Here is a 55,754-nt window from a genome sequence, read left to right on the forward strand (position 1 = left end):
ATGGAGCAAAAAGCGGCATAAACACCGTAACCGGTGTCCGGGATTACTTGACCAGTTCAAGCTCGCTCCCACAGGGTTACATCGGAGGACGCAGCAATTTTGCCCGGCACAAATCCTCTGTGGGAGCGAGCTTGCTTGCGATAGCGGAGGCTCAGTCGCCATCAACGTCGAATGGCACTCCGCATCGCGAGCAAGCTCGCTCCCACAGGGTTACATCGGAGGACGCAGCAATTTTGCCCGGCACAATTCCTCTGTGGGAGCGAGCTTGCTTGCGATAGCGGAGGCTCAGTCGCCATCAACGTCGAATGACACTCCGCTATCGCAAGCAAGCTCGCTCCCACAGGGGCTCTTCGGCGCACACAACGCTGCACAAGGCACAAAAACCATGCATCCGCCCCGATATGAGTTTTGCTTGAAAACACCATCAGGGCGTAACGAATAATTGTTCATGCTGCGGTGTTCTCGTCACATCAACCTTGCACTGCATCTGGCGGGACGCGACCTGATCTGAACCCATGAAGCTCTGGAGCAAAGCCCATGAATATTCGTTTTGCTGTTCTGACGCCCCCTCTGTTGCTGGCCGTTGCGTTGTCCGGTTCCCTCGCCCTGGCCAACGGCGGTGGCGGGGACGACGACGCGCCCATCAGACCCAACTGCCCGAAAGGTCAGGTGTTCGATAGCAAATCGAAACGTTGCGTCCGACAGACCAGTAGCATGGTGCCGGACGAAGACCGTACCAACTATGCCTATCGACTGGCCAAGTACGGGCGTTATGAAGAAGCCCTGGCCCTGCTCGACACGCTGAAACAGCCAAATACCGCAAAAGCGTTGAACTATCGCGGCTACGCCACGCGTAAACTGGGACGTACCGACGAAGGCATCGGCTATTACCTGCAATCGGTGAAACTAGACCCGCAATATGCGCAGGTCCGCGAATACCTCGGCGAAGCCTATGTGGTCAAAGGCCGGCTGGATCTTGCACAGGAGCAACTGCGGCAGATCGAATCCATCTGTGGCAGTACCCAGTGCGAGGAGTACCAGGACCTGGCCGAAGCCATCAACGGCTCATCGAAAACCTGACAACCCGAGCGGACGGAGGTCGCCATCGCCAGCGATCAGGCAATACGAACGGAACTGAACCAGCATCTGGCGCGTTTATGGCGCTACGGCCTGCTGCTGTCCCGGCAACGGCATGTCGCCGATGACCTGGTGCAAGCCACTTGCCTGCGGGCGCTGGAACGGGCCGGGCAATACGTGCAGGGGACGCGCATGGACCACTGGCTGCTGAGCATTCTGCATTCGATCTGGCTCAACGAAGTCCGCGCCCGGCGGGTGCGCCAGGGGCAGGGCCAGGTAGACGCCGATCAGGCCTTGTCGTTCGATGGAGAATCCGTGGCGCAAACCCACGTGTTGGCAGCACAGGTCATCCGCCGCGTCGATGCCTTGCCCGAGGCCCAGCGCGAAACGGTGTTTCTCGCCTATGTCGAAGGCTTGTCCTACCGCGAAGTCGCCGAGGTGCTGCAAGTGCCCATCGGCACCGTCATGAGTCGCCTGGCCGCCGCTCGGGCGAAACTGGCCGAATATCCACCGTTGCACACGGTGCCCACCCCTAACCGAGGAGAACATTGATGAACGCGATACCCTCGGACGAACAACTGGTGGCTTACCTCGACAACCAACTCGATGCCGAGCAGCGCTCGCACATCGACGCGGCCATCAGCGCCGACCCGATGCTCGGCCTGCGTCTGCAATGGCTGGATCGCAGCAGCCTGCCGTTCAAGGACGCCTACGATGAACTGGCCCGACAGGCGCCGGTCGATCGCCTGCAAACCATGCTCGCCACAATGCCCTCACCCGCCCGCCCCGGGCTCAATCGACGCTGGTTCCTGGCCGCCGCAGCCGGGCTGTTGGCCGGCGGCGTGCTGGCGGACCGTTTGTTCCTCGGCTGGCAAGCGAGCCAACAGTCACATAGCTGGCGCGGCCTGGTGGCCGATTACATGGCGCTCTATGTGCCGGAAACCCTGGATCACCTGCCCGGCGATGAAGCTGCCCAACGGGCACAACTACGCACGATCGATGCGCGTCTGGGCCTCAACCTCGCGCCGGCAAAACTGAGCCTGCCCCGTGCCGAGTTCAGGCGCGCGCAAATCCTCGAATACGACGGTGCACCCATCGCCCAGATCACCTACCTCGATCCGGCCCACGGCCCCATGGCGCTGTGTGTTACCCGCTCCAACAGCGGCAGCCGCCATTTCGCCCGGGAACAGCGGCGCGAGCTGAACATCGTGTATTGGGCCGACATGGAACACGCCTGGATGCTGATCGGGCATCAGCCGATGGCGGACCTGGAGGAGATGGCGAAACTGCTGCGTAGTCGCCTGAGCACCTGAGAATCCCAGGCACAACGCAGGCGCTGCGGCAGCGCCTGCGAAGCGCGTCAGGCCGAAGCCGGCAACCACAAACGAAACCGAGCCCCCCCCAGCGGCGAGGCTTCCACCGTCAACGTGCCGCCCTGGGCTTCCAGTGCTCGGCGGCTGATCGCCAGTCCCAGTCCGAAACCACCCGTGGCGCGGTCGCGGCTGCGGTCGAGGCGGTAGAAAGGTTCGAAGATCCGCTCGCGTTCGTCATCCGGAATGCCGATGCCATCATCGTCGACCCAGATTTCACAGCCGCTGGCATAGACCTGCACACCGATCTGAATACGCTTCTCGCAATAGCGCATGGCGTTGCGCAGCAGGTTTTGCAGGGCTCGCGCGGTCAGGCGCGGGTCCAGGCTGAAGCGTTCGAGCTGGCCGTGGAGCAACACGTCGATGACGATTTGCGGAGACTCCATTTCTTCGTCGACGCTGCCGAGAATGCTGTCGATGAATTCATCCATCGACACTTCGACCTGCTCCGGCAGCCGCGCCGGGTTTTGCAGGCGGCTGTAGGACAGCAGCTCCAGCACCAATTCATCGAGTTCCCGAATGTGCGCCACCAGGCTTTGCAGGCGCTCGCGGCTGGCCGCCGGCAAGTCATCGGACAGGGCCAGCGCCAGGCCGAAATCCAGGCGCGTCAGCGGCGTGCGCAACTCGTGGGACACCGCATTGAGCAGGTCTCGCTGCTGGTTGAGCAGGTTCTCGATGTCGCCGGCCATGGTGTCGAACACACTGGCCAGGCTGCCGATGTTGGAACTCGGGGAAATTTGCGTGCGCTCGCCCAAGTGGCCCTTGCCAAAGCGTTCGGCGGCGCCCTTGAGGCGCTCCAGGTCACGCCAATGCGGGCGCAGCCACAACAACAGGCACGCGAGCATGGTCGCGCCGATCAGGACGTTGATGCTCCAGTACAACAGATTGACGTCCAGCGGATCCGGTGGCACGACCATTTGCACCACGGTGCGCTCATTCAGCGGCGCGACCGCCAGCGTGCGCCAGCCCCAGTCGCCCACGCGCACGACGTTCTCGCCGTGGCGCAAGCGCAGTTGTTCATCGGGCGTCAGGCTGCTGTCGTCATTGCTGCTGAGCACGATGTGCAGAGGCGAGAAGTCCTTGTCCATTTCAGCGGCCAGGGTCGGCCACTGTTCGGCCGGGACCCCCTGGAACTGTTTGACGATCAGCGTTTGCAGCCCTCGCGAGTAATCGAGGTTGTAGGTGACAAAGCGTTCCTGGAACACCTTGACCACCAGATCCGGCACCAGATAGATCGCCGCGCTGAACGAGACGATGGTCACCAGGTACAAACGAAAGAGGATTCTGAACATCGGCTCAGCATTCCCACTCGGAACGGCTGAACAGGTAACCCTTGCCCCACACGGTCTTGATCTTGCGCGCCTCGCCGGCGTGGTCGTCGAACTTGCGTCGCAGCTTGGAAATCGCCACGTCCACCGAACGGTCGGTGCCATTGAATTCGATGCCGCGCAAGCGTTGCAGGATCTGGTCGCGGCTCAACACCTCTCCGGCATGCCGGGCCAGCACCACCAGCAGGTTGTACTCGCCGCTGGACAGCTCCACCAATTGCCCGCGCCAGGTCACGGTGCGTTCGGACAAGTCGATGCACAGGTTGCCCATCAGAATGCGGTCGTTGGCAGTCTGCGGCTCGCTGAGGCTACTGCGGCGCAACAAGGTCCGCACCCGGGCCAGCAGCACCCGCGGCTCGCAGGGTTTGGTGACATAGTCGTCGGCCCCCATTTCCAGGCCCAGGACCTGGTCGTGACTGTCGTCGCGGGCGGTGAGCATCAGGATCGGCAGGGTCGCCGAATCGGCGCGCAGCAGGCGACAGACTTGCAAGCCGTCGAGGCCAGGCAGCATCAGGTCGAGGATCACCAGGTCCGGCGGATTGAGCCGCGCACGTTCGCGCACGTGGTCACCGCGACCGATCACGCTGACGGAATAACCGTTGCGTTCCAGGTAACTGGCAATCAGTTCGGCGAGGGCGGTGTCGTCTTCGACCAGGAGGATGTTGGGCATGGGGTGTTTCCAGAAAGTGCTTTGGCGCCAGATACGCCGCCATCGCGAGCAAGCTCGCTCCCACAATGGTCGGTGGTGTTCACAACATTCGTGTTCACATCAAATCCCGGTGGGAGCGAGCTTGCTCGCGATGGCAATCTATATCTGGCGCAATAGAAATCAAGGACTGCAGGATATACGCCCTCACGCACACCTGAGTAAAACCCTTACACAATTTCACACAGCACCAACAAAGCTTCACCGCTACCCTCGCCTTCGCCCAGTAGGATGCTGGGGGTCTTTATTGGGGTATTACATGTCGAAGAATCTGCTTGCCAGGCTCAGCCTGATTGCACTGGCGTTGACACTGGGCGCGTGTGACAAGTCCTCGAATGCCGAGGAACAGGCGCCGCTGGCCACAGTTCGCATCGAGACCATCGAAGCGCGGCCACTGACCATCAGCAGTGAACTGAGCGGGCGGATTGCCGCACCGCGCATGGCCGAAGTGCGTGCCCGGGTGGCTGGCGTTGTCTTGCAGCGCACCTTCCGTGAAGGCAGTGACGTGAAACAGGGCGAAGTGTTGTTCCGCATCGACCCGGCGCCGTTCAAGGCTGACCTGGACAGCGCCGAAGCCGCGTTGCGCAAGGCTGAAGCCAACGCGTTCCAGGCCAGATTGCAGGAACAGCGCTACGCCCGGTTGATCGACGACAAGGCCATCAGCGGCCAGGACTACGACAACGCCCGGGCCAACGCCCGGCAGACCGCTGCCGACGTCGCCGGCAACAAGGCGGCGGTGGAACGCGCCCGGTTGAACCTCGGTTACGCCACGGTCACCGCGCCGATTTCCGGGCGTATCGGTCGCGCACTGGTCACCGAAGGCGCACTGGTCGGACAAAACGAAACCACGCCCCTGGCGCTGATTCAGCAACTGAACCCGATTCATGCCGACCTGACCCAGTCCACCCGCGAACTCAACGAACTGCGCCGCGCCTTCCGCTCAGGTCAGTTGCAGCAGGTCGGCCAGGACCAGGCCAAGGCCACGTTGATTCAGGATGACGGCAGCCTCTACCCGCTGCCGGGCAAAATGCTGTTCAGCGATATCACGGTCGACCCGGGCACCGGCCAGATCATCCTGCGCAGCGAGTTCCCCAACCCCGACCTCGACTTGCTGCCCGGCAGTTTCGTGCGCGTACGCCTGGAACAAGCGATCAACCAGCAGGGCATCAGCGTGCCGCAACGGGCCATCCAGCGCGACAGCGCCGGCATCGCCCAGGTGCTGCTGCTCGACGCCGAACAGCGGGTCGGGCAGCGACCGGTCGAACTGGGTGCCGTGCAGAACGATCGCTGGATCGTCACCGGAGGCCTGAAGGCAGGTGACCGCATCGTCATCGAAGGGCTGCAGCACGCCCGCCCCGGCGAGAAAGTGCAGATCGACGACACCCCTCTTCCACTTGCCCAGGCGACTGGTCAGTAAGCAGGACGCTTTTTATGCCGCAGTTCTTTATCGACCGCCCGGTGTTCGCCTGGGTGGTTGCCCTGTTCATCCTGCTGGCCGGTGCGCTGGCCATTCCGCAATTGCCGGTGGCGCAATACCCCGATGTTGCACCGCCACAAATCGAAATCTACGCCGTGTACCCCGGCGCTTCGGCGCAAACCGTGGACGAGAGCGTGGTCAGCCTGATCGAGGAAGAGCTCAACGGCACCGATCACCTGTTGTATTTCGAATCCCAGAGCAGCCTGGGCAGCGCCACCATCAAGGCCACCTTCCAGCCGGGCACTAACCCGGAACTGGCTCAGGTGGATGTGCAGAACCGCCTGAAAGCCGTGGAGTCTCGCCTGCCACAAGCGGTCATCCAGCAAGGTTTGCAGGTGGAGAAAGTCTCCTCCGGCTTCCTGCTGCTGATCACCCTGACCTCCAGCGACGGCAAGCTCGACGACGTGGCGCTCAGCGATTACCTGGCGCGCAACGTGATGAACGAGGTCAAGCGTCTGGACGGCGTCGGCAAGGCGCAACTGTACGGTGCCGAACGGGCGATGCGGATCTGGATCGACCCGCAGAAACTGCTCGCCTTCAACCTGACACCGGCGGACGTCAACACCGCCATCGTCGCGCAAAACGCCCAGGTGTCGGCCGGCAGCATCGGTGACCTGCCAACCCGCACCACCCAGGAAATCACCGCGACCATTCTGGTAAAGGGCCAGTTGTCGACCCCCGAAGAGTTTGCCGACATCGTCCTCAAGGCCAACCCGGACGGCTCGACCGTGCGCATCAGCGATGTGGCGCGGGTCGAGATCGGTAGCCAGGAATACCAGTTTTCCACGCGCCTGAACGGCAAACCGTCCACCGCCGTCGCCGTGCAACTGTCGCCCGGCGCCAACGCCCTGAACACCGCAACCCTGGTGCGGGCGAAGATGGACGAACTCAAGCGCTATTTCCCGGCGAACGTCGAGTACTCGATACCGTACGACACCTCACCCTTCGTCAAGGTCTCGATCACCAAAGTGGTCTACACCCTCTTCGAGGCGATGCTGCTGGTGTTCGCGGTAATGTTCCTGTTCCTGCAGAACATCCGCTACACGCTGATTCCGACGCTGGTGGTGCCGGTGGCGCTGATGGGCACCTTTGCGACAATGCTGGCGCTGGGGTTTTCGATCAACGTGCTGACCATGTTCGGCATGGTGCTGGCCATCGGCATTCTGGTGGACGACGCCATCGTGGTGGTGGAAAACGTCGAGCGCATCATGGCCACCGAGGGCTTGTCGCCCAAGGAAGCCACGCGCAAGGCCATGCAGCAGATCACCGGGGCCATCATCGGCATCACTCTGGTGCTGGTCGCTGTGTTCATTCCGATGGCGTTCATGCAGGGTTCGGTCGGGGTGATTTACCAGCAGTTCTCGCTGTCGATGGCCACCTCGATCCTGTTCTCGGCCTTCCTCGCCCTGACCTTGACCCCGGCCCTGTGCGCGACACTGCTCAAGCCGATTGCCAAAGGCGAGCACCACGAAAAGACCGGGTTCTTCGGCTGGTTCAACCGTCGCTTCGAACAACTGACGGAGCGCTATCAGGGCTGGGTCGCCTATGCGTTGAAACGTACCGGGCGCTACCTGCTGATCTACGGCGTGCTGCTGATCGGCCTGGGCTTGGCCTTCAGTCGCTTGCCCTCCTCGTTCCTGCCGGTGGAAGACCAGGGTTACACCATCACCGACATCCAGTTGCCACCGGGTGCGAGCAAGAACCGCACGGTGCAGGTGGCCGAGCAAGTTGAAGCGCACAACGCCGGGGAACCGGGCATTCGGGACAGCGTGGTGATTCTCGGATTCAGCTTCTCTGGCAGCGGGCAGAATGCGGCGCTGGCGTTCAGCACGCTCAAAGACTGGTCCGAGCGAGGCAGCGACGACTCGGCGGCTTCGATTGCCGACCGGGCCAACGTCGCCCTCAGCCAGATCAAGGACGCGGTGACGTTTGCCGTACTGCCGCCGCCGGTGGATGGCCTGGGTACGTCCAGCGGATTCGAGTTCCGCCTGCAGGATCGCGGGGGTCTCGGCCATGAGAAGTTGATGCAAGCGCGCACCGAGTTACTCGCGGCAGCCGAAAAAAGCCCGATCCTGATGAACGTGCGCGAAAGTGCCCTGGCCGAGGCACCGCAGGTGCAACTGGTCGTCGACCGCAAGCAGGCCAACGCACTGGGGGTGTCATTTGCCGACGTCGGCAATGTGCTGTCCACGGCCGTGGGCTCAGCCTACATCAACGACTTCCCCAATCAGGGGCGGATGCAGCGCGTCGTGGTGCAGGCCGAGGGCGACCAGCGCAGTCAGGTGGAAGACCTGCTGAAGATTCACGTGCGCAACACCCACGAAAAAATGGTGCCTTTGTCAGCCTTCGTACAGGCCAGGTGGACTCAGGGCCCGGCGCAGTTGACCCGCTACAACGGCTACCCGGCGATCAGTATTTCCGGTGAACCGACCCCGGGGCACAGCACCGGCGAGGCCATGGCCGAGATCGAGCGGCTGGTGGCGCAAGGCCCGGCGGGCCTGGGCCAGGAATGGACCGGGTTGTCGTTGCAGGAACGGTTGTCCGGCAGCCAGGCGCCGATCCTGCTGGGGCTGTCGCTGTTGATCGTGTTCCTGTGCCTGGCGGCGTTGTACGAGAGCTGGTCGATCCCCACCTCGGTGCTGCTGGTGGTGCCGCTGGGCGTACTCGGCGCGGTGCTGGCCGTGACCTTGCGCGGGATGCCCAACGACGTGTTCTTCAAGGTCGGGCTGATCACCATCATCGGCCTGTCGGCGAAGAACGCGATCCTGATCATCGAGTTCGCCAAGAGCCTGTACGACGACGGCCACGACCTGATCGACGCGACCCTGCAAGCAGCACGCCTGCGGTTGCGGCCGATTGTCATGACCTCCCTGGCGTTCATCCTCGGCGTGGTGCCGCTGGCCATCGCCACCGGCGCCAGTTCGGCGAGCCAGCAGGCCATCGGCACCGGGGTGATCGGCGGGATGATCACCGCGACGCTGGCCGTGGTGTTCGTGCCGGTGTTTTTTGTGGTGGTGATGAAGCTGGTGCGCAAGCGCCATAAAAACATCTAACCAACACCACCGATTACCTGTGGGAGCGAGCTTGCTCGCGATAGCGGTGTAACAGTCAACATGGATGTTGAATGTGACAGCCTCATCGCGAGCAAGCTCGCTCCCACAGGGGATCCCGGTGATTTCAAGATTGTGCTTACCTGGGCTAAGGTGTTTGCAATACTCCGACCCATCGAGCGCTCATGCCCTACCTCAGCCACACCCACCCTCGCCTGTCCGCCGCCACGACGCTCGGTATCGCGGCGGGTATCTTGGTTCCGGCCGATTCGGTCATCGGCAAAATCCTCATCGGCTGGAATGCCGGGGTCTGGACTTACCTGATCCTGATGTCCTGGCTCGTCGTGCGTTCGAAAGCGACTGATGTGAAACGCATTGCCGAAATCGAGGACGAGAACGCCGGGCTGGTGCTGTTCGTGGTGTGCGTTGCGGCAATTGCCAGCCTGGCAGCCATCACCCTCGAACTGGCCGGCGGCAAAGACCTGGAAACCACCCGAAAACTGCTGCACTACGGCTTCACCGCTTTGACGGTGATCGGTTCGTGGCTGCTGATCGGGGTGATTTTCAGCGTGCACTACGCGCGCCTGTTTTACACCTGGGAAGGCAAGGAGCCGGCGTTGCGTTTTGCTGAAGGCCTGACAACGCCCAACTATTGGGACTTTTTGTACTTCTCGTTCACCGTCGGCGTGGCGGTGCAGACCTCGGATGTCGGCGTGGCGACACGGGAATTGCGCAAGATCGTGCTGGCGCAGTCGTTGATCGGTTTTCTGTTCAACACGGCCATTCTCGGGTTTTCGATTAATATTGCCGCCGGGCTGTTCAACTGAACGCTGCACAAACGTTCTAGTCATCGCCCTCGGAGCGGACGTTAAATGGGGCGGTGTGGCGCTGTTGCTGCTGGGTTCGGCATGGTTGAGCGTGTTGGCCTGACGGCCACTTCTCGGTCGTTGTTCGACAATCCATCATTCGGGGCTTGACGGCGAATTGGCTTTTGGTGTCTTCTGAAACCGGTTTCAGGTGGATCTCACGAACCACTCGACCCTATAAATCCAATAAGAAGGTTTCAGACCGTGAACGATTTCTCCGCCGCCCAGCGCAGCCGCGTGACCATGCTCGACGTGGCCGAACACGCCAAGGTCTCCAAGGCCAGCGTTTCGCGGTTCATCGGCGAAGACCGCGCCCTGCTCTCCGATGCCATTGCCCAGCGCATCGAACAGTCCATTGCCGAGCTGGGTTATCGCCCGAACCAGATGGCCCGAGGCCTGAAACGGGGGCGCACCCGCCTGATCGGCATGCTGGTGGCCGATATCCGCAACCCATATTCGATTGCCGTGATGCACGGGGTGGAAACCGCCTGCCGTCAACACGGCTATAGCCTGGTGGTGTGCAACACCGATCGCGACGACGAGCAGGAACGCCAGCACCTGGCCCTGCTGCGCTCGTACAACATCGAAGGCCTGATCGTGAACACCCTCGGCCATCACCGTGACGAGTTGCATGAACTGCATCGGGAAATGCCTCTGGTGCTGGTGGACCGCAAGGTCGAACACCTTGAGAGCGACATGGTCGGCCTGGATAACCCGGCGGCTGTCGAGATGGCCCTTGCCCACCTTGAAGAACGCGGCTATCGCGACGTGCTGTTGGTGACAGAGCCGTTTGACGGCACCAGTTCGCGGATCGAGCGGGTCAGCAGTTTCAAGACGCAGATCGCACAGCGCCCGGTCCTGCGCGGCACGATGATTGAGACCGGCAGCGAACTGACTGCGCACCTGAAAAATTTCCTCGCCACGCCAGGCCCAGGTCCGAAAGCGCTGTTTTGCGCGAACGGGATCGCGGCGCTGGCCAGCACCCATGCCTTGCGTGAGCTCAAGTGCAATCTGTTTGAAGACGTGGGGCTGATAGCCCTCGACGATCTGGATTGGTACCCGTTGGTGGGCAGTGGCATCACCGCTTTGGCCCAGCCGACCACCGAGATTGGCGCGAGTGCGTTCGAGTGTTTGCTCAAGCGGTTGCGGGGGGATGACGGGGCGTTGCGGACGCTGGATTTTTCGCCGCAGCTGGTTGTGCGGGGGTCGACCCTTGGCGCTTTCAGATGACTGGACTGGCCCCATCGCGAGCAAGCTCGCTCCCACAGGAATCACAACATTGATGTACGACACAAAACACTGTGGGAGCGGGCTTGCCCGCGATGAGGCCCGAAAAAACAACACATCACTCACTGATATTTTTTTGAACAAAAATGAAACCGGTTTCAGAGGTAGAAAAACAATGAATAAACCAGCCGTTTCCATCAGCCTCTCCAGCTACGGCGCCGATCTGGTGCGCCAGCGCGGCCAAGGCAGTTTCATCGCAGTACTGGCCGCCGCCGGGGCCACGCGCATCGAATGGCGCGAAGAGCTGCTGACCTTTGAGAACCCCGAGCACCTGGCCGACGCGACTCAGGCCGAGGGTCTGGAAAGCGTGTACTCATCACCGATGGAGCTGTGGCTGGCCGGTCAATCCAGACCCAATCCCGAATTGCTGACAGCACTGCAACGCGCCCAAATGTTCGGCGCCAAATGGCTGAAAGTATCGCTGGGTTACTTCACCGACAACAGCGACCTGCAACGCCTCTCCCGCATGCTCGGCGAAAGTGCGGTGCAATTGCTGGTGGAGAACGACCAGACCCTGCACGGTGGCCGCATCGAACCGTTCCAGCGTTTCTTCAATGAAGTCGAGCAACACAACCTGCCGATCAAAATGACCTTCGATATCGGCAACTGGCAGTGGCAGGACCAGTCTGCTGCCAGCGCCGCGCGGTTGCTCGGTCGGCACGTCGGTTATGTGCACTGTAAAGCGGTGACGCGCCGTGCCGACGGCAAACTGGTTGCCATCCCACCCGCCGCCAGCGACTTGCAACAGTGGGAACACCTGCTGCGGCACATGGACCAAGGCGTTATGCGAGCCGCGGAATATCCGCTGCAAGGCGAAGACCTGGTGCAGCTGACAACCGAGCATGTCGCCGCCCTCGCCCACCTCGGCCAATCGTCGCTGGAGAACGCTCATGTCTGAGATCGATATCCTCTCGTTCGGCGAAACCATGGCGATGTTCGTTGCCGAGCAGACCGGCGACCTGGCCAGCGTCAACGCGTTCCACAAACGCATTGCCGGCGCCGACAGCAACGTCGCCATCGGCCTGTCGCGCCTGGGTTTCAACGTGGCATGGCTGAGCCGCGTCGGCGCCGATTCCCTGGGCCGATTCGTGATCGACAGCCTGAAAAAGGAAGGCCTGGATTGCCGCCACGTCGACATCGACCCCGCGCACCCCACCGGTTTCCAACTCAAGTCGCGCACCGACGATGGCAGCGATCCTGTCGTCGAGTACTTTCGCCGTGGCTCGGCGGCCAGTCACTTGTCGTCGCATTCGATCGTGCCCGACTTGCTCAAGGCCCGGCATCTGCACGCCACCGGCATTCCTGCGGCGTTGTCGGAAACGGCGCGGCAGATGTCCTTCGAATTGATGACCCGCCTGCGCGATGCCGGGCGCAGCGTGTCGTTCGACCCCAACTTGCGCCCGAGCCTGTGGGCCAACGAGCGACTGATGATCACCGAGATCAACCGCCTCGCCGCCCTCGCTCATTGGGTGTTGCCAGGGCTGAGCGAAGGTCGCCTGCTCACCGGCTTCGAAGACCCGGCCGACATCGCCGCGTTCTATCTCGACCAGGGCGCCGAAGCCGTGGCAATCAAGCTCGGCCCCCACGGTGCTTATTACCGCACGCATCTTGATCAAGGTTTCGTCGCTGGTGTGCCGGTGCAAACGGTGGTCGACACCGTGGGTGCCGGCGATGGATTTGCCGTCGGCATGATCAGCGCACTTCTGGAAAACCACAGCTTTGCCGACGCCGTGCGGCGGGCCAACTGGATTGGCAGCCGTGCGGTGCAGAGTCGGGGGGATATGGAGGGGTTGCCGACCCGATCCGAAATGGTCAGCGAATTTGAGGCCGCCATCGCGAGCAAGCTCGCTCCCACACTGGATCGTATTCCAATGTAATTCCCCTGTAGGAGCGAGCTTGCTCGCGATGAGGCCAGTACAGGCACTGAAGAACAAACCGTTACCTGCTGCGACAAAAACAACAAGCTCAGGAGCATCACCCATGAAAACCGCAACGCTCGCCACCCGCCGCTGGTGGTACATCATGCCCATCGTGTTCATCACCTATAGCCTGGCGTACCTCGATCGCGCCAACTACGGTTTTGCCGCCGCCTCCGGGATGGCCGCCGACCTGATGATCACACCAGGCCTGTCGTCGATGCTCGGCGCGCTGTTCTTCCTCGGTTACTTTTTCTTCCAGGTGCCGGGGGCGATCTACGCGCAGAAACACAGCGTGAAGAAACTGATTTTCGTCAGCCTGATCCTCTGGGGCAGCCTGGCGACGTTGACCGGGATCGTCTCCAACGCCTACTGGCTGATCGTCATCCGCTTCATGCTCGGCGTGGTCGAAGCCGCGGTGATGCCGGCGATGCTGATCTACCTGTGCCACTGGTTCACCCGTGCCGAACGCTCACGGGCCAACACCTTCCTGATCCTCGGCAACCCGGTGACCATGCTGTGGATGTCGGTGGTCTCGGGGTATCTGGTGCAGCATTACAGCTGGCGCTGGATGTTCATTGTCGAAGGTTTGCCGGCAGTGCTCTGGGCCTTCATCTGGTGGCGTCTGGCCGATGATCGTCCGTCCCAGGCCAAGTGGCTCAACGATCAGGAAAAACAGGATCTGGAAAGCGCACTGGCGGCCGAACAGGTCGGCATCAAAGCGGTGAAAAACTACGCCGAAGCGTTTCGCTCACCCAAAGTGATCATCCTCGCGCTGCAGTTTTTCTGCTGGAGCATCGGTGTCTACGGTTTCGTGTTGTGGCTGCCGTCGATCCTCAAGGCCGGCGCGCAGATGGACATGGTCGAGGCCGGCTGGCTATCGGCGCTGCCTTATCTGGCGGCGGTGATCGGCATGCTGCTGGTGTCCTGGGGTTCGGACAAACTGCAAAAGCGCAAACGCTTCGTCTGGCCGCCGCTGCTGATTGCCTCGATTGCTTTCTACGGTTCCTACGCGCTGGGCGCCGAACACTTCTGGTGGTCGTACACCCTGCTGGTGATTGCCGGTGCCTGCATGTATGCGCCGTACGGTCCGTTCTTCGCGATCATCCCGGAAATCCTACCGGCCAACGTCGCGGGCGGTGCCATGGCGCTGATCAACAGCATGGGCGCGCTCGGTTCGTTTGGCGGCTCTTATCTGGTCGGTTACCTGAACAGCTCCACCGGTTCGCCCGGCGCATCCTATCTGTTGATGAGCGGTGCGCTGATGCTTTCGGTGGTGCTCACGGTGTTCCTCAAACCCGGCGCCAGCGACCGGGAGCGGCCCACGGTAGCGCGCCCCCTCACAGCTCATTCCTGAATTGAAGTTGAGATCACGAAGATGAAAAAGCAGGTCGTCCTGTACAAGAAACTCTCGCCGCTGCTCATGGCTCGCCTGCATGAGCACACCGATGTGACGCTGATCGACAACCTCGATGCCGAAGGTCTCGGCAAACTGCGCGACGCCCTGCCCCATGCCCACGGTCTGCTCGGTGCCAGCCTGAAACTCGATGCCGAACTGCTGGATCTGGCGCCCAACCTTGAAGCCATCGCCAGCGTTTCGGTGGGCGTCGACAACTACGACATCGATTACCTTACCGAGCGGCGCATCCTGCTCAGCAACACGCCGGACGTGCTCACCGAAACCACCGCCGACACCGGTTTCGCACTGATCCTGGCCACTGCGCGGCGCGTGGTGGAATTGGCGAACATGGTTCGCGACGGCCAGTGGACCCGCAACATCGGCCCCGCACATTTCGGCAGTGACGTACACGGCAAGACCCTGGGCATCATTGGCATGGGCCGCATCGGCGAGGCCCTGGCCCAGCGCGCGCATTTCGGCTTCGGCATGCCGGTGATCTATCACAGTAACTCGCCGAAACCGGCGGTCGAAAAACGGTTCAACGCGCAATACCGCAGCCTGCCCGAACTGTTGCAGCAAGCGGATTTCATTTGCCTGACCTTGCCGCTGACGGCCGAAACCGAAGGGTTAATCGGTGCCGAGGAATTTGCACTGATGCGCCCGGAAAGCATCTTCATCAACATTTCTCGAGGAAAAGTCGTGCATGAAGCGGCGTTGGTCGAGGCGTTGCGCAGTGGGCAGATTCGCGCGGCGGGGCTGGATGTGTTTGAGCGCGAACCGTTGAACCTTGATTCGCCGTTATTGCAATTGAACAACGTGGTGGCGACGCCGCACATGGGCTCGGCGACTCATGAAACACGGGAAGCCATGGCCCGCTGTGCGGTGGACAACCTGCTGGCGGCGCTGGCGGGTGAGCGGCCGGAGAATCTGGTGAACATACAGGTGTGGAAAGCCTGAGAGATTTGTTGCCTGTAAGTAACCATCGCGAGCAAGTTCGATCCCACAGGATATCTGTGAGCGCCGCAGATCAAATGTGGGAACGAGACTGCTCGCGATGAGGCCAGAAAAGGCAATGCAAATCCGTCAGGCCCACCGCGCCATCAACTATTCCGAGAGTTCCCGCTAATCCACCACCAACCCGAACGAATATGCGCCATCGCGCTCGCCCCCGAACGCCTCACCGGCCAGTACCGACAAGCAATAACCTACCAGCAGCCGCTCCGCGAAGTGCTGGGCAGACGACTCGATCTGAAGCACATCGGCCATCACGAACATACCACCAACCGGCTGAATCGCCCGGATACCCGGATAATGGTTCAAGTTCGCACACACCAGATCACGGCGCTGGCGATACTCTTCGCGCATCAACGCCACTTCCGGCAGATTTTCATCCAGGCCCATGTACGCAGCGTTCTGAATGAAATCCGGAATGCCGAACAGAATGAAAACGACAAATTCACCAGATGCTCGGATATAAGTTTCGGTCCGATCACCCATCCCACTCGCCAACCGCTCATGGTGTGGGATTTCGAAAGGTTATTGATCGTCGCCATACGCTCGGCCATTCCCGGCAAACTCGCTGGGCTGCTGGACCTCATATAGCAATTCGCTGTAGACCTCGTCGCGGATTAGCCACAGGTCATGACGAATTCACAGCGACGCCAATCCCAGCCAGACCTTCAGCGGAAAATTGGCGCCGAAAGCATTGTTCGGACTTTTGAGCAAAATGGCACTGGCCTGGGGGGGAGTAATCAGTGCCACCACGTCCACCGAGGCGACCTGAAAGCTGTTCTCCAGACGTTCCGCCACCGGCACCACTTTCGCTCCGCAAGTGCCGATCACTTCATCACCCAGATCGAGCAGGGCTTGCACCAGCATTTACAGCGTGCAATGCACCCTCGGGAACGCAAGGCAACCCGACTGTCGTCCACGGAAAACACCAAACTACGAAACGCCCACTGAATGAGTTACCCACCTGTTGCATCGGCCAGGCAGACTCTCAAAGTGCAAATACACCCTGGCATCTACGCTGCGGCAATCAACCTGAGGCCATTTGCCTAAGGAAGGTAGGATCGTTCAATGGGCGTTTTTTTTCAGTCGATGTTGAGATTCTTCAGTCGAGCCAATCCCTGTTTTATATGACCCGCGTTATCACCAATTGCCTCCAATGCTCCTCGAACATTCCCTCCGATCTCAGCTGAGCCCCGCTGCTCCACCCAGACTGTCAGCTCCATCAAAGCCGCCTCTAAGGCCAACTGGTTGTGGTAAATCCTTTCAAGAACTTCCAATAATGAATAGTCTTTCGCCATAATTTCGACTCCTTCGAAAAATTCAAACATAGCAGCAGCGCTTGCTTGAGTAGCCAACAGAATGGGGACGCCCCAGCGGCCGTGTTTTACAAGAGCCGCTATTCAGTACCTTTTCTTTTCATTGCGCGTGGTTTGCTAGTAAACCGCACGGTCTGATCCTTTCGGGAGGTATAGGCCTTCATAGCTCGCTGGTGTTGTGCTTCGCCAAGTGCCAGACACAGGAAAAAAAACTAGCCGCCGAGGTTCGACCGTTCAATGAAAACTCAACCTCGCATCGCAGGCTGGTTACTGTCACTCAGACATTAGCCGGCCGGTGGATTAGTTCTTTGCACGCCACACTACCGGCGCATGATCACCATTTATAGCGCGCTCCCATATTGGCTCCCCACGATTGTTCGATCTTGTCGCCATTGCTGTAATCAAGGTCCAAATGCATGGAAACCTTGTCAGTCACCGCCATGGCCACGCCCGCGCCCAACTCGCCACGAGAGCCCGACAGGTCGGTACTGAAACGGTTGTCATTGACCTCGACATCGCTGTTCTTGGCAAACTCGTGTACGTACGCGGCACGCAGGTACGGCTGGACCGTTTTACCTTGCGCCCAGGTAAAGTTGCGACCCACCGTGGTACCGACTTTACCCAGCAAGGAATGCACACGATCACCTTTGGCGGCCAGGCCGTTGTCCAGCTCGTAATCGGCGCCATCGATCATCACACCGGACAGTTGAGCGTAGGGCTCGACAAAGTAGTCATCCGCCAGCTTGATGTTTCGCCCAAACTCCAGCGACGCACCGATGCCGTCAGTGTCGTAATTGCCCTTGGTTTTCTTGCCGTCGCTGAGTCGAACGTCGGATTCGTTCTGGAACCGGTTGTATTTGACGACACCGTCGAAGTAATAGCCGCTCTGCGCGTCCAGCCAGGTCGTATAGGCACCCAGGTAGTAGCTGTCGACTTCACCGCTCGTGCCACGGCTCATGTCCAGGTCGGACTGGCTGTAACCGCCCAGCACACCGACCAGCCATTGCCCGTCGCCCATGGGCAGCGGCCCATCGGCACCGAACGAAATGCCTTGCTGGGTTTGCTTGTAGGCCACGCCGGCGCTGTCACTCACGTTGTATTTATTGCCATAGGCACGGATCCAGCCACCGGCCTTGCCCTGATCCATGCGCACCTCGCCCATGCGGGTGCGCAACGTGCTGAGTTCACCGTACCAGACCGTCGGGGCCGCGTTGAACAACGCCATGACCGATTGTGTACCAGGGCTGATCGCCCGTGTGGCCGTGTCCAGGACCCACTCGTTGTCGCCTTGCTTGATCAGGTCGTAGGAAAACGCCCCGAGGTCCACGGCACCACCGGCCAAGGCAAAGGTGGCGTCACCCGAGCCGATACTCACCACGGCCTTGGAGCCTGCCCCTACCGGTTCAGTGCCCTGGCTGTCGAGGGCGACAAGATGGTTGCCACTGGCATTGCCAGACACGGTCAGGGTATCCACCTGCCCGGTGGTGAAGTCGTTGTGCATATAGAACGTTCCCCCCGTACCCGACAGGGTTTCCACGGAGAGATTGAAATACTGCCCCGGGTTGCCGAACTGGACGCCACCGCCGTTGAGCGAAAGGTTTTTGACACTGCCGTCACCGACCATCACCCAGCGTGCATCGTTGTTGACGGTCAGGTTCTCGACGTTTTCCAGGCGCCCGGTCAAGGTTGCGGCGCGGTCCAGCAGCACTTCGGCGCTGCTGCCGTCGGCCACGACGATATCGCCGACGAGGTGACTGTTGTTGACCGCGAAGTTGGCCGCCGCGCCATTGAGCACTTCCAGCAATATGCCGTTGCCACCTTTGAGCGTGGAACCATTATTGACCTCGATATTGACCTGCTCACTGTTGGTCTGGTTCACGCCTTGTATAACAATCGCCGAGCCATTGATTCCCTCGACATGGCTGTTGTTTAAAACCAGCGCATCGTCGGTAATCAAATCATTGCTGAACAGCCTGACCCCATTGAGCCCACCCATGACGGTGCTGTCAGTGGCGGATATTCTGCTGCCAAACGCTTCGATGCCGATGCTGGCGGCATTGGTACCGATGACGCGTGCACCGGATTGCAGCGTCAGTTGGCTCTCGGCGCTGACGGTGGCGCCACGGTTACCACCGACGATTTCACTGTCGCTGACCGTCGCACTCGAGGCTGACCTGCCAGCACGTATCAGACTCAACCCGGTGCTGGCGCTGACCACTCTGCTTTTATTGGCAATAGTCGCCTCGCTCCCGGACAGCCGAACGCCATTGGCGGCCCCCGTTGCATTGACCGCCGTGCCGTTGAGCGTCACCTTCGAACCGGTTTGCGCGCTAATTTCCCGGGTGGTGGCGCCATTCGCCGTCAGGCTGGCCGCGTTGATCAGTCGATACTCATCAGCCGCAACAGAGCCGTCGATGGTTTTGCTCCGGCCATCAATCAAGTCCGCCAGCGCGCTTGGGGCAATCAGGAATAATGGCGTCAACGTGGCCAGTTTGAACCAGTACGCAAGCGGTGTGACGGGAAATGAGTGAATGAATCGCATAGGGTCGCTCCTGAATACACCAACGGACTGTAAATTCGCGCCGACAGGATGCCGTTGAACCGGGTCGGGCGGTTTAGGGACGGCGATCCTAAGTAAAATGCGTACTTGCGGTATGTAGGATTTATCCTCAAAACGCTTGGCACCGCTCAACGGGCCGTTTGGTTTGAGTGCGAACAAACCTGCCGCCGGATCCGGGTCGATACGAACCGAAGCAGTCCGTGCCGACCCGGGCAGGATCCCGTCGGTGTGCCGAACGCTGTGCGCACGATCCACGGCTCCGATTCAATGTCTTCGGTGCCGTCATTGAAGAAATACTGAATCTTCAGGCGACCTACACGAGTTGGGTTTTCGTCGTAAAGCGGCAGGATATGTTTATCGTACGGCTGCACTAGAAACGTGAATCCCGTCACCGGGAACCCGGTGGTACCGAGCGTAAAGTCGGCCTCGAACTCCGCGCCGATAATCGGATCCTCGGCGGAGCGCAGGTTGCCTCTCATGGGTGTGACGATGACACTGATCTTGTCCCCCGACACAAGCAAACCGGTCAGGTCCGGTATATCGGCCTTGAGCGATCCATCGGGTTCCAGAGCGCTACAACGCGGGAGGCCATCGGCAACGGGAATGGTGGGAAAACTCGCACGGGGCAGTTCTACTGCAATCGCATTGACCACGACATTCGTTGTTGGCGAGTACAGATCGTTCACCAGGCCCGGCGCGCTCACCCGGTAGTGGACAGGCACCGGATTACCGTTGCCGCCTTTCTTGATGTACGACCAGGGAATGTCGACCTGGTAAGGACCGCCCGGCACATGCTCGGGATCGGCATCGTCAAATTTGACCTGCGCCTCGACCACACGCTCACCGTTCCAGTAAAAGTCGATGATGTGGCCATTCTTCGCGTCGCTGTACCAATCGAAGTGGTAGGTGGCGTCCTTGTCCTTATCGGCCCGGGTCAGTTCATTGGTCCGGCTCGCATCGAAGTTCTTGACTTCACCTTCGAGCAGGCCCGGGTGGATCGGGTTGGGCCAGTCTACTGGCGGCCATGGGTCGGGCCATGGCACAGCCACCTCAAAGTTGACGTCAAAGTCGTCACCCACTGGACCGAACAAGCGTCCCTGGCGAACAACGTGGTAGCTTACCCGCGTTGATTTCACCCCGGTCGTCGTCTGTCCATAGTCTTCAAGCATCAGGTTGTTGGGCAACACCTGTATTTCAATATCTGAGGGTGGAACGCTTCCCAGATCGTGGTCGCCCAAGACCTGAGCTCCCCCACTGCAAACGAATGCGATCCCCGCCTTTGGCGTTGTCAAACCTGAAGAGCCATGCACTCACACCGTGAGCAACATGCTGCATGTTCAAGGGGCCGGGGTTGGCTTGCGGCACACGCGGCGCGAACAAGTTGGTGGGCAACGGGCCGAACGTGAGGCTGAGTTTTTTGTAAAGCGCCGGCGGGCTATCGTTGAACGCTTTATCGCGCAAGGCATAGGTAACCAGCGCCTTGGCATCGCCAAACGCGCGGATCTTGTCTGCGTCAATGTCGACTTTGCTATCGGTGACGCCCGGCGCGGGCGCCGGCCCGACATAAATCGGGGGGGTAGTGGTGGGGTCTTCCGGGATGTTGTCTTCATCAACCAGGTACACGGCAATTACATCAGTGGCTTGCCAATCCCCGTAGCCAGGGATGGTCATGGACAATTTGCCACCGCCCGGCAGCAACACATCGTCGAGGTAGTCCCCTGCAAATACCGGCGCCTTTGGCGCATCGTGTTTATAAGGCGGCAGTCGATCGCAAATGACCGTGGTGATAAACGAGTCAAATTCGTCCCCCGCAAAATCAAACAGTTTGTAGCGCAGGTGGCACGTCGCGTAATCCGGCAGCGCATTGGTCGGGATTAACATGTCAAACGGGAAGGTTTCGGGATACGTGCCACCATCGGTTGGCATCGTGAACACATGAGAGGCTACTGTTGAAAAGGTGCCTGAACCAGGGTCAATCTGCAGTTCGACTGTTTCTTCCATACCAACGAATGGCGCCTTGTTTTCCCACTCCGGGACTTTGACCTTGAGCCCGCCATTGTCCTTCAGTCTTGGCCCATGGAGGAGCTTGGTTGCGGGGTCCGCAAAAGCGTCCGAAGCAATAATCAACTCCATGTCGGCAAGCTTTGCCCGATACTTGGAGCGCATTTTCAGATAGGCGCTGTTCGCTTCCTGTTGCGCCCGGATGTCCTGATCGATCGACATGCTCTTACCCTCCTGTCACGCCATTTGAGCCATAGGCAGCGCTACGGCTGATCCATAGGTCAACAGCGTGGGCGTTGCGGGCAAGCCAAAAAATGGTCCAGCGCAGCAAGCCAAACTGACCTTGGGCGGATTAAACGCTCATGAAAAGAAAAGCGATACTGTCAAAGTTGACAGGTGGGTACCGATTCCCTGCGCAGGAAGGATGGGGGGCGCAGGGTTTAAAACGGTGAAGAAGAGCTCAAGGCCGCGACGAAACAATCAGGCCCGCCGCCCTTCAAGCATGTTCGTCACACACATCACGATACGTCGGCAGGCGTCCGCCAGCTTCGGCCGATCCACCACCAGACCGATGCGAATATGCCCCGCCGCACTCGGCCCGAAGGCTTCGCCGGCCAGCACCGACACGCCATAACCGTCCAGCAGCCGTTCGGCAAAATGCTGGGCGGACAACCCGGTCTGGCGCACGTCGACCATCACGAACATGCCGCCATCGGGGCGAATCGCCTGGATGCCAGGGCACAGATTCAAACTGGCACACACCAGGTCGCGACGCTGGCGATATTCCTCACGCATCTGCGCCACGTGCGGCAGGTTTTCATCCAGCGCCAATTGCGCGGCGTTCTGGATGAAATCCGGAATGCCGAACAGCATGCACAACGACAGATTCACCAAATGTTCACACAGCGATTGCGGCCCGATCACCCAACCCACCCGCCAGCCACTCATGGCGTGGGATTTCGACAGGCTGTTGATAGTCGCCGTGCGTTCGGCCATGCCCGGCAAACTCGCGGGGCTGATATGTTCGCCCTCGAACAGCAGCTCGCTGTACACCTCGTCGCTGATCAACCACAGGTCATGGCGAATGCACAATGCGGCCAGCGCTTTCCAGGCCGTCAGCGGCAGGCTGGCGCCGGAGGGGTTGTTCGGGCTGTTGAGCAACATCGCGCGGGTGTTCGGCGTGATCAGTGCCGCGACATCGGCCGGATCGACCCGAAAGCCGTTCTGCGAGCGCACCGGCACCGGCACCACTTTCGCCCCGCAGGCACCGAACACGCCTTCGTAGGTCACGTACATCGGCTCGGCGACGAGCACTTCGTCCCCCGGGTCGAGCAGGCATTGAGCAACCGAATACACCGCGCACTGCGCCCCGGGGAATACGATCACGTGCTGCGCATCCACGGCCTGGCCGCTGCGCCGGCGATGATGGCGGGCGATGCTGTCGCGCAGGCCTTGGCTGCCGCGCACCGCCGGGTAGTGCGTGTCGCCGGCCAGCAAACTGCCAATCGCGGCCTGGACGATGGGTTGCGGGGTGTCGAAATCCGGGTCGCCGATCGATAGCAGCAAGACATCGACACCCTGCTCGCGCAGCGCCAGCGCTCGATCGTGAATCTGCCAGGCCGCCGCTCCGTCACCGGCGATTCGTTGGGTCAAGGCTGAGTAGCGCATGGCGTTCTCCTGTCGCGCGTATTCCTGGCCACAACCCTATCTCAAATCGCGCAACACGGCACCTCGCGAGCGCGTGTTTAATGGTGTTTAAGGTTACTTCATGAAAGCCACAGGACCTTGCGCCGTTGCCTACGCTTACGCCAGAATCCGCCGGCTTGTGCGCCTGGGGGGCCATCGGTAACTTGATTCGCGTCACTGCTCATCAGTGATCGGGTTTAGTCGCCCGGTGGTTTTCTAGTGAAGTGCATAGGCGCTATCAGTCAGGCATTCCCATGTCTGCACTCGATGGTAGCTGTGCGCAGGACGCCTTCGGGCGCGCCGGTTTACTAGATCCCCGGTCTGCTAACCCGCATACAGCTGCCTCCTCTTTCGTTTAGCAGCAAAAGGGATGGCACTCCATATAAGGATCTAGTTGATGTTCAAGGTCACACCAAACCCGCCGGGCACCGATCCGGTTTCCCCGTACGAGCCCGATTCAAAAAAACTCAACGAAGCCGCCGAACGCGCCCTCGCCTTTCACTTCCCCTCGATCGCCGATATCAAAGCCACGCCGCGTACTCCCGGCACACTGTTCACCGTGAACCCAGAAGCCACGACCGAAACCCTAATGGTTTACCTGGTGGAAACGCTGGCCTCAGTCGACGTGATGGTTCACCAGTTGGTGGATCATCTGGACGGCGGATCGCGCAATGCGCTGCTGGGGATTTCCAACAGCGTGATGCTGGCGGAGATCGCGGCGAACCGGGTGCTGGATCAGATTGATCCGCCTGAATAGTCCGCCAACACTCAAAAAACCTGTGGGAGCGAGCTTGCTCGCGATAGCGGTATGTCAGTCAGCATTGATGTCGCTGACACACCGTCATCGCGAGCAAGCTCGCTCCCACAGGGATTGGGGTGTTCGAAAGGTCAGCGACTGGCCAGCCGCCAAACCCGCGCCACATCGGTCGCCCGCTCACGCAACAAGCGCGGCGCTTCGGCACAAGCCTGCTCCAGGGTCATCGGCCCGCTCGCCAGGGCAAACGCAGCGTCGATACCATGCTCGTACAGTGCCTGATAGCCCTCGCCCAACGTGCCAGCGATGACAATGACCGGCACGCCGTGCTCCCGGGCGACCCGCGCCACGCCAAACGGCGTCTTGCCGCGCAGGGTTTGCGCATCGAAACGCCCTTCACCGGTGATCACCAGATCGGCGCCTGCAACGGCGTCGGCCAGCCCCACCAGTTCGGCAACCACCTCGACCCCGGCCGTAAATTGCGCACCGAGGAACGCCTTGGCGGCAAACCCCAGGCCGCCCGCCGCGCCACTGCCCGGCTCGTCGCGCACGTCGTTGTTCAAGGCTTGCGCGCAATGGTCGGCAAAGTGCCCCAGGGCGCGGTCCAGTTGCTCGACCTGCACGGGCGAAGCGCCTTTTTGCGGGCCGAAAATCGCCGAGGCACCGTGGGGGCCGCACAGCGGGTTGTTGACGTCGGCGGCGATGTCGAAACGCACCTGGGCCAGGCGCGGATCAATCTCGCTCAGGTCGACGCGGGCCAACTGCCCAAGGGCGAGGCCGCCCGGTGACAGCGTCTGCCCCTGGGCGTCGAGCAATTTCACGCCCAAGGCCTGCATGGCACCGGCGCCGCCGTCATTGGTCGCACTGCCGCCAATCGCCAGGATCACCCGTTGCGCACCGGCATCCAGCGCGGCGCGGATCAATTGCCCGGTGCCGAAGGTGCTGCTGATGCACGCATCCCGTTGCGCCACCGGGACCAACTGCAAACCGCTGGCTTCGGCCATTTCGATGATTGCGGTGTGGCTCTGGGGCAACCAGCCCCAGGCGGCTTCCACCGTGGCCCCCAGCGGCCCGCGAACCAAGGTGCGGCGCTGCTGGCCTTCGCACGCGGCCAGGATCGACTCGACAGTCCCTTCCCCGCCGTCGGCCATCGGGCATTTGATCAGTTGGGCATCAGGCCAGACCTGCGCCAATCCCAATGCAATGGCATCGGCCACGCCTTGGGCGCTGAGGCTGTCCTTGAACGAATCGGGGGCGATCACGATTTTCATGGGAATTCTCCAGTTCCAATGCCCACATGCTGCCAGCCGCCATGAACAATAACGCCGGGCCGCTGCACAAGCGGTGTTGAGGATTATTGTTCATTTCCACAAAACCCGACGGGAGCGGCATCGTCCACAAATCTGTGCACCACCACAAATAACTGTGGGAGCGAGCTTGCTCGCGATGGCGGCGCATCAGTCAGCATTAATGCCGCTGACGCACCGCTATCGCGAGCAAGCTCGCTCCCACAGGGCAATTGCGTGATTCATGGATGGGTGTCTGACTCGGGCAGCAGTTGCACGCCAAGGTAGAGTGCGAGCATGCCGTCCAGTCGCAATGGATCAACCCCACTCAGCTCGGCAATCCGCTCCATGCGATACCGCAGGCTGTTGCGATGGATGCCCAGTGCATCGGCGCAGGCCTGGCTCTGGCCGTCGTGTTCGCACCAGCTGCGCAGGGTGGCCAGCAACTGGCCGTTGCTGTCTTTGGCAATGACCTTGCGCAGCGGATTGAGCAATTCGTCGAGGGCGTCGTCGTTGCGGTGGCGCCAGAGCATCACCGGCAGCCGATAGCGGTTGAGCGTCAGCAATCGGGAGCGCGGCAGCACTTCGCGCCCGTAGGCCAGCAAGTCACCGACCCGGCGATAGCAGCGACGCAATCCGGAAAGTCCATCGGCCTGCCCACCCACGGCAATGCGCAGGATGTTCCAGCCCAGGCCGTCGAGTTTGTCCAGCAAGCGCTCGTTCTCGACCGTCTGGCTCGCCGGCCGGCACCAGAGCAACGAGGTTTTGGCCGAGCTCACGCACCAACTGTCCGGATGACGGCTCGTCAACCAGGCACTCAGTGCCTCGACGGTTTGTCCTGGTGCGTGTTCCAGCCCCAGTTCGAACAAGTACGGCACTCGAGTCATTTGTGGTTTGAGGCCCAATTGCTGCGCTTCATCGACCAGTCGTGGAGAATCCCCGGCTTCGCTCAGCAGCAGCGCCAGCAAGTCATCGCAGCGCTGGCGCCGCCATTGCTGTTCGGCCTGCTGGTTGCGCTGCCCCACCAGCATTTCGGCGGTCATGCGCACCAGCTCGGCGTAGGTGCGCAGTTGCTCGGGTTCGCCAGTGATGCCCAGCACCCCGATCAGGCGCTGGTCGAGCATCAATGGCAGGTTGATCCCCGGTTGTACGCCCTTGAGATGAATCGCCGTCTGCGCATCGATCTCCACCACCCGGCCATTGGCCAATACCAGTTGCGCGCCTTCATGCCGGGTGTTGACCCGCTCCGGTTCGCCGCTGCCCAGGATCAAGCCCTGGCTGTCCATGACGTTGACGTTGTACGGCAGGATAGCCATCGCCCGGTCGACGATGTCCTGGGCCAGGTCGTGATCGAGTTCGAACATGCAAGTGATCCTTGAAGACAGTGATGGAACGGGTTGTTCACCCGCACAGGCCTTGGTTGCAAACCCTGTGCTCAGGCACAAAGACAGCCACCCTGAGGGTGGTCGAGACTCTCTGGGCGATCAACGTTACCCTTTGCATCGCAAAAAATCATAATAAAGAGAGAGCCGCCATGACACAGAGCGCCGTAGCGTCCCAGGCCATCGCTGACGATAAAAACGCCGTCTACAAGCGCATCACCCTGCGTTTGATCCCCTTCATTTTCATCTGCTACCTGTTCAACTACCTCGACCGGGTAAACGTTGGATTTGCCAAACTGCAGATGCTCGACGCGCTGAAGTTCAGCGAAACCGTGTACGGCCTCGGCGCCGGCATCTTCTTTATCGGTTACGTGCTGTGCGGCGTACCAAGCAACCTGGCCCTGACCAAATTCGGCCCGCGGCGCTGGATTGCGCTGATGATGATTGCCTGGGGCACCCTGTCGACCTGCCTGCTGTTCGTCACCACGCCGACCGAGTTCTATACCCTGCGCCTGTTCACCGGCGCGGCCGAAGCCGGGTTCTTCCCGGGCGTGGTGCTGTACCTCTCGCAGTGGTTCCCGACCTTCCGCCGTGGCCGCATCATGGCCTTGTTCATGTCGGCGATCCCGGTGTCGGGCCTGCTCGGCAGCCCGTTCTCCGGGTGGATTCTCAACCACTTCGCCGCCGGCCAGGGCGGTCTCGCCGGCTGGCAGTGGATGTTCCTGCTGCAAGGCATTCCCACCGTCATCCTGGGTGCGCTGGCTTACTTCCTGCTCAGCGACAGCTACGCCAATGCCAAGTGGCTGACTCCGTTTGAGCGTTCGGTGCTGGAAGCCGACCACGCCGAAGATCTGGCGAACAAGCCGAAAACCACGACCGATTCGCTGCTGGCGGTGTTCAAGAACCCGGCGATCTGGGCTTTCGGCCTGATCTATTTCTGCATCCAGAGTGGCGTCTATGCGATCAACTTCTGGCTGCCGTCGATCATCAAGAACCTGGGCTTCAGCGATAACCTGGTGATCGGCTGGTTGAGCGCGATTCCGTATCTGCTCGCCGCCGTATTCATGCTAATGGTCGGCCGTTCAGCCGACCTGCGCAAAGAACGCCGCTGGCATTTGGTGGTGCCGATGCTGATGGGGGCGCTGGGGCTGCTGATCGCGGTGAACTTCGCCGCCAACCCGGCCATCGCGATTCTTGGTCTGACCATCGCCACCATGGGCGCCCTCACCGGCCTGCCAATGTTCTGGCCGGTGCCGACCGCCCTGCTGAGTGCCGGCGCTGCCGCCGGTGGCCTGGCGCTGATCAACTCGATGGGGCAGATGGCCGGTTTCCTCAGCCCGTACCTGGTGGGTTGGGTCAAGGACAGCACCGGCTCGACCGATGCGGCGCTGTACCTGCTGGCGGGTGTGATTGTCTGCGGCAGTTTGCTGGCGTTGCGCATGACCCGAACCTTGCGCACCTGATCAACACAAATCCCCTGTGAGAGCGAGCTTGCTCGCGAAGGAGTGTCAGACACGCCCATGTAGCTGACACTCCATCGCGAGCAAGCTCGCTCCTACAGTTGGTTTGTGTGTGTTTGAGATTTGCGTTTGCTCCCGGCAATGGTTCTGGTATCTGATTGAGCCTTTCCCACTGGTAAAAGGATTTGCTCATGAGCTACCGCACGCTGGGTCATTCGGGTCTGCAGGTGTCCACCCTGACCCTGGGCACCATGATGTTCGGCGAACAGACCAGCACCGAAGATTCCCTGCGGATCATCGACAAGGCCTGGGACCAGGGTATCAATTTCATCGACACCGCCGACGTCTACACCAACGGCCGTTCCGAGGAAATCGTCGGCGAGGCCATCGCCAGCCGCCGCCATGAATGGGTGCTGGCCACCAAGGTCGGCTTCGGTCCCGTGGACGGCGTTCCCAACCGCAGCGGCCTGAGCCGTAAGCACCTGTTCAACGGCATCGATGCCAGCCTGACACGCCTGGGCACCGACTATCTCGACATCTATTACCTGCACCGCGAAGACCACAATACGCCGCTGGAGGTCACGGTATCGGCCATCGGTGACTTGATCCGCCAAGGGAAAATCCGCTACTGGGGCCTGTCCAACTACCGTGGCTGGCGCATCGCCGAAGTCATTCGCGTCGCCGACAAACTGGGCGTTGACCGGCCGGTGATCAGCCAGCCGCTGTACAACATCGTCAACCGCCAGGCAGAAACCGAGCAGTTCACGGCGGCTCAAAGCTACGGCCTTGGCGTGGTGCCCTACAGCCCGCTGGCGCGCGGGGTGCTCAGCGGCAAATACGCACCGGATGTGAAACCTGATGCCAACAGTCGTGCCGGACGCCAGGACAAACGCATCCTGGAAACCGAATGGCGCGTCGAATCCCTGCGCATCGCCCAGCAAATCCAGCAATACACTCAGGAACGCGGCGTCGGCATCGTCGAGTTCGCGATTGCCTGGGTGCTGAACAACAGCGCCGTCACCTCAGCCATTGTCGGGCCGCGTACCGAAGCGCAGTGGGACGCCTACACTAAGGCGCAGGCGGTGACGATCACGGCCGAGGATGAGGCGTTCATCGATTCGCTGGTGACACCGGGGCATGCGTCGACACCGGGGTTCAATGATGTGAGCCACTTTGTGTCCGGCCGCAGACCGCTTTAAACCACTGTAGGAGCGAGCTTGCTCGCGATGGTGGTCAACGATAACGCGGGGAGCCTGCCTGCCCGCGGTGTCTGGTCGTTCATCGCGAGCAGGCTCGCTCCTACAGGGGATGTTGTAAATATTGATCATCCGGACAATATTCAGCACAAAAACCACGTATCCTCCGCCCCCGTTTCACCTTCAACCTCGCGAGGACAGCTTGTCTAAAGGTATCGCTCTATCGGTTTCAGCCTCGGTGCTGTTTGCCGTCATGTACTACTACACATCGCTGCTCAGCCCCTTGAGCGGCGTGGAAATCTTCGGTTGGCGCATGCTGCTGACCGTCCCGTGCATGACCGTGTTCATGGTGGTGTCCGGGGAGTGGAAGCGCGTGCTGGAGATCGTTCGGCGCGCCATGGCCAATCCGAAACTGATGGGCGCGCTGATCGCCTCCTCTGCCCTGCTCGGCGTGCAATTGTGGCTGTTCATGTGGGCACCGTTGAACGGCTACAGCCTCGACGTATCGCTCGGCTATTTCCTGCTGCCGCTGACCATGGTCTTGACCGGTCGCCTGGCCTACGGCGAGCGTCTGTCCTATCTGCAAAAAGTCGCGGTGGTGTTCGCCTGCCTGGGGGTGGTCAACGAGGTGTATCAGGTCGGTGGTTTTTCCTGGGCGACCTTGCTGGTCTGCGTGGGTTATCCGGCCTACTTCGTCCTGCGCAAACGACTGGCGGCGGACAACCTCGGTGGCTTGTGGCTGGACATGGCATTGACGCTGCCGGTGGCAGTCTGGTTCGTCCAGAGCGGCGCGCAAGGTTTTGGTGTGTTTGAACAGCATCCATGGTTATCGCTGCTGATCCCGATGCTCGGCGTGATCAGCGCATCGGCACTGGTGGTCTACATCATTGCCAGCCGCCTGCTGCCGTTCAGCCTGTTCGGCTTGTTGAGCTATGTCGAACCAGTGTTGTTGCTGGGCGTGGCGTTGCTGTTGGGAGAGAGCATCAAGGCCGGGGAATGGCTGACCTACATCCCGATCTGGATGGCCGTGCTGGTGCTGGTTTTTGAAGGGTTCAAGCATCTGGTCCGGCAGCGCAGACCTTAAGCACACGCAAAACAAAATGTGGGAGCGAGCTTGCTCGCGATTGCAGTGTGTCAGTCAACATTAATGTTGAATGAACTACCGCTATCGCGAGCAAGCTCGCTCCCACAGTTTTATCGGTGTAACGGCTTAGTCGGTGGAGAGAACACCACGACGCACCTGGTCACGCTCGATGGATTCGAACAGCGCCTTGAAGTTGCCTTCGCCGAAACCGTCGTCGCCCTTGCGCTGGATGAACTCGAAGAACACCGGCCCCATCAGGGTTTCCGAGAAGATCTGCAGCAGCAGACGCTTGTCGCCCGACTCGGACGAACCGTCCAGCAAAATGCCCCGCGCCTGCAGTTGGTCCACCGGCTCGCCGTGGTTCGGCAAACGCCCTTCGAGCATTTCGTAGTAGGTCTCCGGCGGCGCGGTCATGAAGCGCATGCCGATGCTTTTCAGGTGGTCCCAGGTCTTGATCAGGTCATCGGACAGGAACGCAACGTGCTGGATGCCCTCGCCGTTGAACTGCATCAGGAACTCTTCGATCTGCCCGGCGCCCTTGGACGACTCTTCGTTCAGCGGGATGCGGATCATGCCATCGGGTGCGGTCATGGCCTTGGAGGTCAGGCCGGTGTATTCGCCCTTGATGTCGAAGTAGCGGATTTCGCGGAAGTTGAACAGCTTCTCGTAGAAGTTGGCCCAGTAGGCCATGCGCCCGCGATACACGTTGTGGGTCAGGTGATCGATGATCTTCAGGCCGGCACCGACCGGATGGCGGTCGACGCCTTCGATGAACACGAAGTCGATGTCATAGATCGAGCTGCCTTCGCCGAAACGATCGATCAGGTACAGCGGTGCGCCGCCGATGCCTTTGATCGCCGGCAGATTCAGTTCCATCGGGCCGGTTTCGATGTGGATCGGCTGGGCGCCGAGTTCCAGGGCACGCTTGTAGGCTTTTTGCGAATCCTTGACGCGAAACGCCATGCCGCACACCGACGGACCATGCTCGGCCGCGAAATACGAAGCCACGCTGTGGGGTTCGTTGTTGAGGATCAGGTTGATCGCGCCCTGGCGATACAGGTGCACGTCCTTGGAACGGTGGGTCGCCACCTTGGTGAAGCCCATGATCTCGAAGATCGGCTCCAGGGTGTTCGGGGTCGGCGATGCGAGCTCGATGAATTCAAAGCCCATCAGGCCCATTGGGTTTTCGTATAAATCTGCCATGGTCGGCGCCTCATCATTTTTTATCAATTAACAAAGGTTAGTTGTAAGCAATGCTGAGACCGGTGGGTGGCGCACAGGAGATGCCCCGCACACTGCGGGCGAGAAAGTCACCGTAGATCAGTTGAAACCCGAATATCTTCATTTTCGACCCAAGGCTCTTGCGGGCGAGGCTTCTGCTGCCAGAAGACGATTATTATTGTATGCGTAACCCGATTCTACACAGCGTAAATCAGTTTGTCCGCCTTCTGTATCAAATCCCCTTTTTCCATGCCCGCGCAAGGGGTTTGTTGCAGAGGAAAATCCCCGCCAGTATCAGCCCGCCACCCAGGCACATGGCCAGCATCAGCGGCTCATCCAGCAGCAGCGCGCCAAGGATCACCGCCGTCAACGGGTTCAAGGCAATGAACACCCCGGAACGGGTCGCGCCGATTTTGCGAATGCCGTCGTAGTAGCCGATGTACGCCAGCGCCGACCCCAGCACGCCCAGGTACAAAAGGCTCAACCATTGCTGCGCACCCAGCTGGGCGATCGCGGCGACACTCACCTCGCCGCGCACGATGCAGGTCATCCAGAGCATGACGGTGCCCAGCAGGATCGAATAGGTCACCGTTTGCACCGGGCCCAGGGTGTGATTCAGCTCTTTGGAGAACAGCGAGTAGACACCCCAGCCGAGGACACAGCCGAAAATCAGCAAATCGCCGAGCCAGACATCGGCGCCGCCGGCCAGTAGTTGCGGGTCGCGACTGACGATCACCATGCTCGCGCCCGCCACGCAGATCGCAATGCCGACGACTTTCGCCCGATTCAAACGCTCCTTGAACAGCAACCAGGAAGCCAGGCCGATCACCGCCGGATTCAGCGCCACGATCAAGGATGCCCGCGAAGCGTTGATGTAATGCAGGCCATAAAAGAAGCACAGGTTGTAAAAAAATATCCCGAAAAAGCCAAGCAATGACAATTGCAGCCATTGCCGGGGGCTGGGCCGGACCAGCGGTGTGCGTGCCATGCGTATAAACAGCAGCAACGCCACGCTGGCCAGCAGAAACCGCAGGCTGGCAGCCAGTAGCGGGCTGAGGCCACCGGCCAGATAGCGTCCGGCAACGAAGGTGCCACCCCACACCATGGTGACCGCCGCCAGTTTCAGATACACCGGAAGATCCGATGGTTTTGACAGGCTTTGCTCGCAGATCGTCATAGATTCCAGGACCGGATGTCGGAGAGATGTCGTATCATTCGGTTAATACCCAGTCATCGTAAAATGAGCAAACACTCATGACCCTCACTCAACTGGAGATTTTCTCCCTCGTGGCCGAACTCCACGGCTTCACGGCAGCGGCCAATCGCCTGGGTATTTCCCAATCGGCGGTGTCCCATGCCTTGAAGTCCCTGGAGTTGGAGTTGGGTGTCGAACTGCTGCGCCGGCATCAAACCCAGGTCGAACTGAGCGACATTGGCCAGCAGTTGTTGCTGCGCGCCCGGGCGATGCTCGGCCTGGCCAACACCCTGCGCCAGGAAGCGGCCGATGCCAGGGGCATGAAACGCGGCACGCTGCGAATCGGCTCCTTCGGCCCGACTTCATCGATCAAATTGCTGCCGTTGATTCTGCAGCAGTACCGCGCCGCCCATCCCGGCATCGAGGTGCATATCGACGAAGGCCCCGACCGTCAGGTACTCCAGTGGCTGGAGGAACGGCGGATCGACATTGGCTTTGTGGTATTGCCCGAGGAGCGTTTCGACACGGTTGCGCTGATCGAAGACCAGATGGTCGCGCTGCTGCCCGCCGACCACCCGCTGGCGGCTCACGACAGCCTGAGCCTGAAGGATCTGTGCGACTTCCCGTTCGTGCTGACCGAGGCCGGTTCTTCGGAGCTGGTTTCACGTCTGTTCACAGTGGCCCGACTGACGCCCAATATCCGTTATCGCTGCTCGCAGTTGATCAGCACCCTGGATGTCGTCGCTCGTGGCGACGGGGTGACGGTGGTTGCCGAAGGTTCATTGCCTAATCAGATTGACCGCCGCTGCGTGAAAAAACCGCTGTCGCCGGCGGTGTTGCGCCAAGTCGGCCTGGCGGTGCTCGATCGACGCCAGGCATCACCCGCGACGCTGGCCTTTATCAGGCTGGCCGAAAGCCTTGATTTGCGTTGAGCGGCATAACCGCCAACGGCCAACTATCATGGCCCATACCCGAACTCTTCATGGGAGGCGTTTTACCCCGCCATCAATTGAGAGCCTTACATCTTCGTGACAGGACTCGCGAATGCCGCTGAAAGCCAAAACCCGCAGTCGCAGCACAAGAATTGCCGTCACTCTGATCAGTGGCTTGCTCCCGGTGCTGCTGGGGGCCGCCATTCTTTACATGCAAGCCGGGCGTGCGCTCAAACAAGACGCCGAACAAACCGCCGAAGAAGCGATTCGTCAGTTCGACCTGATGCTCGACAACAACGCCCAGGCTGCTCGTGAATTGCTGCCGCTGGCAGGCCAAAGTTGCGGTGAAGTCACACTGGCGCTGCGCGAGCAGGTCACTCGCCGCCCCTTCGTGCGTTCAACCAATCTGGTGTGGGACAACAACCTCTATTGCAGCTCTCTGTTCGGCGACTACCAGGAGAAGGTCAACCCCGGTGACTACACCCAGGGCGCCTTATGGCTCTTGAGCGGCAATCCGGTAACGCCCAACACCGCCGTGCTGGTGTACCGGCTGAGCGAAGGAAACAAAGGCGCACTGTCGACCCTCGATGGTTATCACTTGATTAATACCCTGCGCCTGATCGGTGGCAATACCTTGCTGGTGCTGCAAGTTGGCCCGGACTGGATATCCGCCGATGGCAAGGTTCATACCGGCACTGCGCCTGACCTGCCCGTTGCGCAAAGTCGCTTGACCTCCGGCCGCTATGCTTTTGCCGTGGAAGCCGGTTTTCCCAAAGGCGAAATCTGGCGATACATACGCAGCGAATATCCGCCGCTGCTCAGTCTGCTGATTTTCTTCGGTGTGATTGCCGGGGCTATTGGTCACGTCTTGCAAAAGCGCTCCTCGGCACCTACCCAGGAAATGCAGCGGGCACTGGAAGCTTCAGAGTTCATTCCGTATTTCCAGCCCGTGGTGCATGGCGACAGCAAAAGCTGGTCCGGCGCTGAAGTGCTGATGCGCTGGCAACATCCAAAGGAAGGCCTGGTGCGTCCGGATCTGTTCATTCCGTTTGCAGAGCACTCCGGGCTGATCGTGCCGATGACCCGCTCGCTGATGCGACAAACCGCCGCCCTGCTCGCACCGCAATCGGCCAGCTTCAACAAACCGTTTCACATTGGCATCAACATCACCGCCAGCCATTGCCAGGACCTGGAACTGGTCAAGGATTGCCGCGAGTTTCTCGATGCGTTCGAGCCAGGCTCGATCCATCTGGTACTGGAACTGACCGAACGTGAATTGATCGAGCCCACGGCCATCACCCTGCAACTGTTCGAACAACTTCGCGAACTGGGCGTGAAAATCGCCATCGATGACTTCGGCACCGGCCACTCAAGCCTTGGCTACCTGCGGCAGTTCAATGTCGATTTTCTGAAAATCGACCAGAGTTTTGTCGCCATGATCGGCGTCGACACACTGTCGAGCCACATCCTCGACAGCATCATCGAACTGGCGGTCAAACTCGACCTTGCCCTGGTGGCCGAAGGTGTCGAAACCCGCGAACAGAGTGATTACCTGAGCGGTCACCAGGTCAACTTCCTGCAAGGTTATCTGTTCGGCAAACCCATGCCCGGCGCGGAATTCATTAGTGCATTAAGCGACCATTAACTCGCGAATTCAATCGCCAATACAAACGATTAGCCGCACCAATTTGAATCAAAACACTTCTGACGTTACATGAAGAAAAAGACAGGATTTACTCTTGGCCAATTAACTACTACAATTTTTGATGCCTGCGCTAAATTTGCAGGTGAGCCACTATCACCGAGTCGCTTCAAGGCTCTTGGCTTATAGCTTTGTTTGCGGTTGGCATCAACCAAACACACTATTGGAGTAAAGATATTGTCCAGACTCGCTGAATTTCGTGCAGCCGAAAAGGCCCTTCAAGAACAGCTCAAGCAGTTGGAATCCCTGAAGAACGATGCCGGGCTCAAGAAAGAAATCGAATTCGAAGAGAAGCTCCAGGGCTTGATGAAAACCTATGGCAAGAGCCTGCGCGACATCATCGCCATTCTCGATCCTAACCCGGCAAAATCCGGCCTGCTGCAGGCAGCCGCCCCTAAAACCCGCCGCGCCCGTGTGGTCAAGGTTTATCAGAACCCGCACACCGGCGAGCTGATTGAAACCAAGGGCGGCAACCACCGCGGCCTGAAAGCCTGGAAAGAACAGTACGGTGCAGCCACCGTTGATTCCTGGTTGCGCGGCTAACTCTCGCGGCGACAAAAAAGCCCTGCTTATGCAGGGCTTTTTCATGGGCTATCTAAATGCCCGGGGCCGGCACCCGACAATTACTAACTGCCATCAACTTTGTGCTTAATCCATTTGGATATCTAAAATATTTTTCATGCATCGAAAAAGCACTGGTGCTTACTAAAGTTTCAAGCTGTTACGGGCAGCGTCTATTTCATCCTGGCTCGCCTTATAAGCCTCGGCCTGCCCAGCGTAGGAAAGAACATAGGCCTTATCGGCATCCACCGCAGCCACCAATGTTTGAGAAAGCACATGCCTGCCGTTTTGCGTGATGGTGCAGGTTGTTTCCAGCGCGGCCAATCGACTCAACGTAGTCGAATGAATGCGCGTGCAGACACTTTGATATCCGCCCTGAAAGAAGTCTTTTTGAACCGACTTGCGCATCTCCAGCAGTACGCCTTCGAGGTTTACCTGGTGACCGCTTTGCACCGGGCTCATGGTTAGTTCCATCACCATGAGCGGCGATCCATCCTGATCATTTTTCACCGCCCGCTGGCGACTGACCCCCGACGCCGATTCAGGCACGTCTTCGACCTGCCAGCCTTGCGGCCAGGTCACCACTGGCGCATCGGCGCGAGCAGCGCCAGCCAGCGAAAGCACGCTTAGCAGGATGAACAGCACGTTACGGAATCGAATCATTGCAATGGGCACTCAAGGTTCAAGCCGTAAAGTCTGGGCCCAGGCCGGCTGTCAGGCAATAGCCGACTGTTTGGGTTTGGTGATGTCCGAACCCTTGCGTATCATTGTCTCCATTCGTTAGCCCACATATTTTCCGGAGGGCCCATGAGCCTGCACGAATTGAACACCTTCCCCGGCGTTACCGCCCAACCGGACGCCGCTACACAGAAATTTGTCTTCAACCACACTATGCTGCGGGTCAAGGACATCACCAAGTCCCTGGATTTCTACACACGCATCCTGGGTTTTACCCTGGTGGAAAAACGCGATTTCCCGGAAGCCGAGTTCAGCCTGTATTTCCTGGCGCTGGTGGACAAGAACCAGATCCCGGCCGACGCCACCGCGCGCACCGAGTGGATGAAATCGATCCCAGGCATCCTGGAGCTGACCCACAACCACGGCACCGAGAACGATGCGGATTTCGCCTACCACAATGGCAACACCGACCCGCGCGGTTTTGGCCACATCTGCATCTCGGTGCCGGACATCGTCGCCGCCTGCGAGCGCTTTGAAGCACTGGGCTGCGATTTCCAGAAACGCTTGAGCGATGGCCGCATGAAGAGCCTGGCGTTCATCAAGGATCCGGACGCCTATTGGGTAGAGATCATTCAGCCAGCACCGCTGTAACCCTCAAAACAAATCCCACATTTGGAATGTGTGAAACACAAAACCCCATGATCAATCATGGGGTTTTGTGTTTTCAGAGCCGGCGCCGATACCCCTCTGTAGGAGCGAGCTTGCTCGCGATAAACCCGAGAACGCCTCGGGGCACCTGCCAACCAGCGTTATCGTTGACGACCATCGCGAGCGAGCTCGCTCCTACAAGGTTTTGTATTTCAGCGTCCGATTTATGCCGGAGCCGAGGTCCGGATCAAGTGATCGAAAGCGCTCAGGGAAGCCTTGGCACCCTCGCCCACTGCGATCACGATCTGCTTGTACGGCACCGTGGTCACGTCACCGGCAGCGAACACACCCGGCATCGACGTTTCACCGCGAGCGTCGACGATGATCTCGCCACGGGGCGACAATTCGATGGTGCCTTTGAGCCAATCGGTGTTGGGCAACAGACCGATCTGCACAAAGATCCCTTCCAGTTCCACGCTGCGCAATTCGTCGCTCTGACGATCCTTGTAGCGCAGGCCGTTGACCTTCTGGCCGTCACCGCTGACTTCAGTGGTTTGCGCACTGGTGATCACGGTAACGTTCGGCAGGCTGTGCAACTTGCGCTGCAATACCGCATCGGCTCGCAACTGCACATCGAACTCCAGCAGCGTGACATGGGACACGATACCGGCCAGGTCGATGGCCGCTTCGACGCCGGAGTTGCCGCCGCCAATCACCGCCACGCGCTTGCCCTTGAACAACGGACCGTCGCAATGCGGGCAGTACGCCACGCCCTTGTTGCGGTATTGCTGCTCACCGGGAACGTTCATTTCACGCCACCGCGCACCGGTCGCCAGAATCACGGTCCTGGCCTTCAACGAGGCGCCGCTGGCGAAGTGAATCTGGTGCAGCTCGCCATTCTTGCCGGGTACCAGTTTGTCGGCACGCTGCAGGTTCATTATGTCCACGTCGTACTGCTTGACGTGTTCTTCCAGGGCCACGGCCAGTTTCGGGCCTTCGGTTTCCTGCACCGAGATAAAGTTCTCAATGGCCATGGTGTCCAGCACCTGGCCACCAAAACGTTCGGCCGCGACACCGGTGCGAATACCTTTACGGGCCGCGTAGATTGCAGCCGAAGCACCGGCCGGGCCACCGCCGACCACCAGCACGTCAAAGGCTTCTTTGGCGCTGATTTTCTCGGCCTGGCGTTCGATGCCGCTGGTGTCGATCTTGGCGAGGATTTCTTCCAGGCCCATGCGGCCCTGGCCGAAGTTCACACCGTTAAGGTAGATGCTGGGGACCGCCATGATCTGGCGCTCATCGACTTCAGCCTGGAACAGCGCGCCGTCGATGGCGACGTGGCGAATGTTCGGGTTCAGTACCGCCATCAGGTTCAGCGCCTGGACCACGTCCGGGCAGTTCTGGCAGGACAGCGAGAAGTAAGTCTCGAAGTTGAACTCGCCTTTGAGCGAGCGGATCTGTTCGATCACATCGACACTGGCCTTCGAAGGGTGGCCGCCGACTTGCAGCAAGGCCAGCACCAGCGAAGTGAATTCGTGGCCCATCGGGATGCCGGCGAAACGCAGGCTGATATCGGCACCCGGGCGATTGATCGAGAACGACGGTTTGCGTGCATCGTCACCGTTGTCGAGCAAAGTAATCTGGCTGGAAAGACTGGCAACGTCTTTCAGCAATTCAAGCATTTCCTGGGATTTCGCACCGTCGTCGAGGGATGCAACGATCTCGATCGGCTGGGTGACCCGTTCCAGGTACGATTTCAACTGGGCTTTAAGATTGGCGTCCAACATACGGGCGATTTCCTTTTGAATGATTCATTTAGAGCAGGCATAAAAAAACGCCCGAGCGAATCTCGCCCGGGCGTTTTTATTGGGCGGTGCAGCTTACTGAGTAGGCGCGGAGTTCCGCCCTGATGGTGCGATCACAGACTTAGATCTTGCCGACCAGGTCCAGGGACGGCGCCAGAGTGGCCTCGCCTTCTTTCCACTTGGCTGGGCAAACCTGACCTGGGTGAGCAGCGACGTACTGGGCAGCCTTGATCTTGCGCAGCAGCTCGGAAGCGTCACGGCCTACACCGCCGTCGTTGAGTTCAACGATCTTGATCTGGCCTTCAGGGTTGATCACGAAGGTGCCACGGTCAGCCAGGCCTGCTTCTTCGATCAACACGTCGAAGTTGCGGGAGATGGCGTGGGTCGGGTCGCCGATCATGGTGTACTGGATCTTGCCGATGGCTGGCGAAGTGTTGTGCCAGGCAGCGTGGGCGAAATGGGTGTCGGTGGAAACGCTGTAGATCTCGACGCCCAGTTTCTGGAACGCGTCGTAGTTGTCAGCCAGGTCTTCCAGCTCGGTCGGGCAGACGAAGGTGAAGTCGGCCGGGTAGAAGAACACCACAGACCACTTGCCTTTCAGGTCTGCGTCCGAGACTTTTACGAAGTCGCCATTTTTGAATGCGTCAGCTTTGAACGGTTTAACTTGGCTGTTGATGATAGGCATCGTTGACTCTCCGTCAGGGGGTTAAGAAGTTGATGGAAAGAACTTTACCCACTCGACGAACGGAAGGCTCATTGGCAAACCTGATGCTGCTGATTGGCTTTCGCTATTAGCCAACTGTATTAATAGAAGAAAACGGTATCTAGGGTGAGACGGGCTTTTCCGTGATACGCGCCATGCCGAGAAACGGACTGGCTTCGATGTAGCGCATGGCCGACTTCATGTCCTTCCAGCCCACATAGCTCATCAGCGACTTCAGATCCCAACCACTTTGATGCGCCCAGGTGGCAAAGCCGCGACGCAAGGAATGACTGGTATAAAGCTCACCGGCGATACCTGCTCGCGCCAACGCCTGACGCAATAACGGAATCACGCTGTTGGCGTGCAATCCCTCCTCGCCCAGATGCCCCCAGCGGTCGATGCCACGGAACACCGGCCCACGCACCAGTGCCGCCTCGGTAATCCAGTCGATATAAGCCTGCACCGGACACAAGCGTTGCAAGGCCGGTGTCTGATAGGTCTTGCCAAGGTTATCGCGATCACTTTTGCTACGCGGTAGATAGAGACTGATGCCGGAACCGGCGCTGGCCTGCACGTGTTCCACCTGAAGCCGGCACAACTCATCACTGCGAAAGCCACGCCAGAAGCCCAACAGGATCAGGGCCATGTCGCGCCTGGCCCGCAGCAAACCCGGTCGGTCGCCTGTGGCCCTGGCGGTCTGCACTTCTTGCTCCAGACAACTGACCACCTGTTCCAGGTGCTGAAGCTGCAAGGGTTCTGCCTGTTTTTCCTGGGCCGGGTGCAGCGCGCGAATGCCCTTGAAAACTTTGCGCACCACAGGCGCCTTGGTGGGATCGGCAAAGCCCTGGCTGTTGTGCCACTGCGCCAATGCCGACAAACGCAATTTCAGCGTGTTGATCGACAACACGCCGGCATGGGCTACCAGGTAGCGCGCCACGCTGTCGCCGGTTGCCGGCAGAAAACCGCCCCACGTGACTTCGAAGTGTTCGATGGCCGCCCGATAGCTGCGACGGGTGTTGTCGCGAGTCGCGGCTTGCAGATAGCGATCCAGATCGCTCATAGGAAATGAACCTGTTTTAACCGACTGTAGGAGCGAGCTCGCTCGCGATGATCGTCAACGATAACGCTGGCTGCCAGGTGCCCCGCGGCGCTCTCGGGTTTTTCGCGAGCAAGCTCGCTCCTACAAGGGGTATCGGCCGCTGGCGCGAAAAACACAAAACGCTGTAGGAGCGAGCTCGCTCGCGATGATCGTCAACGATAACGCTGGCTGCCAGGTGCCCCGCGGCGTTCTCGGGTTTTTAGCGAGCAAGCTCGCTCCTACAAGGGGCATCGGCCGCTGGCGTTAAAAACACAAAACGCTGTAGGAGCGAGCTCGCTCGCGATGGTCGTCAACGATAACGCTGGCTGGCAGGTGCACCGCGGCGTTCTCGGGTTTTTCGCGAGCAAGCTCGCTCCTACAAGGGTTGGTGTACGGAAACAGTGCGGGGAATACCTAGAAACTTCGATCACACGGGGTAATACCAGTATATCCCGTGTTAATCACATTCAGCATTTAACTTTTTTGATTGAATGGTACAATGTGTATTTACGTGGTACGTACCACATCATCAAAACCCGGGAGATCTCATGGCACGCGGCGGTGTAAATAAAGCGGTGGTTCAAGCCGCTCGGTTGGCGATCCTCGCCCGCGGCGAAAACCCCAGCATCGATGCCGTACGGATCGAGATGGGCAATACCGGCTCGAAAACCACGATTCATCGCTACCTCAAGGAGCTCGATGACCGGGTCGAACCTGTCGAGGCGCCGACAGAACCGATCGACGACGAACTGATGGCGCTGGTGGCGCGGCTCGCGCAAAGACTCAAGGAGCAGGCGCAAGAGCCCATCGACCAGGCGCGCGCGCAGTACGAAGAACAACGCAAGGCGCTGGAAAACCAGCTCGGCGAAGCGCAAGAGGACAACAGCGAGCTGCACCAGCAATACGAGTTTCAAAGCCTGGCACTGACTCAGGAATCCGAGGCCCTGCAAGAAACTCGAGCCATGCTGCAAACGGAGCAAACCCGCAACGCCGGGTTGAATCAGGCGCTAGCCGATTTCGAATTGCGCTTGAAAGACAAGGACGAGCAGATCCGCTCCCTTGAAGAAAAGCACCTGCACACTCGCGACGCACTGGAGCACTACCGCAATGCGGTCAAGGAACAGCGCGAACAGGAAATGAGTCGCCACGAAGGCCAGGTGCAACAGATACAGATGGAACTGCGTCAGGCGCAACAAAGCGCACTGGTACGCCAGGATGAAATCACCCAGTTGCACCGCGACAACGAACGCTTGCTGACTGAAAACCGCGGCACGCTGCGCGAACTGAGCCTGCTGCAAGAACAGCTCAAGCAAAGCAATACCCGTCAGGATCAGTTGCTGGAACAGGCCACCCGCGTCGACGGTGAGCGCACCCTCCTCCAGGAGCGCCTGCGCGTCGCCCTGCTGGAAAGCCAGGCACTCAAGCAGAACGTCGATGAGCAGTCGCAGCTCAACAGGTCACTGGAAATGGATCTGGCCAAGACCCGGACGGATCTGGAAGAACGCGTACGTCTGGCCGCGACCCTTGCGGCAGCGGCAGACGCAGCGAAGGACGCTTAACCGGCGACCGGCGTACGCATGGTGACGAACTCTTCGGCGGCCGTCGGGTGCACCCCGATGGTTTCGTCGAAGTCGCGCTTGGTGGCGCCGGCCTTCAAGGCAATCGCCAGCCCCTGGACGATTTCACCGGCTTCCGGGCCGACCATGTGGCAACCCAGGACCTTGTCGGTGTTGGCGTCCACCACCAGTTTCATCAGCGTGCGCTCCTGGCATTCGGTCAGGGTCAGCTTCATCGGCCGGAAGCGGCTTTCGAAGATCTGCACCTCGTGACCGGCTTCGCGAGCTTCTTCCTCGGTCAAACCGACGGTGCCGATATTCGGCAGGCTGAACACCGCCGTCGGGATCATCTTGTAATCCACCGGACGATACTGCTCTGGCTTGAACAAGCGTCGCGCCACCGCCATGCCTTCAGCCAGGGCCACCGGCGTCAGCTGAACACGGCCGATCACATCGCCCAGCGCCAGGATCGACGGCTCGGCGGTTTGATACAGCTCATCGACCTCGACAAAGCCTTTCCTGTCGAGTTTGACCCCGGTGTTTTCCAGCCCCAGATTGTCCAGCATCGGACGACGACCCGTGGCGTAGAACACGCAATCGGCTTCCAGCTGGCGACCATCCTTGAGCGTGACTTTCAGGCTGCCATCGGCCAACTTGTCGATGCGCTCGATGTCCGAGTTGAACTGCAGGTCCATGCCGCGCTTGGTCAACTCTTCCTGCAAATGCTTGCGCACGGAACCATCGAAGCCGCGCAGGAACAGTTCGCCGCGATACAGCAGCGTGGTCTCGGCGCCCAGGCCGTGGAAGATCCCGGCGAACTCGACCGCAATGTAGCCACCGCCCACCACCAGCACCCGCTTGGGCAGCTCTTTGAGGAAGAACGCCTGGTTGGAACTGATGGCATGTTCATGCCCCGGAATCTCCGGAATCTGCGGCCAGCCGCCGGTGGCGATCAGGATGTTCCTGGCGGTAAAACGCTCGCCATTGATCTCGACCTGATGCGGGTCGACGATCTTCGCGTGGCCCTCATGCAAGGTCACGCCGCTGTTGACCAGCAGGTTGCGATAAATGCCATTGAGGCGATTGATCTCGCGGTCCTTGTTGGCGATCAACGTCGGCCAGTCGAACTGCGCCTCATCCAGGCCCCAGCCAAAACCGGAAGCCTGCTCGAAGTCTTCGGCGAAGTGCGCACCGTAGACCAGCAATTTTTTCGGCACACAGCCGACGTTCACGCAGGTCCCGCCCAGATAGCGGCTTTCGGCCACGGCCACTCTCGCACCGAACCCGGCGGCAAACCGCGCAGCCCGCACACCGCCGGAACCGGCGCCAATCACATAAAGGTCAAAATCGTAGGCCATTTTCAATCTCCTCGGCAGGTGACCAGCATACCCGCAGACATTTGTTGGGCAAGCGCTGCAGTCGATATGGGGCCTGAAAATGAAAAAGCCACCTGAAGGTGGCTTTTCAATACAGTCAGGTCGAAAGCGATCAGTACGCCTTGCCCGTCTTGTAGAAGTTCTCGAAGCAGAAGTTGGTCGCGTCGATGTAGCCTTCGGCGCCGCCGCAGTCGAAACGCTTGCCCTTGAACTTGTAGGCCATCACGCAGCCGTTCTGGGCCTGTTTCATCAGGGCGTCGGTGATCTGGATTTCGCCGCCCTTGCCTGGCTCGGTCTGTTCGATCAGGTCGAAGATGTCCGGGGTCAGGATGTAGCGGCCGATGATGGCCAGGTTCGACGGTGCGTCTTCCGGCTTTGGTTTTTCAACCATGCTGTGTACGCGGTAGATGTCGTCGCGGATCATCTCGCCGGCGATTACGCCGTACTTGTTGGTCTCGGACGGATCGACTTCCTGGATGGCCACGATCGAGCAGCGGAACTGCTTGTACAGCTTGACCATCTGGGTCAGAACGCCGTCGCCTTCGAGGTTGACGCACAGGTCGTCCGCCAGCACCACGGCGAACGGCTCGTCACCGATCAGTGGACGGCCGGTGAGGATCGCGTGGCCCAGGCCTTTCATTTCGGTCTGGCGGGTGTAGGAGAACGAGCACTCGTCGAGCAGCTTGCGGATGCCGACCAGGTATTTCTCCTTGTCGGTGCCCTTGATCTGGTTTTCCAGCTCGTAGCTGATGTCGAAGTGGTCTTCCAGGGCGCGCTTGCCGCGACCGGTGACGATGGAGATTTCGGTCAAGCCGGCATCCAGTGCTTCTTCGACGCCGTACTGGATCAGTGGCTTGTTCACCACCGGCAGCATTTCTTTGGGCATGGCTTTAGTCGCTGGCAGGAAGCGAGTACCGTAACCGGCTGCTGGGAACAAGCATTTCTTGATCATATAAGTCCTTGAAAGGGCTGTGTGTACGAGTTTCGGCGCAGTCTAATCAGGCGGCGTGCACCTTACAATGCCCCGCGCTGGCTAACCGATGCCAACATAGAGAAATATTCTTGCCGATAGTTCCCTGCGGGAGTGCGCAGGTCGCTGCGCAGCCTCTTATGCATAGCAGAGACTTGCGCAAATGCACGGTTTCTACCGCCCGGAACCCATCACCATACGCCCATCGACACCCCTTGAGTGTGTTTGGCGGTATCATGGCGCGATTGAACCAGACAACGAGGCAAGTAGATGTCGGCAGTAAAAAGCGTCAACGGATTCCTGATCAATCAGGAGAAAGACGGCCAATGGTGGGTGGCCAGTGTCGCCGGTGAAAATATCGCCGGGCCGTTCCCTTCCGAAGCCCTGGCAACCGAAGTGGCCTCGGTGCTGGAACTTGAGCACCCGGAACCCAAGCGACGCGGCAAAGACAAGAGCTGATCGACGCCCGATGCAAAAAGCCCTGCCATGGCGCAGGGCTTTTTTATGAATACCGAAAAAGAAGTGGCCTTTGGCTATAACCTTTTGAATCCGGCGCTGTCTCAGCCTTAGCCCCCCCCCCTGACGATGATCAAGCCATGAATAAAGTTTTGCCTTTGCTGACGGTATTGGCCCTGAGCGGCTGCGCAACGTCGGAACAAACCTACCTGGCCAACGGAGAGCAAGGTCTATCGATTGACTGCTCCGGGGAAGCCAACTCTTGGGCTGCCTGTTACGAAAAGGCCGATGCGTCCTGCGCGGGCACCGGCTACAAGATTGTCGGAACCGATGGCACCCCCTCGCTCAAGGAGAGCGAAAAGACCCTCGGCGCCGACGTCGGTAACTACAAGAGCCGTAACGTCGTGGTGATCTGCAGGTAACGCGCCGCGCCCTACATATGGATTTCGGCGAATTTGATTCCAAGCCCGCGCACGGTATCGATCAGATCATCAAGGCGGCTGAAGGACTCGACTTCATCATTGTCATCCACCAGGAAATAGCTGCGCCCGGCGCTTTTCTTGAAAAACACGATCCATTCCCCCAGCTCCGCCGGATTCTGAATCACATGGGTGGCAGAGATTAAACCCTCTGCATGCCGCTCCCGGACCTGCTCTCGCTTCATGTTCGACTCCAGAAATAACGATGCCGCCAAAGCAGGGCTTTGGCGGCATCGGTGCTGATGGTCGATAGTCTATCAGCCGGAAATGCACTCGTTGGCAGCCTTCTGCACATCCTTTGGCCGCACCGGGACATTGGACATGCTCTCGTGCAGCTTGATGCTGCTGCCGCCGGAGCGTTCTTCGATGTCAAACACGGCAGACGGCCCCACGGAAAACTTGAGCGGCACGATCACGCGCAAGCCATCCTTGTGCGACTGGATCTGCAAGGCGCCTCGGCTATCGGCCAGTTTTTCGCTCAGGCATTGCGCGTATTCATGGGGCTTCTTGCCAGAAATCACGTTCATCGTCGGCAAGGACTCGTTGATGTCCGAGACGTTCGCGCAACCACTGATCGTCAATGCCATCGGCAACAACCACAAACCCCACTTCATACCAAACCTCCATTAAAGACCCTCGGACAGCGCAACTGCGATTTTTCTCCGAGACAAACTGCTTTATCGCTCATCAAATGTGAAATAAGCGTTTTTTATTGTCGAAGCGGTCGGATAATAAGGCCTTCGGGCTGATAAACTGCGCCTATCGCCCATGCTATCGTTTTGATTTTGTAGAAAAAGCCCTTCTGGAGGCGCCTCATGAAATTTATCCATCAGCGCGAGCACCTCAATGAAGACGACATCGTCGTCATTCAATGCTCCCAAATGTGCAACATCCGCTTGATGAACGACGCCAACTTCCGCAGCTTCAAGAATGGCGGTCGTCACACCTATCACGGCGGTGCATTCGACACGTTTCCAGCCCGAATCACAGCCCCGAGCACCGGTTTCTGGAACATCACGATCGACACCGTCAACCGCCGCGCTATCAGCGTGACGCGCAAACCCACCCTGACGCACTCGATCAAAATCATTCGCCGCTCCAGCACGAAACTGAGCTGATCAGCGAACCCGAAACACAAGACAGGCAGATACAACCGTGGCCCAAACGACCAAGTACGTCATCAAATATAAACTCAACGGTGAGCGCCGCTTCGAGTTTGCCCAGCTTGAAAACGGCACCCAGGAAGAAGCCAAGGCGGCGCTGGACGCCATTCATGGACAGGACGACGTCATCAGCGACATCAGCGTCAGCAAAGCGTTGTAACACGATCCGGAGCGACAATGGACGTCGGCTCCCGCTCGCAGTTCAACCGCAAGCAGCGGAGTGCCAGCTTTATTTTTGCCTTGCAGACTGACCACCTCCATCACAAGAGGCCCGGCAATGAGCGAGCAATATCTGGACAGGCTGGACTGGCCCCTGCTGGAGCAGCAACTTGATCAGGATGGCTGCGCCGTCATCCCGTCACTGCTGAGTCACAAGGCTTGCGGGCAGGTCAGCGCCTGGTACCCTCGCACCGAACTTTTTCGCTCCCACGTGGTGATGGCTCGCCGCGGGTTCGGCCGAGGCGAGTACAAGTATTTCAACTACCCCTTACCGGAACTTGTGGCCCGCTTGCGCAGCGCGCTCTACCCACGACTGGTGCCCATCGCCAATCGCTGGCATGAACAGATGGGCTTGCCGGAGCGTTTTCCTGAAACCCTTCCAGCCTTCCTCGAACGTTGCCATGCCGCTGGTCAGAACCGTCCGACACCCTTGTTGCTGCAATATGGTCCGCAGGACTACAACTGTTTGCATCAGGATCTGTACGGTGAGCACGTTTTCCCGCTGCAAGTGGCGATCCTGCTGTCAGACCCGGATCAAGACTTCACCGGCGGCGAATTTGTCCTTACTGAACAGCGCCCGCGAATGCAGTCACGCCCGATGGTGATCGATCTGAAGAAAGGCGACGGGCTGATCTTTGCGGTCAACCAGCGTCCAGTCAAAGGCACTCGCGGTTACTACCGCGTTACCCTGCGTCACGGCGTGAGTCGCCTGCACAGCGGTAAACGGCATACCCTTGGAATCATCTTTCACGATGCGTCATGACCCCATGAATCCGCAGACTTTCGATCTGTTTGCCGATGCAGAACCCGAGCAACAGCCCAGGCGCGAGCAGATCGGCGAACAGTCCTACGTGCTCAGAGGCTTCGCCCTGCCCTGGCTGGAGCGTTTGCTGCCTGCCCTGGAAGAAGTGCTGGCGGCCGCGCCGTTTCGGCAGATGGTCACACCCGGCGGTTTCACCATGTCGGTCGCCCTGAGCAGTTGTGGCCAATTCGGCTGGACCACTGACCGCCGCGGTTATCGGTACACCCGCCTCGATCCAGACACCGCAAAGCCTTGGCCAATGATGCCCGAGGTGTTTTTCCAACTGGCGCAAGCAGCGGCACAGGCAGCAGGGTTCACCGGTTTTGCGCCGGATTCCTGCCTGATCAACCGTTATATCCCCGGGGCAAAAATGTCATTGCATCAGGATAAGGACGAACATTCCTACGCCGCCCCCATCGTTTCGGTATCCCTGGGTTTGCCGGCGATGTTCCTGTTCGGTGGTTTTGCACGCAGCGACAAAAGTCAGCGCGTGCCCCTGTTCCATGGCGACATCGTGGTCTGGGGTGGCGTGGATCGCCTGCGTTATCACGGCGTGTTGCCGATCAAGGACGGCCATCATCCGAAACTGGGCGAGCAACGCATCAACTTCACCTTCCGTACCGCCGGATAAAGCCTTCGAATTTGACCGCAAGCGCCGGAGTGTGTGGCAACTGCCCCACGGTTAATGTGCAGGCAACCCCTCAATGGACGTGACGCCATGACAACCCGATCGACCAAAATCGCCACTGAAAACGATCCGCGCTGGGCCGCCGTGGTTGCGCGCGATCCCAAGGCTGACGGGCAGTTTGTCTATGCCGTGAAGACCACAGGCATCTACTGCAACCCCAGCAGCCTCGCGCGCTTGCCCAAGCCACACAATGTCGAATTCTTCGATAGCGCCGAACAGGCCCGCGCCGCGGGTTATCGTCCGAGCAAACGCGCGACGAAGGATCAGAGCGAACTCGCCGCGCAACATGCCGCCACCGTGGCCGCCGCGTGCCGCCAGATCGAAAGCGCGCAAACGCTGCCCGCCCTGGGCGAATTGGCCGAGGCGGCGGGCCTGAGCAGCTTCCACTTCCATCGCGTGTTCAAAGCCGTCACCGGCCTGACGCCCAAGGGCTACGCCGATGCCCATCGTTCACGCAAGGTACGCGAGCGACTGGCGCACGGCGGCTCGGTGACCGATGCCCTGTATGACGCCGGCTTCAACTCCAACAGCCGGTTTTATGAAGCGGCAGACCAACTGCTGGGAATGAAACCCGGGGACTACCGCGCGGCCGGTCAAAACAACGACATTCGTTTTGCCGTCGGCCAGTGTTCGCTGGGCGCGATTCTGGTGGCGCAGAGTGAGCGTGGGGTTTGTGCGATCCTCCTGGGCGATGATCCGCACCAACTGGTCTGTGATCTGCAAGACAAATTCCGCCGCGCCAACCTGATCGGTGCCGATCATGAGTTCGAGCAATTGATTGCCCGGGTCGTCGGCTTTATAGAGGCGCCGGCCATTGGCCTTGATTTGCCGCTGGACGTACGCGGCACGGCGTTTCAGGAGCGTGTCTGGCAAGCGCTGCGAGAGATTCCCGTGGGCAGCACTGCCAGCTACGCCGATGTCGCCCAGCGCATCGGTCAACCAAAAGCCGTTCGCGCCGTGGCCCAGGCCTGCGGCGCGAACAGCCTGGCGGTGGCGATCCCTTGCCATCGCGTGGTGCGCAGCGATGGAAATCTGTCGGGCTATCGCTGGGGTGTCGAGCGCAAACGTCAATTGCTGCAGCGCGAATCGCAGTGATCAGCGGTTCACATCCACCACCACTCGCCCGCGCAACTGCCCGGCCAGCAAGCGTGACGCGGCCTCGATGGCTTCGCTCAAGCCGATTTCGTGACTGATCAGCGGCAACAGATTGAAGTCCAGATCCCGGGCCAGGCGATTCCAGGCTTCCACGCGCTTGGCTTTGGGCTGGGTCACGCTGTTGATGCCGGCCAGGGTCACGCCGCGCAAGATGAACGGCGCAACGGATGCGGGAAAGTCCATGCCCTGGGCCAGACCGCAGGCCGCGACGGTGCCGTTGGCCTGGGTGCTGGCGCACGCATTGGCCAGGGTGTGGCTGCCGACCGAGTCGATGACGGCCGCCCAGCGCTCCTTGGCCAACGGCTTGCCCGGCGCGGACAAGGTGGCGCGATCGATGATTTCGCTGGCGCCCAGTTGCTTCAGGTAGTCGTGCTCCGAGGTCCGTCCGGTGGACGCGACCACCCGGTAGCCGAGCCTGCTCAGCAAGGCGATGGCAAAACTGCCGACGCCACCGTTGGCGCCAGTCACCAGAATGTCACCCTGCCCGGGCGTCACGCCGTTGTGCTCCAGTGCCAGGATGCACAGCATGGCCGTGTAGCCCGCCGTACCGATGGCCATCGCCTGAGCCGCGGTAAACGCCTTGGGCAGCGGGATCAGCCAGTCACCGTTCAGGCGAGCCTTCTGCGCCAATCCACCCCAATGCCCTTCACCCACGCCCCAGCCATTGAGCAGGACCTGGTCACCGACCTTGTAGTCCGGATGCCCGCTGACTTCGACGACACCGGCCAGGTCGATCCCCGGCACCATCGGGAATTTGCGCACTACCGGACTGCTGCCGGTAATCGCCAGGCCATCCTTGAAGTTCAGCGTGCTGTAGGCCACACGCACCGTGACATCGCCCTCGGGTAACTGATCGTCCTGGATCTCTTGCAGTGTGGCCCGGTAACCGCTGTCGTCTTTGTCGATCAAAATGCCTTTGAACATTACGGCCTCTCAATGGAATCAGTCTGTGGGTGGTGCAATTGAAATAACACATAAGCCTCACCCGCTGAAATGACGACTGGCCTTGCGCCAGTCGTTGCGTTACAAATCCTGTTCTACCGCCCCTACCCGGATTCAACGTCGGAGAACACAGCACATGAACCAATGGCCAGATACCCGCATTCTTGACCTGCTCGGGATCGAACTGCCGATCATTCAGGGGCCGATGGCCGGTGCCACAAACTCTTCCATGGTGATTGCAACCTGCAATGCCGGCGGCCTGGGCTCGATGCCAGCGGCGATGCTCAGCACGGATCAACTGCGCGAAGAGCTCAAAACCATCCGCCAACACACCCGGCGCCCGATCAACGTCAACTTCTTCTGTCATCGGCCACCGGCTCCGGATGAGCAACGCGCGCAGGACTGGAAAAACCTGTTGCAACCTTACTACCAGGAACTCGGCGCCGACTTCGATGCGCCGACGCCGGTGTCCAACCGGGCGCCGTTCGATAATGCGGCCTGCGAAGTGGTCGAAGCGTTTCGCCCTGAAGTGGTGAGTTTCCACTTTGGCCTGCCGGAAAAATCCCTGCTCGACCGGGTCAAGGCCACCGGCGCGAAGGTGCTGTCCTCGGCCACCACCGTCGCAGAAGCCGTGTGGCTGGAACAGCATGGTTGTGATGCAATCATTGCCATGGGCTACGAAGCCGGGGGCCATCGCGGAATGTTTCTCAGCGATGACCTGAGCAGTCAGGTGGGGACTTTCGCCCTGGTGCCGCAAGTCATCGATGCGGTGAAGGTGCCGGTGATTGCCGCCGGCGGCATCGCTGACGCACGAGGCGTCGCCGCCGCCTTCATGCTCGGTGCTTCGGCGGTGCAGGTGGGTACGGCGTACCTGTTCACGCCAGAGGCCAAGGTCAGCCCTTCCCATCACAAAGCCTTGCGAACCGCCCGGGAAAGCGAGACGGCCGTCACCAACGTGTTCACCGGCCGCCCGGCCCGGGGCATCCTCAATCGGGTGATGCGTGAGCTGGGGCCCATGAGCGCCAAGGCCCCCGCCTTCCCCCTTGCCGGTGGCGCGCTGATGCCGTTGCGGGCCAAAGGTGAAGCGGACTTCAGCAACCTCTGGGCCGGCCAGGCATTTACACTCGGGTTCGAATTGACCACCGAGGCACTGACTAGAAAGCTGGCTGAAGAAGGATTAGCGAGACTGCTAGGTCGTCCCTGAGCATCACTCCCATCAAAATTGTATACAATTTTGCGGCAACACATTCCGTTTAAAGGCAATTCGCTATATATTTTTGTACATAACGATTAATCTGCCGCCATTGCCTTTAACGGAGCCGTTTCATGACCATTCGTGCCTCACGTTTTGCCCCGACCTGCCTGGCGAGCCTTCTCGCCGTATTCGCCTTCGGCTCAGCCCAGGCGGACGAAGTCCAGGTGGCCGTCGCCGCCAACTTCACCGCCCCCATCCAGGCCATCGCCGCTGATTTCGAAAAAGACACCGGGCATAAACTGGTCGCCTCCTTTGGCGCCACCGGCCAGTTCTACACCCAGATCAAAAACGGCGCGCCGTTCGAAGTGTTCCTCTCGGCAGATGACAGCACCCCGAAAAAGCTTGAAGCCGAAGGCGACTCCGTCAAGGGTTCGCGCTTCACCTACGCCGTCGGTACGCTGGCGCTGTGGTCGGCCAAGGAAGGCTACGTCGATGCCAAGGGCGATGTGCTGAAAAAGAACGAGTACCAGCACCTGTCCATCGCCAACCCCAAAGCCGCGCCTTATGGCCTGGCGGCGACCCAGGTACTGGCCAGGGAAGGTTTGACCGACAAGGTCAAGGACAAGATCGTCGAAGGCCAGAACATCAGCCAGGCCTACCAGTTCGTCTCCACCGGCAACGCCGAGTTGGGATTTGTCGCCCTGTCGCAGATCTATAAGGACGGCAAGATCACCAGCGGTTCGGCCTGGATCGTTCCCGCCAGCCTGCACGACCCGATCAAGCAAGACGCGGTGATTCTCAACAAGGGCAAGGACAACCCGGCCGCCAAGGCACTGGTTGACTACCTCAAGGGGCCGAAAGCGGCAGCTGTCATCAAGTCCTACGGTTACGAAATTTAAATGTCGCTATCGAGTGCCGATTTTTCCGCCATCTGGCTGACCCTGAAACTGGCGTCCCTGACGACCGTCATCCTGCTGATTGTCGGCACTCCGATTGCGTTATGGCTGTCGCGCACCCGCTCCTGGTTGCGCGGTCCGGTCGGGGCGATTGTCGCCCTGCCCCTGGTGTTACCACCGACGGTGATTGGTTTCTATCTGTTGCTGGCCCTCGGCCCTCACGGGTACCTTGGCCAGCTCACCCAATCACTGGGCCTTGGCACCCTCACGTTCAGTTTTGCGGGGCTGGTCATCGGTTCGGTGCTGTATTCGATGCCGTTTGTGGTCCAGCCGCTGCAAAACGCTTTTTCCTCGATTGGCACCCGCCCGCTCGAAGTGGCCGCGACCTTGCGGGCCAATCCCTGGGATACCTTTTTCAGCGTGACACTGCCCCTGGCCCGCCCCGGATTCATTACCGCGGCCATTCTCGGCTTTGCCCACACCGTCGGCGAGTTCGGCGTGGTGCTGATGATCGGCGGCAACATTCCCGAGAAGACCCGCGTGGTCTCGGTGCAGATCTACGATCACGTCGAAGCCATGGAGTATGCCCAGGCCCATTGGCTGGCCGGGGCAATGCTGGTGTTCTCGTTTGTCGTCCTGCTGGCGCTGTATTCCAGTCGTAAAACCAAAGCGGGCTGGAGCTGACCGATGATTCAAATGCGTCTGAAACTACGTTATTCGGGCTTCGCCCTGGATGTCGATCTGCAGGTGCCTGGCCGTGGCGTCACTGCGCTTTACGGCCACTCCGGCTCTGGCAAGACCACTTGCCTACGCTGCATCGCCGGCCTGGAACGGGCCGATCAAGGCTTTGTCCAGGTCAACGATGAAATCTGGCAAGACAGCGACAACCGGATCTTCGTCGCGCCGCACAAGCGCGCGCTGGGCTACGTGTTCCAGGAAGCCAGCCTGTTTCCTCATCTGTCGGTGCTGGCCAACCTGGCATTCGGCCTCAAGCGCATCCCCAAGCCGCAACGCCGGGTCGACATGGCCCACGCCACCGAGTTGCTGGGCATCGGCCATTTGCTGGACCGGCACCCGCAACACCTTTCAGGCGGTGAGCGACAGCGCGTCGGCATCGCCCGCGCCTTGCTCACCAGCCCGAAACTGTTGTTGATGGACGAACCTCTGGCGGCCCTGGATGCCCAACGCAAAGGTGAAATCCTGCCCTACTTGCAACGCCTGCACGACGAACTCGACATCCCGGTGCTGTACGTCAGCCACTCCCAGGATGAAGTTGCGCGGCTGGCCGACCATATCGTGTTGCTCAGCAACGGCAGGGCACTGGCCAGCGGCCCGATCGGCCAGACCCTGGCACGCCTCGACTTGCCGCTGGCAATGGGGGATGACGCTGGTGTGGTGATCGAAGGTCGCGTCAGCGCTTATGACGCCGACTATCAATTGCTGAGCCTGCAATTGCCCGACACTACCCTCAACATCCGTGTGCCTCATACGCCACTGGATGCGGGCCAGGCACTGCGCTGCAAGGTCCAGGCGCGGGATGTGAGCCTAAGCCTGGACAATACCGGGCAAAGCAGCATTCTCAATCGCCTGCCGGTCACTGTGGTCAGCGAAATGAGCGCCGACAACGCCGCTCACGTGCTGATTCGCCTGGACGCCGCCGGCACGCCATTGCTTGCGCGGATCACGCGTTATTCCCGTGATCAACTGAACATCCATCCCGGCCAGCCACTGTGGGCACAAATCAAAGCGGTCGCGGTGCTGGCGTAAATCCGAAGGCACGACTGCACCGGGGCGGGGTCAATGGCTGTAACGCCCCGTAACTCCTTGCCCAGGATGCTTGTCATGTCCGATGGACTGCCACCTGACCTGCATTATGTCGATAACACCCAGCCGGGCATCACCCGCAGGAAACTGCGCGGAAAATTCGCCTATTTCGACCCGGCCGGTCAGCGCATCACCGACCCCGACGCAATCAAACGCCTCAACACCCTCGCGGTGCCACCCGCCTATACCAAGGTGTGGATTTGCGCCGATCCACGCGGTCATCTGCAGGCCACCGGCCACGACGCCCGGGGTCGCAAGCAATACCGTTATCACCCCCGCTGGCGGGAGGTGCGTGACGCCGACAAGTACTTGCGCCTGCGTGAGTTCGGGCTGGCCTTGCCGAAACTGCGCAAACGACTGCAAGCCGTATTGGCGACTCCGGGATTCAGTCGCGACAAAGTCATGGCCACGGTCATTACCCTGCTCGACTCGACGCTGATCCGTATCGGCAACAGCCAATATGCCCGGGACAACCGCTCTTACGGCCTGACGACCTTGCGCAGCCGCCATGTAGAGATCAACGGCAGTGCCATCCTGTTCCAGTTCCGCGGCAAAAGTGGCGTCGAACACCAGATCACAGTGAAAGACCGCCGACTGGCCCGGATCATCAAGCGATGCCAGGAAATACCCGGGCAGAACCTGTTTCAGTATCTGGATGAAAACGGTGACCGGCACACCGTCACTTCATCCGACATCAACAGCTATTTGCAAACGCTCAGCGGCACCGATTTCACCGCCAAGGACTACCGCACCTGGGCTGGCAGCGTTCTGGCTCTGGCGATACTGCGCAAGCGGCATTGGGAGCCTGAAACAGACGCCAGGCGGCACCTGGTGGAGATGGTCAAGGACGTTGCCAGGCAGCTGGGCAACACCCCGGCGGTGTGCCGCAAGTCCTATATCCATCCGGCGGTGCTGGATGGCTTCCCTCTGGGCGCTTTGGCGCAACTGCCCAGGCCGAGAGCGCGCAAGGGACTCTCGGCCGAGGAAGTCGGGTTGGCGAACTTTCTGCAGAGAACGCTGGCAGCATCTGAATCGACGAATTGACCTGCCTATTTTTTGCACGATCACCAATGGCTTCTATAGTTGAACTGAACACGTATCCGCTGCGGAGACGCCATGGAAGACATTTTCGTCGTGAAACGCTGCAACAAGATCATCATCCATGGTCGCCGTGCGGGTGAAAATGACCACCTGCCACCGGATGCCACGGTCTGGTACCGCATCGCCGATACCCGCACCCAAGGCTTCATCGGAGATGGCTACGATAGTGAAGAAGACGCTGTGCGTGTTTGCCGTCA

The 55,754-nt window shown here is 59.9% G+C and carries 53 protein-coding genes and 1 pseudogene (1 of these 54 running past the window's edge); 33 read left to right on the forward strand and 21 right to left on the reverse strand.

Annotated elements, in window-relative coordinates:
• The first annotated feature begins 537 nt into the window (after window positions 1-537).
• The 3 genes from AC1RS8_RS26035 to AC1RS8_RS26045 all read left to right on the forward strand — a co-directional run bounded on the left by AC1RS8_RS26035 (window position 538) and on the right by AC1RS8_RS26045 (window position 2,390).
• Window positions 538-1,080 carry a tetratricopeptide repeat protein gene (locus tag AC1RS8_RS26035; RefSeq protein WP_489338579.1) on the forward strand — a complete coding sequence of 181 codons (543 nt, stop codon included), beginning with the start codon at window positions 538-540 and terminating at the stop codon, window positions 1,078-1,080.
• Window positions 1,081-1,146: 66 nt separating this feature from the next.
• The gene (locus AC1RS8_RS26040; protein ID WP_371318492.1) at window positions 1,147-1,629 is read left to right on the forward strand and encodes an RNA polymerase sigma factor; all 483 of its coding nucleotides are present in this window, start codon (window positions 1,147-1,149) and stop codon (window positions 1,627-1,629) included.
• Window positions 1,629-2,390: an anti-sigma factor gene (locus tag AC1RS8_RS26045; protein WP_489338580.1), complete on the forward strand. Its 762-nt coding sequence runs from the start codon at window positions 1,629-1,631 to the stop codon at window positions 2,388-2,390. The genes AC1RS8_RS26040 and AC1RS8_RS26045 overlap by 1 nt, the downstream gene beginning before the upstream one ends.
• A gap of 47 nt (window positions 2,391-2,437) precedes the next feature.
• Here the strand turns inward: AC1RS8_RS26045 and AC1RS8_RS26050 are convergent, their stop codons facing one another.
• Entirely contained in the window at window positions 2,438-3,739 is a 1,302-nt protein-coding gene (locus AC1RS8_RS26050) for an ATP-binding protein (protein ID WP_489338581.1), read from the reverse strand.
• Between the two features lie 4 nt (window positions 3,740-3,743).
• Window positions 3,744-4,445, reverse strand: coding sequence for a response regulator (locus AC1RS8_RS26055; protein ID WP_057714693.1), 702 nt, complete (start codon window positions 4,443-4,445; stop codon window positions 3,744-3,746).
• Between the two features lie 295 nt (window positions 4,446-4,740).
• Here AC1RS8_RS26055 and AC1RS8_RS26060 point away from each other — a divergent pair, with 295 nt between their 5' ends.
• The 8 genes from AC1RS8_RS26060 to AC1RS8_RS26095 all read left to right on the forward strand — a co-directional run bounded on the left by AC1RS8_RS26060 (window position 4,741) and on the right by AC1RS8_RS26095 (window position 15,433).
• Window positions 4,741-5,898, forward strand: coding sequence for an efflux RND transporter periplasmic adaptor subunit (locus AC1RS8_RS26060; RefSeq protein ID WP_057714692.1), 1,158 nt, complete (start codon window positions 4,741-4,743; stop codon window positions 5,896-5,898).
• 14 nt (window positions 5,899-5,912) lie between these two features.
• Window positions 5,913-9,011, forward strand: coding sequence for a multidrug efflux RND transporter permease subunit (locus tag AC1RS8_RS26065; protein ID WP_218498137.1), 3,099 nt, complete (start codon window positions 5,913-5,915; stop codon window positions 9,009-9,011).
• A gap of 182 nt (window positions 9,012-9,193) precedes the next feature.
• Window positions 9,194-9,835 carry a DUF1345 domain-containing protein gene (locus tag AC1RS8_RS26070; protein ID WP_057714690.1) on the forward strand — a complete coding sequence of 214 codons (642 nt, stop codon included), beginning with the start codon at window positions 9,194-9,196 and terminating at the stop codon, window positions 9,833-9,835.
• 243 nt (window positions 9,836-10,078) lie between these two features.
• Entirely contained in the window at window positions 10,079-11,104 is a 1,026-nt protein-coding gene (locus AC1RS8_RS26075) for a LacI family DNA-binding transcriptional regulator (protein ID WP_489338582.1), read from the forward strand.
• A gap of 172 nt (window positions 11,105-11,276) precedes the next feature.
• A complete protein-coding gene (locus AC1RS8_RS26080) occupies window positions 11,277-12,059 on the forward strand; it encodes a sugar phosphate isomerase/epimerase family protein (protein ID WP_489338583.1) in 783 nt (260 codons plus the stop codon).
• The gene (locus AC1RS8_RS26085; protein WP_489338584.1) at window positions 12,052-13,038 is read left to right on the forward strand and encodes a sugar kinase; all 987 of its coding nucleotides are present in this window, start codon (window positions 12,052-12,054) and stop codon (window positions 13,036-13,038) included. The genes AC1RS8_RS26080 and AC1RS8_RS26085 overlap by 8 nt, the downstream gene beginning before the upstream one ends.
• Window positions 13,039-13,141: 103 nt before the next feature.
• Window positions 13,142-14,434, forward strand: a complete 1,293-nt coding sequence (locus tag AC1RS8_RS26090; protein WP_057714686.1) for an MFS transporter — start codon at window positions 13,142-13,144, stop codon at window positions 14,432-14,434.
• 21 nt (window positions 14,435-14,455) lie between these two features.
• A complete protein-coding gene (locus AC1RS8_RS26095) occupies window positions 14,456-15,433 on the forward strand; it encodes a 2-hydroxyacid dehydrogenase (protein WP_489338585.1) in 978 nt (325 codons plus the stop codon).
• Window positions 15,434-15,601: 168 nt separating this feature from the next.
• On the opposite strand, the pseudogene AC1RS8_RS26100 reads toward AC1RS8_RS26095, so the two are convergent.
• The 6 genes and pseudogenes from AC1RS8_RS26100 to AC1RS8_RS26125 all read right to left on the reverse strand — a co-directional run.
• Window positions 15,602-16,351: pseudogene (locus AC1RS8_RS26100) on the reverse strand (pyridoxal phosphate-dependent aminotransferase); the annotation flags it as partial.
• A 218-nt stretch (window positions 16,352-16,569) separates the two neighbouring features.
• The gene (locus AC1RS8_RS26105; RefSeq protein ID WP_057714682.1) at window positions 16,570-16,785 is read right to left on the reverse strand and encodes a hypothetical protein; all 216 of its coding nucleotides are present in this window, start codon (window positions 16,783-16,785) and stop codon (window positions 16,570-16,572) included.
• A gap of 352 nt (window positions 16,786-17,137) precedes the next feature.
• Window positions 17,138-19,345 (reverse strand): autotransporter outer membrane beta-barrel domain-containing protein, encoded by a 2,208-nt coding sequence (locus AC1RS8_RS26110; RefSeq protein ID WP_489338586.1) that lies wholly within the window; start codon window positions 19,343-19,345, stop codon window positions 17,138-17,140.
• A gap of 146 nt (window positions 19,346-19,491) precedes the next feature.
• On the reverse strand, window positions 19,492-20,601 hold the full coding sequence (locus AC1RS8_RS26115; RefSeq protein WP_489338587.1) for a hypothetical protein: 1,110 nt from the start codon (window positions 20,599-20,601) through the stop codon (window positions 19,492-19,494).
• Entirely contained in the window at window positions 20,558-21,586 is a 1,029-nt protein-coding gene (locus AC1RS8_RS26120) for a hypothetical protein (protein WP_489338588.1), read from the reverse strand. The genes AC1RS8_RS26115 and AC1RS8_RS26120 overlap by 44 nt, the downstream gene beginning before the upstream one ends.
• Window positions 21,587-21,844: 258 nt before the next feature.
• Window positions 21,845-23,032 carry a pyridoxal phosphate-dependent aminotransferase gene (locus AC1RS8_RS26125; RefSeq protein WP_057714678.1) on the reverse strand — a complete coding sequence of 396 codons (1,188 nt, stop codon included), beginning with the start codon at window positions 23,030-23,032 and terminating at the stop codon, window positions 21,845-21,847.
• A gap of 415 nt (window positions 23,033-23,447) precedes the next feature.
• On the opposite strand from AC1RS8_RS26125, the gene AC1RS8_RS26130 reads away from it, so the two are divergent.
• The gene (locus tag AC1RS8_RS26130; RefSeq protein WP_057714677.1) at window positions 23,448-23,807 is read left to right on the forward strand and encodes a DUF6124 family protein; all 360 of its coding nucleotides are present in this window, start codon (window positions 23,448-23,450) and stop codon (window positions 23,805-23,807) included.
• Window positions 23,808-23,938: 131 nt separating this feature from the next.
• On the opposite strand, the gene AC1RS8_RS26135 is transcribed toward AC1RS8_RS26130, so the two are convergent.
• Window positions 23,939-25,075 (reverse strand): glycerate kinase, encoded by a 1,137-nt coding sequence (locus tag AC1RS8_RS26135; RefSeq protein ID WP_489338589.1) that lies wholly within the window; start codon window positions 25,073-25,075, stop codon window positions 23,939-23,941.
• A 257-nt stretch (window positions 25,076-25,332) separates the two neighbouring features.
• Window positions 25,333-26,454, reverse strand: coding sequence for a sugar diacid recognition domain-containing protein (locus tag AC1RS8_RS26140; RefSeq protein ID WP_090455446.1), 1,122 nt, complete (start codon window positions 26,452-26,454; stop codon window positions 25,333-25,335).
• Between the two features lie 170 nt (window positions 26,455-26,624).
• Here AC1RS8_RS26140 and AC1RS8_RS26145 point away from each other — a divergent pair, with 170 nt between their 5' ends.
• From AC1RS8_RS26145 to rarD, 3 genes are all read left to right on the forward strand, one after another.
• Window positions 26,625-27,935, forward strand: a complete 1,311-nt coding sequence (locus AC1RS8_RS26145; RefSeq protein ID WP_090455448.1) for an MFS transporter — start codon at window positions 26,625-26,627, stop codon at window positions 27,933-27,935.
• Between the two features lie 188 nt (window positions 27,936-28,123).
• A complete protein-coding gene (locus tag AC1RS8_RS26150) occupies window positions 28,124-29,131 on the forward strand; it encodes an aldo/keto reductase (RefSeq protein WP_489338590.1) in 1,008 nt (335 codons plus the stop codon).
• A gap of 199 nt (window positions 29,132-29,330) precedes the next feature.
• A complete protein-coding gene (gene rarD / locus AC1RS8_RS26155; RefSeq protein ID WP_057714672.1) occupies window positions 29,331-30,212 on the forward strand; it encodes an EamA family transporter RarD in 882 nt (293 codons plus the stop codon).
• A gap of 126 nt (window positions 30,213-30,338) precedes the next feature.
• Here rarD and hppD read toward each other — a convergent pair whose 3' ends face one another.
• Together hppD and AC1RS8_RS26165 are read right to left on the reverse strand one after the other, a co-directional pair.
• The gene (gene hppD, locus AC1RS8_RS26160) at window positions 30,339-31,415 is read right to left on the reverse strand and encodes a 4-hydroxyphenylpyruvate dioxygenase (protein WP_057714671.1); all 1,077 of its coding nucleotides are present in this window, start codon (window positions 31,413-31,415) and stop codon (window positions 30,339-30,341) included.
• A gap of 250 nt (window positions 31,416-31,665) precedes the next feature.
• Window positions 31,666-32,610, reverse strand: a complete 945-nt coding sequence (locus AC1RS8_RS26165) for a DMT family transporter (RefSeq protein WP_489338591.1) — start codon at window positions 32,608-32,610, stop codon at window positions 31,666-31,668.
• Window positions 32,611-32,687: 77 nt separating this feature from the next.
• Here AC1RS8_RS26165 and AC1RS8_RS26170 point away from each other — a divergent pair, with 77 nt between their 5' ends.
• The 3 genes from AC1RS8_RS26170 to AC1RS8_RS26180 all read left to right on the forward strand — a co-directional run bounded on the left by AC1RS8_RS26170 (window position 32,688) and on the right by AC1RS8_RS26180 (window position 35,805).
• Entirely contained in the window at window positions 32,688-33,560 is an 873-nt protein-coding gene (locus AC1RS8_RS26170; RefSeq protein ID WP_349734373.1) for a LysR family transcriptional regulator, read from the forward strand.
• A gap of 112 nt (window positions 33,561-33,672) precedes the next feature.
• Window positions 33,673-35,205: an EAL domain-containing protein gene (locus AC1RS8_RS26175; protein WP_489338592.1), complete on the forward strand. Its 1,533-nt coding sequence runs from the start codon at window positions 33,673-33,675 to the stop codon at window positions 35,203-35,205.
• 234 nt (window positions 35,206-35,439) lie between these two features.
• Window positions 35,440-35,805: a histone-like nucleoid-structuring protein, MvaT/MvaU family gene (locus AC1RS8_RS26180; RefSeq protein WP_008051761.1), complete on the forward strand. Its 366-nt coding sequence runs from the start codon at window positions 35,440-35,442 to the stop codon at window positions 35,803-35,805.
• Between the two features lie 162 nt (window positions 35,806-35,967).
• On the opposite strand, the gene AC1RS8_RS26185 is transcribed toward AC1RS8_RS26180, so the two are convergent.
• Window positions 35,968-36,486 carry a DUF4946 domain-containing protein gene (locus AC1RS8_RS26185; protein ID WP_489338593.1) on the reverse strand — a complete coding sequence of 173 codons (519 nt, stop codon included), beginning with the start codon at window positions 36,484-36,486 and terminating at the stop codon, window positions 35,968-35,970.
• Window positions 36,487-36,630: 144 nt separating this feature from the next.
• On the opposite strand from AC1RS8_RS26185, the gene gloA reads away from it, so the two are divergent.
• A complete protein-coding gene (gloA, locus tag AC1RS8_RS26190) occupies window positions 36,631-37,152 on the forward strand; it encodes a lactoylglutathione lyase (RefSeq protein ID WP_057714666.1) in 522 nt (173 codons plus the stop codon).
• 221 nt (window positions 37,153-37,373) lie between these two features.
• Here gloA and ahpF read toward each other — a convergent pair whose 3' ends face one another.
• The 3 genes from ahpF to AC1RS8_RS26205 all read right to left on the reverse strand — a co-directional run bounded on the left by ahpF (window position 37,374) and on the right by AC1RS8_RS26205 (window position 40,717).
• A complete protein-coding gene (ahpF, locus tag AC1RS8_RS26195) occupies window positions 37,374-38,936 on the reverse strand; it encodes an alkyl hydroperoxide reductase subunit F (protein WP_489338594.1) in 1,563 nt (520 codons plus the stop codon).
• Between the two features lie 139 nt (window positions 38,937-39,075).
• The gene (gene ahpC / locus AC1RS8_RS26200; protein WP_007975937.1) at window positions 39,076-39,639 is read right to left on the reverse strand and encodes an alkyl hydroperoxide reductase subunit C; all 564 of its coding nucleotides are present in this window, start codon (window positions 39,637-39,639) and stop codon (window positions 39,076-39,078) included.
• Between the two features lie 139 nt (window positions 39,640-39,778).
• Window positions 39,779-40,717, reverse strand: coding sequence for a site-specific integrase (locus AC1RS8_RS26205; RefSeq protein ID WP_154859828.1), 939 nt, complete (start codon window positions 40,715-40,717; stop codon window positions 39,779-39,781).
• Between the two features lie 566 nt (window positions 40,718-41,283).
• On the opposite strand from AC1RS8_RS26205, the gene AC1RS8_RS26210 reads away from it, so the two are divergent.
• Entirely contained in the window at window positions 41,284-42,294 is a 1,011-nt protein-coding gene (locus tag AC1RS8_RS26210; RefSeq protein ID WP_057714663.1) for a DNA-binding protein, read from the forward strand.
• On the opposite strand, the gene gorA is transcribed toward AC1RS8_RS26210, so the two are convergent.
• Window positions 42,291-43,649, reverse strand: coding sequence for a glutathione-disulfide reductase (gene gorA, locus AC1RS8_RS26215; RefSeq protein WP_489338595.1), 1,359 nt, complete (start codon window positions 43,647-43,649; stop codon window positions 42,291-42,293). The genes AC1RS8_RS26210 and gorA overlap by 4 nt on opposite strands.
• A 130-nt stretch (window positions 43,650-43,779) precedes the next feature.
• Window positions 43,780-44,619: a UTP--glucose-1-phosphate uridylyltransferase GalU gene (gene galU / locus AC1RS8_RS26220; protein WP_056724500.1), complete on the reverse strand. Its 840-nt coding sequence runs from the start codon at window positions 44,617-44,619 to the stop codon at window positions 43,780-43,782.
• A gap of 288 nt (window positions 44,620-44,907) precedes the next feature.
• On the opposite strand from galU, the gene AC1RS8_RS26225 reads away from it, so the two are divergent.
• Window positions 44,908-45,096 carry a hypothetical protein gene (locus AC1RS8_RS26225; protein WP_223502671.1) on the forward strand — a complete coding sequence of 63 codons (189 nt, stop codon included), beginning with the start codon at window positions 44,908-44,910 and terminating at the stop codon, window positions 45,094-45,096.
• Between the two features lie 137 nt (window positions 45,097-45,233).
• Window positions 45,234-45,515, forward strand: coding sequence for a hypothetical protein (locus AC1RS8_RS26230; protein ID WP_057714661.1), 282 nt, complete (start codon window positions 45,234-45,236; stop codon window positions 45,513-45,515).
• A gap of 11 nt (window positions 45,516-45,526) precedes the next feature.
• On the opposite strand, the gene AC1RS8_RS26235 is transcribed toward AC1RS8_RS26230, so the two are convergent.
• Complete coding sequence (locus tag AC1RS8_RS26235) at window positions 45,527-45,757, reverse strand: hypothetical protein (RefSeq protein WP_008053025.1); 231 nt, start codon at window positions 45,755-45,757, stop codon at window positions 45,527-45,529.
• Between the two features lie 72 nt (window positions 45,758-45,829).
• Window positions 45,830-46,186 carry a hypothetical protein gene (locus AC1RS8_RS26240; RefSeq protein WP_057714660.1) on the reverse strand — a complete coding sequence of 119 codons (357 nt, stop codon included), beginning with the start codon at window positions 46,184-46,186 and terminating at the stop codon, window positions 45,830-45,832.
• Window positions 46,187-46,387: 201 nt separating this feature from the next.
• On the opposite strand from AC1RS8_RS26240, the gene AC1RS8_RS26245 reads away from it, so the two are divergent.
• From AC1RS8_RS26245 to ada, 5 genes are all read left to right on the forward strand, one after another.
• Window positions 46,388-46,690 carry a DUF1883 domain-containing protein gene (locus tag AC1RS8_RS26245; protein ID WP_007912251.1) on the forward strand — a complete coding sequence of 101 codons (303 nt, stop codon included), beginning with the start codon at window positions 46,388-46,390 and terminating at the stop codon, window positions 46,688-46,690.
• A 37-nt stretch (window positions 46,691-46,727) separates the two neighbouring features.
• Complete coding sequence (locus AC1RS8_RS26250; protein ID WP_090455470.1) at window positions 46,728-46,895, forward strand: hypothetical protein; 168 nt, start codon at window positions 46,728-46,730, stop codon at window positions 46,893-46,895.
• 117 nt (window positions 46,896-47,012) lie between these two features.
• Entirely contained in the window at window positions 47,013-47,717 is a 705-nt protein-coding gene (locus AC1RS8_RS26255; protein WP_489338596.1) for a 2OG-Fe(II) oxygenase, read from the forward strand.
• Window positions 47,707-48,387, forward strand: coding sequence for a DNA oxidative demethylase AlkB (gene alkB / locus AC1RS8_RS26260; protein WP_489338597.1), 681 nt, complete (start codon window positions 47,707-47,709; stop codon window positions 48,385-48,387). Before AC1RS8_RS26255 ends, alkB begins: the two co-directional genes overlap by 11 nt.
• An 87-nt stretch (window positions 48,388-48,474) precedes the next feature.
• Window positions 48,475-49,539: a bifunctional DNA-binding transcriptional regulator/O6-methylguanine-DNA methyltransferase Ada gene (ada, locus tag AC1RS8_RS26265; RefSeq protein ID WP_223502673.1), complete on the forward strand. Its 1,065-nt coding sequence runs from the start codon at window positions 48,475-48,477 to the stop codon at window positions 49,537-49,539.
• On the opposite strand, the gene acuI is transcribed toward ada, so the two are convergent.
• A complete protein-coding gene (acuI, locus tag AC1RS8_RS26270; protein WP_407516928.1) occupies window positions 49,540-50,523 on the reverse strand; it encodes an acrylyl-CoA reductase (NADPH) in 984 nt (327 codons plus the stop codon). It abuts the gene before it with no gap.
• Window positions 50,524-50,677: 154 nt separating this feature from the next.
• On the opposite strand from acuI, the gene AC1RS8_RS26275 reads away from it, so the two are divergent.
• The 6 genes from AC1RS8_RS26275 to AC1RS8_RS26300 all read left to right on the forward strand — a co-directional run.
• Window positions 50,678-51,745, forward strand: a complete 1,068-nt coding sequence (locus AC1RS8_RS26275) for an NAD(P)H-dependent flavin oxidoreductase (protein ID WP_489338598.1) — start codon at window positions 50,678-50,680, stop codon at window positions 51,743-51,745.
• 122 nt (window positions 51,746-51,867) lie between these two features.
• On the forward strand, window positions 51,868-52,635 hold the full coding sequence (gene modA / locus AC1RS8_RS26280; protein WP_150814103.1) for a molybdate ABC transporter substrate-binding protein: 768 nt from the start codon (window positions 51,868-51,870) through the stop codon (window positions 52,633-52,635).
• The gene (gene modB, locus AC1RS8_RS26285) at window positions 52,636-53,316 is read left to right on the forward strand and encodes a molybdate ABC transporter permease subunit (protein ID WP_090455483.1); all 681 of its coding nucleotides are present in this window, start codon (window positions 52,636-52,638) and stop codon (window positions 53,314-53,316) included.
• Window positions 53,317-53,319: 3 nt separating this feature from the next.
• Window positions 53,320-54,399: a molybdenum ABC transporter ATP-binding protein gene (gene modC, locus AC1RS8_RS26290; RefSeq protein WP_489338600.1), complete on the forward strand. Its 1,080-nt coding sequence runs from the start codon at window positions 53,320-53,322 to the stop codon at window positions 54,397-54,399.
• 75 nt (window positions 54,400-54,474) lie between these two features.
• Window positions 54,475-55,500 carry a DNA topoisomerase IB gene (locus AC1RS8_RS26295; protein WP_489338601.1) on the forward strand — a complete coding sequence of 342 codons (1,026 nt, stop codon included), beginning with the start codon at window positions 54,475-54,477 and terminating at the stop codon, window positions 55,498-55,500.
• Window positions 55,501-55,572: 72 nt separating this feature from the next.
• Window positions 55,573-55,754, forward strand: partial view of a hypothetical protein gene (locus tag AC1RS8_RS26300; RefSeq protein ID WP_057714651.1) — the 5' portion only. It continues 40 nt past the right edge of the window; the window shows 182 of its 222 coding nt (coding positions 1-182); the start codon lies at window positions 55,573-55,575; its stop codon lies off the right edge, out of view.

Source organism: Pseudomonas sp. GW821-FHT12A04 (assembly GCF_058807755.1).

Excerpts from the sequence above, each read along its gene's own strand:
- AC1RS8_RS26255 (WP_489338596.1), top strand. The coding sequence starts at position 47,013 with ATGAGCGAGCAATATCTGGACAGGCTGGACTGGCCCCTGCTGGAGCAG.
- AC1RS8_RS26125 (WP_057714678.1), bottom strand. The coding sequence starts at position 23,032 with ATGCGCTACTCAGCCTTGACCCAACGAATCGCCGGTGACGGAGCGGCG.
- AC1RS8_RS26225 (WP_223502671.1), top strand. The coding sequence starts at position 44,908 with ATGTCGGCAGTAAAAAGCGTCAACGGATTCCTGATCAATCAGGAGAAA.
- AC1RS8_RS26090 (WP_057714686.1), top strand. The coding sequence starts at position 13,142 with ATGAAAACCGCAACGCTCGCCACCCGCCGCTGGTGGTACATCATGCCC.
- modC (WP_489338600.1), top strand. The coding sequence starts at position 53,320 with ATGATTCAAATGCGTCTGAAACTACGTTATTCGGGCTTCGCCCTGGAT.
- galU (WP_056724500.1), bottom strand. The coding sequence starts at position 44,619 with ATGATCAAGAAATGCTTGTTCCCAGCAGCCGGTTACGGTACTCGCTTC.
- gorA (WP_489338595.1), bottom strand. The coding sequence starts at position 43,649 with ATGGCCTACGATTTTGACCTTTATGTGATTGGCGCCGGTTCCGGCGGT.
- alkB (WP_489338597.1), top strand. The coding sequence starts at position 47,707 with ATGCGTCATGACCCCATGAATCCGCAGACTTTCGATCTGTTTGCCGAT.
- AC1RS8_RS26150 (WP_489338590.1), top strand. The coding sequence starts at position 28,124 with ATGAGCTACCGCACGCTGGGTCATTCGGGTCTGCAGGTGTCCACCCTG.
- AC1RS8_RS26165 (WP_489338591.1), bottom strand. The coding sequence starts at position 32,610 with ATGACGATCTGCGAGCAAAGCCTGTCAAAACCATCGGATCTTCCGGTG.
- AC1RS8_RS26210 (WP_057714663.1), top strand. The coding sequence starts at position 41,284 with ATGGCACGCGGCGGTGTAAATAAAGCGGTGGTTCAAGCCGCTCGGTTG.
- AC1RS8_RS26140 (WP_090455446.1), bottom strand. The coding sequence starts at position 26,454 with ATGTTCGAACTCGATCACGACCTGGCCCAGGACATCGTCGACCGGGCG.
- modB (WP_090455483.1), top strand. The coding sequence starts at position 52,636 with ATGTCGCTATCGAGTGCCGATTTTTCCGCCATCTGGCTGACCCTGAAA.
- gloA (WP_057714666.1), top strand. The coding sequence starts at position 36,631 with ATGAGCCTGCACGAATTGAACACCTTCCCCGGCGTTACCGCCCAACCG.
- AC1RS8_RS26060 (WP_057714692.1), top strand. The coding sequence starts at position 4,741 with ATGTCGAAGAATCTGCTTGCCAGGCTCAGCCTGATTGCACTGGCGTTG.
- AC1RS8_RS26080 (WP_489338583.1), top strand. The coding sequence starts at position 11,277 with ATGAATAAACCAGCCGTTTCCATCAGCCTCTCCAGCTACGGCGCCGAT.
- AC1RS8_RS26065 (WP_218498137.1), top strand. The coding sequence starts at position 5,913 with ATGCCGCAGTTCTTTATCGACCGCCCGGTGTTCGCCTGGGTGGTTGCC.
- AC1RS8_RS26230 (WP_057714661.1), top strand. The coding sequence starts at position 45,234 with ATGAATAAAGTTTTGCCTTTGCTGACGGTATTGGCCCTGAGCGGCTGC.
- AC1RS8_RS26070 (WP_057714690.1), top strand. The coding sequence starts at position 9,194 with ATGCCCTACCTCAGCCACACCCACCCTCGCCTGTCCGCCGCCACGACG.
- AC1RS8_RS26295 (WP_489338601.1), top strand. The coding sequence starts at position 54,475 with ATGTCCGATGGACTGCCACCTGACCTGCATTATGTCGATAACACCCAG.
- AC1RS8_RS26135 (WP_489338589.1), bottom strand. The coding sequence starts at position 25,075 with ATGAAAATCGTGATCGCCCCCGATTCGTTCAAGGACAGCCTCAGCGCC.
- AC1RS8_RS26045 (WP_489338580.1), top strand. The coding sequence starts at position 1,629 with ATGAACGCGATACCCTCGGACGAACAACTGGTGGCTTACCTCGACAAC.
- AC1RS8_RS26170 (WP_349734373.1), top strand. The coding sequence starts at position 32,688 with ATGACCCTCACTCAACTGGAGATTTTCTCCCTCGTGGCCGAACTCCAC.
- AC1RS8_RS26145 (WP_090455448.1), top strand. The coding sequence starts at position 26,625 with ATGACACAGAGCGCCGTAGCGTCCCAGGCCATCGCTGACGATAAAAAC.
- AC1RS8_RS26110 (WP_489338586.1), bottom strand. The coding sequence starts at position 19,345 with ATGCGATTCATTCACTCATTTCCCGTCACACCGCTTGCGTACTGGTTC.
- AC1RS8_RS26105 (WP_057714682.1), bottom strand. The coding sequence starts at position 16,785 with ATGGCGAAAGACTATTCATTATTGGAAGTTCTTGAAAGGATTTACCAC.
- AC1RS8_RS26185 (WP_489338593.1), bottom strand. The coding sequence starts at position 36,486 with ATGATTCGATTCCGTAACGTGCTGTTCATCCTGCTAAGCGTGCTTTCG.
- ahpC (WP_007975937.1), bottom strand. The coding sequence starts at position 39,639 with ATGCCTATCATCAACAGCCAAGTTAAACCGTTCAAAGCTGACGCATTC.
- acuI (WP_407516928.1), bottom strand. The coding sequence starts at position 50,523 with ATGTTCAAAGGCATTTTGATCGACAAAGACGACAGCGGTTACCGGGCC.
- ada (WP_223502673.1), top strand. The coding sequence starts at position 48,475 with ATGACAACCCGATCGACCAAAATCGCCACTGAAAACGATCCGCGCTGG.
- AC1RS8_RS26035 (WP_489338579.1), top strand. The coding sequence starts at position 538 with ATGAATATTCGTTTTGCTGTTCTGACGCCCCCTCTGTTGCTGGCCGTT.
- AC1RS8_RS26240 (WP_057714660.1), bottom strand. The coding sequence starts at position 46,186 with ATGAAGTGGGGTTTGTGGTTGTTGCCGATGGCATTGACGATCAGTGGT.
- AC1RS8_RS26275 (WP_489338598.1), top strand. The coding sequence starts at position 50,678 with ATGAACCAATGGCCAGATACCCGCATTCTTGACCTGCTCGGGATCGAA.
- AC1RS8_RS26095 (WP_489338585.1), top strand. The coding sequence starts at position 14,456 with ATGAAAAAGCAGGTCGTCCTGTACAAGAAACTCTCGCCGCTGCTCATG.
- modA (WP_150814103.1), top strand. The coding sequence starts at position 51,868 with ATGACCATTCGTGCCTCACGTTTTGCCCCGACCTGCCTGGCGAGCCTT.
- AC1RS8_RS26235 (WP_008053025.1), bottom strand. The coding sequence starts at position 45,757 with ATGAAGCGAGAGCAGGTCCGGGAGCGGCATGCAGAGGGTTTAATCTCT.
- AC1RS8_RS26130 (WP_057714677.1), top strand. The coding sequence starts at position 23,448 with ATGTTCAAGGTCACACCAAACCCGCCGGGCACCGATCCGGTTTCCCCG.
- AC1RS8_RS26175 (WP_489338592.1), top strand. The coding sequence starts at position 33,673 with ATGCCGCTGAAAGCCAAAACCCGCAGTCGCAGCACAAGAATTGCCGTC.
- AC1RS8_RS26050 (WP_489338581.1), bottom strand. The coding sequence starts at position 3,739 with ATGTTCAGAATCCTCTTTCGTTTGTACCTGGTGACCATCGTCTCGTTC.
- AC1RS8_RS26205 (WP_154859828.1), bottom strand. The coding sequence starts at position 40,717 with ATGAGCGATCTGGATCGCTATCTGCAAGCCGCGACTCGCGACAACACC.
- AC1RS8_RS26120 (WP_489338588.1), bottom strand. The coding sequence starts at position 21,586 with ATGTCGATCGATCAGGACATCCGGGCGCAACAGGAAGCGAACAGCGCC.
- ahpF (WP_489338594.1), bottom strand. The coding sequence starts at position 38,936 with ATGTTGGACGCCAATCTTAAAGCCCAGTTGAAATCGTACCTGGAACGG.
- hppD (WP_057714671.1), bottom strand. The coding sequence starts at position 31,415 with ATGGCAGATTTATACGAAAACCCAATGGGCCTGATGGGCTTTGAATTC.
- AC1RS8_RS26245 (WP_007912251.1), top strand. The coding sequence starts at position 46,388 with ATGAAATTTATCCATCAGCGCGAGCACCTCAATGAAGACGACATCGTC.
- AC1RS8_RS26085 (WP_489338584.1), top strand. The coding sequence starts at position 12,052 with ATGTCTGAGATCGATATCCTCTCGTTCGGCGAAACCATGGCGATGTTC.
- AC1RS8_RS26055 (WP_057714693.1), bottom strand. The coding sequence starts at position 4,445 with ATGCCCAACATCCTCCTGGTCGAAGACGACACCGCCCTCGCCGAACTG.